This window comes from Acinetobacter stercoris, from assembly GCF_900323515.1.
In the GTDB taxonomy this organism is placed as follows: Bacteria; Pseudomonadota; Gammaproteobacteria; order Pseudomonadales; family Moraxellaceae; genus Acinetobacter; species Acinetobacter stercoris.
The window spans coordinates 1-50,476 of sequence record NZ_OOGT01000002.1 but is presented as its reverse complement, the minus strand read 5'-3'; the positions used below and the strand labels follow the sequence as shown (position 1 = coordinate 50,476).

The window sequence follows — 50,476 nt, the reverse complement described above, 5'->3', positions numbered from 1 at the left end:
TAATAAAAATTAGATTCCCTCTCTCGCCATATTCTACTCTCATGATGATTCATGAGGTCTTAAAGAGCTTAAATCTAAAGGATTTAGGCTTTTTTTTGTTGTCTTATGCAACCTTATAGCATCTATTGAAATCCCCCACACCTAGGGGGGAAAGGAAAAGAGGTACTCACCAGATTTGGTTTCTACGGGACTACACCGTATTGAGAAGGGCTTAATAAATTCAGTAACTGACTAAATTGCCCTAATTATCGTGTTTAAGCTATCTACTAACATCCATAAATAACGTATCAAAATTAAATAGCTCATCCCTCTCCATCAAAATGCCAATACACTTCGCCCCAATCGGCTTCTGAAAGTGTCGGTAAAATATCACCTTGTTTAATGTATTCACGATGATTCGGTCTTGCTGGTGTAGTCCAGTATCCTGTACGTAATGCTTTGTCTCCACCCTTAACTTTAAGTCGTTCCAGATCTTCTTGTGATTGTGAACTTGATTGCGCTCTTGCAAAATCAACCAGATCTTTTGGATAAAACTGATGTTCGCGGTATAGACTATCATCAATATCCAGCAACCATGTTACAGCAGCCGCTTCCCATGACCAATAACCGTAATAGCTAATTCCAGATCTTATATCGGCTTGTGGATGCTGGTCATGATAAGGTTCTCGACGACTAGCTTCATACCAGTCGTCCAGATATTGCAACATTAAAGCAGGACGTTGTTCTGAATCTGCACTAAAAACTTTAAAAAGTTTTCGATAAGGTAAATGGCGTCGTGCTTCATCTGGTGGAATACCGCGGTCTGCCACAAATGGTTCAACTAAACGCTCAAGCAATCCATCTTTTTCCTGACCTTCGGATTCGGCTTCTCTATAATCAATAACTAGCATGATCCGAGACATTTGATCCGCATAGCCAGTAAGTAAACCAAAACATATTAAACGTAAAGCAATATACCAATAATCTTCAGTTCCAAGTGCAATATGCCATACAAAACGACCCTCAGCTTCTTTACTTAAATGGTATGATTTGTGGACTTCTGCATATTGTTCAACCCAATCTAATAAATAAGAATACATATTCTTTATTATATTAATATTAGCACCGCATGAATATTGTAATGAAAAAAAGTCTAGGACATCGATAATTCTTCTTCTTCCACTTACCATCAAATCACTAGGTTTGGCAGTATTTTGGTAAGCTAAAAAACCATCAGTTACAGAATAAATCCCATTAAATAGATCTTCAAAATGATCATTATAAAGATCATCTGTCATTAAACTATCTCTGTATGTATTACTGTCAAAATTTTTTGTTTCAAACCATTGTTGCCAGTCTATATTTAAATCATTTTCCACTTTTTACTCCGGTAACATATCATTTGGTAAAACAAACTCTAATTTTATCGCATGTGCCGTAACTGTACGCGTACATTTCGGTTTATCCAGGCCTTTACATTTACTATGATGATCAAATAAATTCCCTGTAATTGTAACTAAACTTCTATCATAAGGGCATTGTACAGCAACGGTTTTAGGTTTCCCTCCAGTAAAAATTTTTGTCGATGAAGGAGAGAATCTAGCTCTTTCCCAAACTTTTATCTGCCTAATTAAAGAACTATGAGTAGTAATAATTTTTGATGAATCTATTTTTCTTGATATCCATAAATGTGACATTTGGACACCGTCATTATTAGTTCTACCAACCGCATTTTTAACTTTTCCTTCCTGCCCAGATTTCATATAAACATCCAAACCCATACGTAATGCAGTAATCGCTGCTTTGGCTGTTGTTAACTTTCTATGATTAGCTAAATTGGTTGCTTTACTATCAGTAATTCTATACGTATGCCCAATCCTATTACTATGCCAAACATGATCTATACCATTATGCCCACTATCATGATATTCATATAACACACCATTATTATTGATTTTAGATCGGCTTTTCATTCGCTTCACATAATAATAATCTGTAATATGCTCTCCTCCTGAACCGAGTTCTTTATTGCTCCGTCTTTTTTCTTTCCGTTTATTCGCAACGTTTTTAGTTCTTGTTTTTGCGGTATTTCCAGCCGTATCTTTTACAACTTTCCCTTCTTGCCTAGTTTTTGGTGCGGGAGTCTGGCTAACGTTTTTAGCTTTAGGGGCAGGAGTTGCTGTCGCTTTGGGTGCTGGAGCTGGTGTTTTAGGTTTTGGCACAGGAGTTGCGGGTGCTTTAGGAGCTGGCGCAGGTGTTCTCGCTACAATTGGCGCTCTGGCAGTCGTATTGGGATAAGGCGTAGCTAAAGCTTTTCTCTGGGCTGCCTGTAAATCCTTCATCACCAGCTCAATCTGTCGACTTGCTAACTGTTTCATTTGACGCAACTGTGTAACTAAGGTTTTTAATCGAGCTTGACCCAATACGGCTCGGGTTAACCAGCTATCAAAAACATCGATCAAACCATCAATAATCTTGTTACAGGTTCCCTGAATCTCTCTGGTATATGCAGCCCAATTCAAATTTTTAAACCAATTATCTACATCGCCTCGTAATTTTTTACTTGGAATAGCATCAAGGATTGCACCCATGGCTTTGCCTGAGCGTAGTTGTTTAAAAACAATTTTTAAACCATCACCTGCTACAGGAACAAATGCAACTAAATTAAATACCAAATCAAACCAGTTATCTTTATCATCAGGTTTTTCTGCTATTTTGACAACTGACACAATAACATTGCCGACATCAACACCTTGTCCAACAAAAGGAATACAGCCAATTACAACAGCAACAATAATCTGTGCAGGACTTGACCCACTTCCATCAAGTACACCTTTAATCCACTGTGCAGCGGACTCCTCACCCTTTTGGGTGACCCTGATTTGTCGTGCCGGTGCTTTAGCAACTGCTGTATTCATGCATCATCTCCTAAACTTAAAGATGAGTTATCTGTTAGTGGTATTTCCTCAGCATTATCTTCAATTTCATCATTTTTATTATTCTCTTGAGCAATTATTTGTTCTTCATAATTTTCAATATGATCATCAAACTCCATGTCATCTCCATTGACCATTGCTTCAATTTCATCAGGGAAATAATCATCCAGAAGCATATCCATCTCCTGTTTATTGTATTGTTCTATTAATTGCTCCGCTTCTGCCACGCTCATAACCTTATTATTTTTAAATGGATTCTCAACTTTTTCTTTATCTGGTTTAGCCGCCAAGCTACTAAATCCATAATAAACTTTTGGTTGCAGCTTATCAGCAGGTACAGTCACTTTTGCATATCCATCTGCGTCTAACATCCCTTCCTGTATTGAACCATCTTCAAACATAAGCTTATATGGCGCTAGAGCTACTGGCTTTAAATCATCATACAGATAACTTAATTCGAGTTCTTTCGGGGGTAAATTTACCATTGGTAAGGCAGGCAAATTTGCTGAAACACTCGCCCCGCCCATAAACAAATGCTGCCCAGCCTTCACCTCAAACTTGCCACCTGTCGTCGGTAAAATACCACTACCACTAATTTCAATTTGTGACCCACCAGCTGTCAATAAAATTTTCTTATTGGCTTTTATCTCTATAACATCTTCTGTTGATGTGATTTGAATACCTTTTCGTGCGATCAGATCTAGGCCATCACCTTGAGCCTGAACTTCAACTTTACCTTTTCCTGCATATAACCTTGCACCTTCTTGTGCTGCAAACAAACTGATTTTATTTTGAGCATGTGCAATCAAATTTTTCTGGGTACTCAAGTTAATACTATCACCCGCAATTTGATTAATTTGTGCATCCGCAGAAATATGAATATCTTCAGCAGTACTTAAACCAATGCCTGATGGGGAGGTTAATAGCATCATGGCTTGATTAAATTTGGCTATTTTTTCCTGAATCTGTTCAGCAAACGCTTTGAGCTGTTCTAAGGATTCAAGCTCATCTGTTTGCTGATTTTTGGCAACTTCACTTAAAGCTTTAGCATTATTTTGGTTACTTTCAAACTGTTTCTTAGCATCCTGAGCATCCAGATGATCTGCACTGGCTTGATCCTGTTTATAGGTTGAAATCAATAAACCATCACCTGCCCGAACGGCTCCCCATTGATCCGTTCGAAGCTCAAAGCCTTCACCTCGGTCATCCGATGTTTCGGTTTCTTTAGGATGGCTGAGTTTTCCCAGATTTAACTGACTCGCAGCATGACTACTTTGTAACTGGGTACTAATCTGTCCAGAAGTATCATCAAAACGTAGCTGACCAAAGCCGCTTCCACCAATTTCATTTGAACGAATCCCACTCAATCTACGTGTATCTGGAAGCTGTCCTTTAATATCAAATCTGGTCGGGCTACGTTGTGCTTCGTGCAAACGTCCTATCACAAATGGGCGGTCAATATTCCCATCCATAAAATCAACAACAACGATTTCACCTATACGTGGTAAAAAACGTACACCATAGCCTTCACCAGCCCAAGGTGTAACTACATCCACCCATGCAGAATCCGTATCATTATCGTTAGTCCCTGCACCTCCATCATGTTGATGATCATCGCTTCTGGTAAACAAGAAACGTACCTTGATACGTCCCCATTCATCCACGTAGATTTCTTCTCCAGCAGGACCAACAACTTTTGCCCTCTGTGGATATGCTTTGGCCCGATGTTCAAGTGGATTATATTCAGGTGTAATTGGAATATTTCGTCTTTGCAAAATCAGTTGATTGGCTTGGCGCTCAGTATTATTTGCAATATTTTCTAAATTCCACTGGCTTTGACCCAATAGAATATTGACCTGTTCGGTCAGATCTTTTGGCAGATTATTTTGACTATAATAAGACTTTCCAGTAATTAAAAATTCCTTGTCATCTCCTGAATGTTGATCAATCTCAGGATGATCTTCAAACTCAAACCAATATCCAACTTGCGCATCACGCACTGTTGATTGTGCTACAAACTGTTTTGCCTGATTATTATGATAATTGCTCAAGTTCTGATTAAATCGCTCTACCTGACGATTTCCTGATGCAGTTGCGCCATCTTCACCTTTTAAATCTTGCATCCAGGCAGGTGAAAAATGCCATGCATCCTCCAGCCCCAAACTTGCGGAATCATAATGAGCAGAATGCTTTTGTGTACCAAGAACAGATCCAGCCCCTTCATCGATATCCAATACATCTGCTTGCCAACGGTTGATATACACAGATGTAGGTTGTAATGATCTTTGACCAATAAAGCTGGTTATACTATCTTGGGTTTCTGTAGCACTACTGCGATGATATTTTATCTTTCTTCGCTCTAAAGCCTGATAGTGTGCATTATCATCAATTAAACGAAACTTTTGAGCCTGTATCTGGGTTGAGCTAGTGGGAACAATTAATTGAGCTTCATCAACCAACCAGCTGATAGACTCGGAACGCAACAAATTGGTTAAAAACTCCCAGTCTGTCTGATTATGCTGCATAGTAAATGGGCGAATATCATATTCTTTGGCTAGCCCACTCATATCCAAAGTCAAACTGGATGCAAACAGCGGACTTTTATTTTTCCATTCAGTGAATAATATCTCAACAACATCACGTACACTTTTATTCATAAAAACACGACTGTTTCGTCTGTGTTTAAATAAGCTACTGGCATCCTGCATTTCCAGTTTATAGAGCGTCAAGCTTCCATCAGATTGCCCAACATCCGCACCTGTGATAATCCCTGTTTGACGGCTTAATAAACCCTGGTCTGTTACAGTATCTACTGCTACTTGCACACCAATGAACTGCTTCAAAGGAATTGAAGCATCAGTCGACAAACAAACTAAAGTCGCATGTAGACCTTCATTAAGTGTATGTTGACCTTCAACATATTGTAGAAAAACTTTCGAGTTCAAAGACTCATTTGAAAATAAAACGTGAATTGAACGTTTTTGAGCAGTTAGACCAAGCTGTTCTAATGCTGTATAAATGTTATTAAACATGATTAAATTTTTTAATTATAGATACTTTTAAATTTTACTGAACAATTCAAATCTTGTCTATTTTATATCCTTTTTCATCCTTTTAAAATATATAGCTCTCTATGAATATGATCTTTCCAAACATCATCAAAAACACTAAAGATAAGCCAATGATATTCCCATGCCTACATATAATGTAGAAAATTTATATAGATAAGAACAAGGTCATATTGTTTGAATTTTATACGACATTAGATGTCGCTCAATACATCTTTAAATATTTACTTATCTATCCAAAAAACTAAGCTATAAAAAAACATTGATCAGAGCTTTCGATATGCAAAATTTCTTGACTATGATTGCAGGTGGTGCTTGGTTTGCAATATGCATCCCTCTATTCGTTATCTTATGTACAACTTATAAAAAAATTAAAGACAGCGAAATGTTTCAAGATATCTTTGGGATGNATCATCATCTTAAATCTAAAAAAATAATGGAACTTAAGAAAAACCTTGAATCTCCTTATTTATCCGAAACAGATAAAGCTGCATTTCAATACGAATTACAAACTGCTATTTTACAAAGAGACCTTAACATTAATGAAGAAAATCTATTTATCCTAAAATATTTCAAAAGTTTGGTTCACAGTCATTTTGCTGCAAGAATTTATAAAAACTGTCGATCCTTCGTGCATTTCAACGAAGAAACCCAAGGCTTTGAATTGATTAGACCGATTTCCTTTAAAGAGGCAAAAAAATCAGAAAATATTGGCGCTGCATTATTTTCTGCCAGCGGCATTTTTGCCTATTTATTTATGATTTATATGCTTTATTTCGTTGATATTGGTATTGATCTTAAACAGCATACCCACCTTGCAATAATATGGGGGACAATCAGTCTGATCCTTATGATCAGTATAATTTATATCGGATCTATTATTTTAAAATTCTTTATGCGCAAATCAAATGCCTTAAAACTGTTAGAACTGCCAAAGAAAAATTTAAATATACTGCTTCCAAAAGTACTACCTTCAAAGAACATAAAGGATTGATATCTTTTAATCAGTCAGACTGCTTGATATTTATATTTAGAAATAAAAAACTACAAATTAGCTATCACATAGCTGCAATGTTTATGTTTTAAAATAACCTTGCGGTAACCACGCAATTAAAAAGCTCGTTGAAAACATAGGAATACTGCTATTCGGGAGCGAGAATGAATAACAGCGCTAATTATGTAAGACAAATCAAAAATGCTAAACGTGGTGGTTATACACCCACTATTGCGAAAGACATCAATAAACATAAGATACAAAAGGCAATGCGGCTCATCAACGAATGGAGAAAACTCGCAAATGAACTCAAGCCCCAAATGCAAATGGATATGGCTCTAACCCTAGAAGAATGTGCACAGGATCTTGATCAAATTTTAAGGAGTAAATAATGTCCGTCTCTTTAAATCCCAAAAAACGTTTCCCCATTCACAGTTTTAAGGAATATTCAGTCTATTCTCTTCCTTAATCTCTAAATATTTATTCTTTCAATAGCTCACTGTCGAGTGAGCTATTTTCAAGTACCTATCTTTGAACTTTTTTGTATTGTGACAACACTCTTGATCAAAAATCATCAACTCCATTTATTCTTGATTGTCTTAAGGCGTGTTTTGGGTTCAAATGTTCATTTTTTAGCTTGCAATCTTAAAGAGATTCTGTAGAATTCTCGCATCAAAGCCGACATAGCTCAGTTGGTAGAGCAACTGACTTGTAATCAGTAGGTCCTCAGTTCGAATCCGAGTGTCGGCACCATTTTTTTCTCATCTTTATCTTATTTCTTTGCCAATTCTTCAAAATGTAAAATATTCGGATTTAATACATCCCAGTGATTTGCTTGGCTAATAAATAACTCTGCTTTGGGTTCAAATAAGTTTGGTTCATCCAATGTTCCAACATGTATAGAAATAATACCAGCTAACATTTCAGGTAAACTGAATAACCGAGAACCACATTTAGGACAAAATCCGCGTCGCACCCTTTTGCCTGACTTTCCATTTGAATCAAAGTACTGAACTTTTCCTTTTATTATTACTTCCGATTGAAAAAATGAAAGCAAAGGTGCATAAGCACTACCTGTTATTTTTTGACAATCTCGACAATGGCAATTAATACTGTATCTGGGCTTAGCTATTGTTTCATAACGTACAGCACCACAGAAGCCCCCCCCCTGAATATTGTTGCATTTATTCTTCTCCATATTTTACTGCATTAACTTGAATATAACGCACTATCCCATCTTCATATAGTTTCCTGCAAAGCTTCGCTGTCATCTTGATTTTAAATGTATCGAGTAATGGATACTCTCCATACTCAAACCTGGCCTGTTTAATATATTGCGCAAAGCCATTCAATACAGACTCAGAAATATCCTCTACCTGCACTTGCTGAAACTGATGTTGAGCTAAAATTTGTAAAGTTCGATCATGACTATAGATATGAAATAAATCGACTGCTGCGGTTTTCAGTAAAAATCGATATTTCTCTTTTTGCAGTGTCGATAAATGATACCATTTTTCAGAAAACATTAAATAATGAAAGGCAATACGTCCATTGGGCTGTAAAACTGCTACCACACTATTTAAAAATTGATGCAAGTTACTATGATATGCAGCATCTATGCAGATCACTGCTGTAAACTTTTCTGAAAATGGAATATGTTGTAAGTCTAAAAATGAATGACAATAAATCTGTTCTAATTGTGGCAAATGGTTGCGGATAGTATCAACACACTCAGCTTGTAATTCTACAGCCTGAAGATGCTGAATATTATAGTACTCTAACCAGAGATTCAGGCTAGCCCCCTGCCCACACCCCAAATCCAGAAGTCGATCAGTACTATACAAATGAATACTGTCTGCCAAATGTTGTGCAAGTTGTTTACAGGCTTGTGGATATGAAAGCTGAGCATTCTGTGAATGCGCCCAATACCCTAAATTACTCCAAGCAAATAGCGATTTATCTCCTAATTGTTTGGCATTGATCGCATATTTATGTTTAGGAAACTGTTGCTGTATTACTTGGAGCCATTTCATTTAATCAACCTAATAACCGAGCTGCGGAGCAACCTCAACTTTAGGTTTCAACCCTTCAAAAGGCAACGGTGCGCCAAAGATTTGTGCAATATGCATCGCCGAGGTCACTGCTGACTCCAAAATAGGTAATCCATCGCATGACCATGAACCACAATAAAACACTTTACGGTTTGGTTGCTTATGACGCTCCTGAATCTCTTTATTCAATGCAACAGTCTGGGAGTCTACAACTGCACGAGTTAAGGTCACACTAGAAATCACTTTTTTAGGATCAATAGATGTTACTGGACGCCATGTCTGGAATACAGGTGTTTTACCAACTAAACTCGGTTCAATAGAGTTTAACCAAACAGTAAATTGTTGCTTGGTAAATTGACGATCCATCATATAACTGAGTACACACCAGTCTTTACGATTTGGTGGCATAACTGTTGCGTCGGTATGCATGACCAATTCACCATCTTCAAACTTAAACTGTTTAAGCAGTTTGATATCTTCAGCAAATTGATCCTTATTTAAGAAATCTTCCAGTTTGGTGGTTGGGGTAGCGACAACAACTTTATCAAATAAGAACTCGTCACCATCTTCATTTCTAACTACAACCTGATCACCCTGCTCTTCAACGTGCTGAATGGCTGAGCCACTATGTAACTCTATACCTTGAATAAGTTTATCCACAAAGGCTGGGGTTCCACCATTTAACCGTAGTAATGCATCTCCATCTGTCAGTTGCTTAAGAAAAACCAAGAGTGGCTTTGCTGGCCATTCCCCAATGGTCTTTGGATCACAAGTACAAATTGTATAGAGGACAGGCATGACCGCACCATGCCAAAACACTTCCTCTATTTCATTATGATTAATAAACTCTGCAAGCGTAATATCCTGATTTTTAGACTTGAAGAATTGATGAATTGCCGTTTTTAATTGCAACATGCCTTTAACAAGACGCCATCCATACTGCTTGATCCCTTTGCGATTATTAATAATTGGGAAATTGCCAATACGGGTTCGGGAAGTAGTTAACCAAGTCTCTGTTTTATCTTCAAATAACCAGCTACATGCCATATAAGTACGTACAGGAAAAGTGGTCATCCCCAAATGAGTTGCAAGGCTTAAAGTATTTTTCCATAAATGTGGATTCATCACACGTAGTGGAGCATCGATTAAACCACCTTCAAACTCTAAGCTATGACTGTCCATACCACGTCCAGGTAGGGCTTCAAAGATAGTAATATTATGTCCAGCATCTTTCAGAATTCTTGCGGTAGCGAGCCCAGCCATGCCACTACCAATCACTGCAATATTCAAAGTTATTATCCGTGAATTGACCATTTTTTTTATTATGAATCAATCCCGGTCAAAACATGGTATTAAAAAGTTCCAGTTTTATTATTTTTTTCTAAAGACTTTTCGATAAAGTTGTCCACTCAAGTCTTCATTCATAAAATGTTCAAAAAAGATACGAATACATACTCAAAAATCAATATCAAAAATCAATAAAAATTAAATATATAATAAAAAATTGATTTTAAAATAATCAGATATTTTCACTTAATATATAAATTAATTATTTACATACTTCTGATTTTTAATTATCATGCAGCCTATAAAAAACGATAACCACATCACAAAACACAACACAAAATAAGAACCATGCATAAATATAAATCAGCTAAAAGGGACTCTATAATGTGGGATAGAGTCCTTTTTTCTTTGTGAATTTTGCCAAAACCAGCTTATACTTCGATGAACTTCACGGATATTTTAGATATTGAATATAACAATCAAATTGCTTGATTTCTTCATCTTTCAGTGCTCATAACATGATGTATGACAGCCACTTTATGATACTGATAAATCCCATTATAAATTCATCTACTTTTATCATACAGATTTAAAAAAATGAAAAGCCTTTTCCTGAAAGACTTTTCATTTATCTTACTCAGTAACCGCAATTTGTCCAAACTTTCCATTGTTAAAATCATTAAATGCCTGAATAATTTCATCTTTAGTGTTCATAACAAATGGACCATAACCTTGAATTGGTTCATTTAAAGGCTTACCGGTTAAGACCAGGAAACGTGCATTTTCAATTGCTGCAAGTTGTATTACTGGATCTGCATCATGTGCAAAAAGTACGATAGAGTGATCTTTCACCTGTTGATGACCATTGATCATCAATTCACCCTCAAGTAATACCACCAACACATTATGATCAACCGGGACATGGATAATGTGTTCATGTTCAGACTTTAGCGAACCATCCCAGACATTCACAGGGCTATGTGTAGATGCAGGCCCTTGATATTCTAAATATTTCCCTGCAATAACACGCATCTGACCTGCGTCATCATCCAAAGGGATTACAGGAATATCCTGAGCTGCCAATGTCTGATATTTAGGCGGGTTCATTTTATCACTTGCAGGTAAATTTACCCAGAGCTGTACCATTTCAAAAAGACCGCCCTTTTTGGCAAACGCTTCAGAATGAAACTCTTCATGTACCAGTCCACTACCTGCAGTCATCCATTGCACATCACCGGTTTTAATCGTTCCACCGCCACCACTGGAATCTTTGTGTGTCACTTCCCCATTATATGCAATGGTTACTGTTTCAAAACCACGATGTGGGTGAGAGCCTACACCATGTTTTTCTGTTGTCGGCTCAAAGTGATAAGGAGCAGCATAATCCAAAAGTAAAAAAGGACTAATTGCCTGCCCTAACCGGTCATAGGAGAATAAGTTTTTCACTGGGAACCCATCTCCAACCCAATGCATATTTTGGTTGCGATATATACCAACAACTTTTCTCATTTCAATTCTCCTATTTCTAGGACTTAAGATGGGATGATGTTAAGGCTTTTCAAGCTTAAAAACACTCAAAGGCATGGTACGCTACTTCCTAAAAATGGGACAATATCACTATTGAACAATGTATTTACTGAACCATAAATTAACCAATATAACTCGGAAGTAATTATCCCAATTATGAGACTTTAATTCTTATAAAAACCATTTAATAAACGGGCAGTTCTCATTAGCATTAATCTGGATCGGGTAAATGCATAACTCAAAAACACGATCAAACATGAATTTTCTTAAAAAGAGGAACTCACTAAAATGGGCAAGCCATATGTACGTTTAGATAAGGATAATGCTGCCGTTCTATTGGTAGATCATCAAACAGGGTTACTTTCTTTGGTACGAGATATAGACCCAGATAAATTTAAAAATAACGTTTTAGCGCTCGCAGCAGCCGCTAAGTACTTTAATTTACCTACAATTTTAACGACCAGCTTTGAGCAAGGTCCTAACGGCCCTCTTGTTCCTGAGCTTAAGGAAATGTTTCCTGATGCACCCTATATCGCACGTCCGGGACAAATTAATGCTTGGGATAATGAAGATTTTGTCAAGGCAGTCAAGGCAACAGGAAAAAAACAATTAATCATAGCAGGCGTAGTAACTGAAGTTTGTGTTGCCTTCCCCGCATTATCTGCATTAGAAGAAGATTTTGAAGTTTTTGTCATTACTGATGCATCAGGGACATTTAATCATCTAACCCGTGATTCAGCATGGGAGCGCATGTCACAAGCAGGTGCCCAGCTCATGACATGGTTTGGTGCCTCATGTGAACTTCATCGTGACTGGCGTAATGATATTGAAGGTTTGGGCACATTATTTTCAAATCATATCCCTGATTATCGTAATCTTATTAATAGTTATAATCAAAATACATCACAAAAGTAGTCTTATACATTTCAGCAAGAAAGCGCTAGTATGTGCTTTCTTGCTCTCACCAGTTATACACAATATACTTATTTTCAGCTAAAAAAATAAAACATTGCACAAATTTAAAGGTAATTTATGCATTCATTTGACGATTATTATTACTTTTATCTGGTGGTTAAACACGGTGGATTTAGTGCAGCAAGTGAAGCGAGCGATATTACAAAATCAAAACTTAGTCGCCGAATATTAGAGTTAGAAAGCAAATTTAATGTCAATCTTATTCATCGTTCTACACGATATTTTAAAGTCACACCTTTAGGGCAAGAGTTTTATGAGGAATGTTGCAAAATACTCGCACAAGTTGAATGTGCTGAGAATGTATTGCTTAATCAAAAAAGTGAACCTCAGGGATTGGTTAAAATAAGTTGCCCCCCATTTATGATGCAATTTCAGATCCGTCATTTATTAAATCAATTTCTGACACAATACCCCAAGGTTGACATTGAAATAGAATTGACCAGTAGACGTGTAGATCTTATACATGATGATATTGACCTTGCGATACGAACCAATTTTCAAGCCAATGAAGATTCAAGTTTTATCATTAGGGATGTCATTAAAACGACACATGTTTTAGTTGCCAGCCCTGAACTGCTTCATGGAAATATCATCAGCAACTTTTCTGAATTACATCAATATCCAAGCATTGTACTAGGTACGCAAAAAATTGATTATCAATGGTTACTGCATAACTTAAAACATAATGAAGAAGTAGAGATTCCACTACAGCCACGTATTAAAAGTAGCGATTTGGCAGGTGTTTATTATGCTGTCAAAGATGGGTTAGGAATTGCTGATCTGCCTTATTTAACAGTTGAAGAAGATATCAGAAAAGGGAAACTCATCCACATCCTACCCGAATGGTGTTCAAATATCGGAACAGTACAACTGGTTTATGCAACAAGAAAAGGTCAACGGTTGGTAATGCAAAAACTAATAGAAACACTGGTAGATGGGTTACGTGAGCTGGCTAAAAACAATTCAGGTTATGCATAATACAAAAAGCCAAGACTTTTGGTCCTGGCTTTAAGATATCCAGTTTAAATAGATTAAATTTTACCAATCAAATCAATTGATGGAGCAAGGGTTGCATCACCTTCTTTCCATTTTGCAGGGCAAACTTCACCTGGGTGGTTATGTACATATTGAGCCGCTTTAACTTTACGTAAAAGTTCTGCCGCATCACGTCCTACACCACCTGCATTGATTTCGATAATCTGGATTTTACCGTTTGGATCAATCACGAATGTACCGCGATCAGCCAAGCCATCGGCTTCAATGAGCACTTCAAAGTTTTTCGACAATGTCCAGGTTGGATCACCTACCATTGCATATTGGATTTTTTTGATTTCGTCCGAACTGTCATGCCAAGCTTTATGGGTAAAATGTGTATCAGTTGATACTGAATAAATTTCCACACCTAATTTTTGAAATTCAGCATAATGATCAGCAAGATCACCTAATTCTGTTGGACAAACAAAAGTAAAATCGGCAGGATAGAAAAATACAACAGACCATTTACCTTGAAAGTCTTTTTCAGATACTTCAATAAACTCACCATTTTTATAAGCGGTTGCGTTAAATGGTTTAACTTCTGTATTGATCAAACTCATTAAAATTTCCTCTAAATTCAGTTTACTAGGATTGCTTAGTTTGTGAAATTAGAATACTGAATTTTATAAGATCGGTAAAACCGTAAATTTAAATACAATTAATCTATTTTTCAGATATCTCTTTCATTCCTAAATGCAAGCGCAAAATCCGTCTTAACTCAAAAACAGCTTCTGAAGTTTCCTGAATCGAATGCCCACCATGAATAATCTTTTCAGAAACAGCACCATCCAGATGCGAACTGCTATATGGAACGATACCATCTGAAGTTTGGACAGGACTTGAATGGTGTGTGGTATTTCCCATAATCGAGTGAAATGCCACATTATGGACAGGTTCGATATTAGAGGTAAGTAACATGAATTTTGACTTATCGCTTAAGTCACCTGGTCCATTATAAATTAAGCCCTGTTTGAATTGCTGTACATTTAATCGAAAGTTGGCATCTACAGAATTAATGAAATTTTGCGGCAATCTAATGATTTTCTTAGCAATAAACTGGGTAAACCAACGATTTGCATAGGGTGTTCCCTTTTGTGGTGCTGCAATAAAAACCGCCCGGGTAAATTGTGGGATTGGTTTAAATAAGAACCGCTGCTGAATGATAGGATAATGATCTAGTTGCTTCTTCTGCTGTTCACTCATCAACGGAATCGCCTGAGCTGAAACATCACCTTGACTGACTAGCAGGCGACTGATCACTCCCCCCATGCTATGCCCAATAATAACTGCATCTTTTGCTGAAGCCGAATGTGGTTGGGTCTGGGCAAAAGCCTGTTTTAATAAAGCATATATCTGGAAGCGGCTTTCAAATATTGGCATATTGGTCGAATAAAAAATCTGCCAGACCTGATAATTATCACGTAGTACCCGATCTCCCATGATGTTGTTCATCAACGAGACCCATGCTTCTGGACTACTTCCCAAACCATGAATCATCACAATCACTTTTTTATTGGGTTGATAAGGTTCAATCATAAACAGGTGCGGCATAACCAAACGCTGTTCACGATTGAGCAAGCTCCAATACCCTGCTGAACCGATCTTATTCTCAGCCAGCCATAAACCCATAGGAGCAGAATAGTTTGCCGTAACAATATAGTTATGCTGGTTAATATTGGCAGTCTGGAAGCGATATGGATCAATCACTCTTATTTCAAAACGGGAACCTCTTAAAATTTTTTCTATATTGTCATTCATATCAACGGGTTCAGTTACCGCTGTTACTGGTAAATAACGTGCCGTATGAATATTTGGAGTGACTCTATACTGATAATGGTGTTCAGGATCTAAAATAAACTTTTTTTCTTCCGGATCATGGTGTGTAGACTTGACTGCGACGAACTCAGCCCCAAGACCATCCTGACGATTGACACTGTAAAATCCAGTAAATCCCATAATAAAACTGGAACGAAGCCGATCTATTGGCATATCCTTCAAATCTGGATATTGAGCAAAATTTAATACGTATTGCGCCCCACCAAGATCAATCTGGTCTGGAAACTTCACAAAGCGGCTTTTTGCAAAATAAATCGTCATTAATTTTGACAGTCCCACATTATAAAAAGAGCGCACTTGCATCTGGCGATGGTCAAAAAGTCGTTCTTGTGGGCTTTGTTCAGACTTGAATAAATAGATATAACTATAGCGTATGCTTTTATCCAGAATACCTAAATGCTGATCAATACATTGTGAAGCTGCTGGCGTTAACTGTTTTTTATTTGCTAAAGCATCAATACAAGCTTGCTCTTGCTCCAATAAGGATGCTTTCGCCAGATAGATTTCACTGGCAGCCGCATATAGCTGATCTTTTTCAATAGAGCGATGTTTTTGGATTTCTGACACACACTGGTCTGGATCATCCAGACAACGATCAGCAGTAAACCCGATACTATGTAAAGTACCTTGACTGGATTCACTGAACCTGTGACTGGTCAAAAAATTAGCTGCTTTATTTGATAAAGAAGTGCTTAGTCTATTTTCGCGCAGATGCACAATCTGGCATCCTGACAATATACTCAGAACGAAAATAAAAAAAATATAGGCTATTGTTTTATTTATATGGCTTAACATTAACTAAATAAATGCTAATAAATCTGGATCTCGCTAAACTTTTTAACACACTATAATTTAAAAATCATTAATAATTAGCCTAAAATTACTGAAAAATTCTCGTTAATCATCCACTTTATTTTCTAAAACACATGTTTCTGAATCACCTTATCCAAAATAATTTTAGAATTGATACTTACAATACCCTTGATCTTGTTTAATTTATTAATAATGAACTGTGAAAATGAGTTTAAGTCTTTGGTTGCAACATGTAGTACATAGTTAGAATCGCCAGTAATAATATAGGCATTAATAACCTCATCAAAATCGTTGATCTGACTTAAAAAAAACTTATGATCATCTTCGGTTAACTGCGCCAACTTTATTTCAACAATTGCTTCAATTTTGATGCCTAGCTTTTCATAGTTCACTTTTGCCTGGTATTTCTCAATAATCCCGCTACTTTCAAGTATCTTGACACGGCGATGACACGCAGACGTTGAAAGATTAACAAGTTCTGCAAGTTCCTGATTACTTAAACGGGCATTGCCCTGTAAATACTTCAGAATTTTAAGATCAATTGCATCCACATTCATATTCGAATTTCTTCCTAAAAAATCGTTAATTTTTAGAATAATATACAGTTTATATAATTTTTCATCTAATATTTTCGGATAAAAGCAAAAAAATTGCATGATAAAATCGAATCATTCAAAGGACGAAAATATTAAGGCGGATAAATAAATGATCACTCATGAGCAATGTCTTTACTGGGACAAAGAGGATGAACTAAAACACTTTAAGGATGAATTTGCATTACCTAAAGATATAGTTTACCTGGATGGTAACTCTCTCGGGGCAAGACCTAAAAACTCATTAAATTATGCCCAGCACATCATTACACAGGAATGGGGTGAAGACCTGATCAATAGCTGGAATAAAGCAGACTGGTGGGGATTGCCTGTACGTTTGGGTGATAAAGTAGGTCAATTGATCGGGGCAAAACAAGGGGAAACCGTCATTTCTGATTCAACAACCCTAAATCTGTTCAAAGTGCTTTCTGCCGCAGTAAAAATTCAGGCAAACAAGTATCCTGAACGAAAGATCATTGTTGCTGAAAAAGATGCTTTTCCAACAGATATTTATATCATCGAAGGTTTTATTGACCTGATTAATCAAGGTTATCAAGTCGAATTGATTGACGGTGTGAGTGACCTTGATCGGGTATTAGAGTCCGAAGTTGCTGTTGTCGTGCTTTCACATGTCAACTACCGTACTGGTTATTTCTATGACATGGCTGAAATCAACACCAAAATTCATGCAAAAAATGCCTTGATTATTTGGGATTTATGCCATTCAGTAGGTGCAGTCCCTATGGATTTAAATGCAGCTAATAGTGATTTTGCTATTGGCTGCACCTATAAATATCTCAACGGTGGTCCAGGTTCACCAGCCTTACTATGGGTTAACCCAAAACACCGTGATGAATTCTGGCAACCTTTATCTGGTTGGTGGGGACATAGAAAACCATTTGACATGGCGCAGCATTACGAACCTGCCAAAGGTATCCGTCGCTATTTATGTGGTACACAGCCAATTATTTCCATGAGTCTGATTGAGTGTGGCGTGGATATTTTCCTCAAAGCCAGCATGCAAAAAATTCGTGAAAAATCTTTAAAATTAACAGACTTATTTATTGACTTGGTCAATCAGGAATGTTCAGAATTCGGTTTTGAACTGATCACTCCAACAGATCATCACTATCGTGGCAGTCATGTAAGCTATCAACACCCTCATGGCTATGAAATTATTCAGGCATTGATTGCACGTGGTGTTATTGGTGATTATCGAGAACCTGAAGTTCTCCGTTTTGGAATTACACCACTGTATCTGGGTTATGAAGATATCTGGAATGCCGTACAGCATTTGAAAGCCATCATGCAACACAATGAATGGAAAAATGAAAGCTACTTAGTTCGGGGTGCAGTGACTTAATCAGTCACTCAAAACATGCTTTTGGCCAGGAGGGCCTATGAGTAATTTTGATGAGATCCAGACACGTGAAGCGGGTCTACATAAAAAATTAACAGCCAAACAAATGGGGATGATTGCCATAGGCGGTGCAATTGGTACCGGACTGTTTATGGGAAGCAAATTTGCAATTAGTTTTGCAGGTCCAGCAGTTATTTTAAGTTATGCCATTGGCGGGTTGATCGCATTTGCCCTTATGGCATGTCTGGCTGAAATGACCGTACAGCACCCAACGTCAGGATCATTCGGTGCTTATGCCGAGCATTATATCCATCCACTTGCAGGATTTTTAGTTCGCTACAGTTATTGGGCATGTATCGTTTTAGCTGTAGGCACAGAAATTACCGCTGTTGCGGACTATATGAAAATGTGGTTTCCACATGTTGCTTCATGGATATGGATTATCTTTTTCTCAGGTACTTTAATAGCAGTAAATGCTTATAGTGTTAAGGCATTTGGTTTGGTGGAATACTGGTTTTCTACCATTAAAGTGTTTGCCATTATCGTATTTATCTTGTTAGCCATCGGAATCCTGACTCAAAATACACAAGAAAGTAGCCATGTTGCAGCGAACCTGACTGGACACGGTGGCTTTATGCCTAATGGTTTTAGCGGTGTCTGGATTGGTGTCATTATTTCAATCTTTAGTTATCTAAGTATTGAAATGATCGCAGTTGCGGCAGGTGAAGCTTCTGACCCAGAAAAAGCGGTAAAATCTGCTTTTAAAAATACCGCTCTACGTCTGTTTTTATTTTATTTACTTTCACTTTTCCTGATTGTTGCACTGGTTCCCTGGACGGAACTCATTGGCAAAGATGCAACCAGCCCATTTGTAACTGTGATGAAACTTGTGGGAATCCCTTATGCCGACAGTATTCTGAACTTTATTGTTATTGTCGCAGCACTTTCTGCTATGAACAGCATGCTTTACATCTCAACGCGTATGCTATTTAGCTTATCTCGTGCAGGAGATGCCCCCCAGGTTTTCGGTAAAATTCGCAGTAATGGTGTACCAATGAATGCCCTGATGCTCTCTGCAATCGGAATTGGTGTTGCGAGCGTGGTTTATACCATTAATCCGGAATCAGCATTTCCAATCATGATTGCACTCTCCATGTTTGGTGCACTGTTTACGTGGGGAAGTATTTTTGTCACTCACCTTTTCTTTAGAAAACATGTGACCAGAAATCACATTCATTTAAAGTATCAAATTCCTGCCAGCAAGTTTATCTCACTCTTTGGCTTGGTTAGTATTCTCAGCATTACCATAACGACATGGTTTACCCATGAGTTTAAATCAACCTTACAGTTCGGTGTGCCTTTTATTCTGTTTTTAGTGTTCTTTTACTTTTTAAAACGTGGTTCTACAAAGCTAAATGTAAATAGTAAAGAAGAGACTTCGAAATAATTGTCACATGAAACTTTATGATAATGCTCAAACAGTTGATAGTGAAGCCGATATTCTTAAAACGTTTCAGGAACGTAGTCGTTCTAGCTATCAATCCATGGTGAATATTCAAAATATTCACTATGCCGAAACAGATCGCTCAACACTGGATCTGTTTCCTTTAACTGATGCCCATAAAACCGTGATTTTTATCCACGGGGGCTATTGGCAATGGTGTGAAAAATCGGATTTTGCATTTATTGCTCATGATGTACTCGCAAAAAATATGCAATGTGTCCTGCTTGAATATGATTTAGCACCTCATCGTCAAATCGGTGAGATCGTAATGCAAATCCAGCAAGGGCTTGATTTCATTGCCCAGCAAGATTGGTTGACTAATGAAGTTCTGGTTGTAGGGCATTCTGCAGGAGCACATTTAACAGCAATGCTGCTTCAGCATCACATCATCAGTGAAGCTACCCTGCTCAGTGGAATTTATGATTTAGCTCCAATTCGAGACACACATTTAAATAATGCATTGAATTTATCGGATCAGGATATTTCTAAATATAGCCCGATCAATTCAATAGAACAGTGTTCTAAACCTTATGCAATTTACTGTGGGGAAAATGAACTGGATGAGCTGAAATATCAAAGCCAGATCTATTTTCAAAAAAGGCAAAAGATTGATCAGGATTCTGTTAATTTTTTTCAATTACACCAAATCAATCATTACAACATTTTAGATGAATTTTTTCACAAAATATTGAATTAAATTTCATCTTATTTAACACGGACGTTATCATCATGGTTAAGTTTAAACTTAAGTACCATCAGCTTTTTATTGCCTTAACTTTAGCAATATCTACATCAAGTTTTGCAGAAGTGACACTCATCAATAAAGACCATCTCTTTAATGATCAGGATAATTTCAAACTTACCACACATGGAAGCTTACGACTTCAGGCACTCAATTTTGACAGTTATAATGAATCCAATGCCAGTCAAAAATATCGCAGAAATGGCTATAGTGCGACCAGTCGTATGTATGCAAATGCAGACTATAAAGTTAATGATGACCTACATTTCATTGCAGGCTATCAAAATTTTATTAATCCACCCAAAATTCTGGATTGGGATGGGCACTACCGTAAAGGTGATGAAAATGTCACGACAGAACAAGCCTATTTTGGCGTGTCGAGTAATACTTATGGCACATTAAAATATGGAAAAATGTACAGTGTTTACTATGATGTTGTCGGTACAAAAACCGACCTATGGGACTATAACACACTTGCTCAACCACAGACCTGGAGCCCTGTCGCCTATTACGATGGAACACAGGCATCACGTAAGACATTAAGATACGAAAAGAAAAACAAATACTTCGATGTTTATGCTGCTTATTTATTTAAAGATCAAACCTATCCAGAAGGACTTCAATATCAGCGTAAATCAGGTGAAGAAATAGCCATTGATGTTCATTTAAATAAAAGCTTAAGCTGGGCAACCTCTTATAAGCATAATAAAGCCAGTTTAGATGATCAGCAAAATAAACATAACTTTTCGCAAGATGCTATCGCTTCTGCCCTGTTCTATTTTGATGGTCAGTGGATGTTTGGATTAGGTGGTGGCTGGTATAAAAATCTATTGCCAAATTATAATGCCTTAGGGCAATCAACCCCGGCCAACCTTCACCAGTTCTTAGATACTGAAGCTTATGGTGTGGAATATTATGCTGGATATAATTTTAATATTGCCAACTATGGTATCCGGTTTGTTCAGCCTTATATCATGGGTAACTATCTGAAATATACCAGTGGTTATCACTTTTCCAGACGTGACAATGGTGTCGGTGTCGCTGTTCGCTTCAATCATGGTATCGGATTTGATTATGAACGTCTTTATACCAAAGACACGAGTGGAACACCTGATATGCATTTATTTAGATTGCGTTATGAATGGTAAATAGTGATCTCAACCTTCTTTTCAAAGCTGCGAGCTAGTTCAAGTCAAAAATGATGTTACATGATTAATAATTCCCCCTCTTTATCAAAGGAGGGGGAATTAAAAAAATTCAATCAACCTTTAAATACAAACTCTCTTTCACTTCTTCCATCACCACATAACTATGCGATGATGCCGAAGCAGGTAATTTCTTTAACAAATCACCAAGCAGACGGCGATAAGCTCCCATTTCTTTTAATCGCGCCTTAACCAGATAATCAAATTCACCTGAAATCAGATGGCACTCCAATACCTCGGGTATCTCTGTCAGGCTTTTCGCAACCTGATCGAACACATCACCCGATTTGGCTGACAATTTAATTTCCAGAAATACCAGTAAATTTCGATCAACCATTGCAGGATTTAAACGTGCATAATACCCCATGATGATGCCATCACGTTCCAGACGTTTGACTCGCTCTGAACATGGTGTGGTAGACAAATTTACTTTTGCCGCCAACTCACTAATCGCAATACGCCCATCTTTTTGCAGAATATCTAAGATCATACAATCTATACGGTCTAATTTACGCATCAGATTTTCCCTGTTTTTTTAATTTTTCCATGAAAAAACTATTCAATCACCTGCATTATAACCTTAAAAACAGTGAAAAAAACTATCTATTAATAAATATACTAGTGAAATCACCTAATGCTTTTTAAAGGACTAGAAAAATGAATGTTATCGTTTTAGGCAGTGGCGTAATTGGCGTTGCAAGTGCTTACTACCTTGCGAAACAAGGTGCCAAAGTAACTGTTTTAGATCGCCAGTCAGGACCAGCAGAAGAAACCAGTTTTGGGAATGCTGGACAGGTTTCCCCTGGCTATTCAACACCATGGGCAGCACCTGGCATTCCATTTAAAGCAGTAAAATGGATGTTTCAACACCATGCACCTCTCGCCATTAACCTTGATGGTAGCATGTGGCAGTTGAACTGGATGGCTCAAATGCTGAAAAACTGTAACCCTCAAAGTTATGCGATCAATAAAGAACGTATGACCCGTGTTGCAGAATATAGCCGTGACTGTTTACGCGAACTTCGTAAAGACACTGATATTCACTATGAACATCGTTCAAAAGGAACATTACAGGTGTTTCGTAATGAAGCTCAACTTGAAGCAGTACAACGTGACATTCAAGTATTACAAGAATGTGGTGTGGCTTATGAGCTTCTAGACAAAGATAATTTAAGCAAAGTAGAACCAGCACTTGAGTTTGCGAAAGACAAACTGGTCGGTGGCTTGCATTTACCAAATGATGAAACAGGTGATTGTTACTTATTTACCAATGCATTAGCTAAACTTGCCGAAAGCATCGGTGTTGAGTTCCAGTTCAATAAAAACGTACAAAACCTGATTGTTGAAGGTGATGAAATCAAAGGGGTTGTTGTTGATGGTGAAATAATCAAAGCAGACCGCTATGTCCTCGCTTTTGGAAGTTATTCACGTGATTTCCTGAAACCACTGGAACTTGATTTGCCTGTGTATCCAGTTAAAGGTTACTCACTAACAATCCCTATTATTGATGCAAACTTTGCACCTCAATCTACCGTTTTAGATGAAACTTATAAAATTGCGATTACCCGTTTTGACGAACGTATCCGTGTCGGCGGTATGGCTGAACTGAGCGGCTTCAATCTAGGTCTTAAAGAAAACCGACGTCAAACGCTGGAAATGGTGACCAAAGACCTATTCCCGGGTGGTGATCTGGAACAAGCTTTCTTCTGGACTGGTTTACGCCCAATGACCCCTGACAGTACTCCGATTATTGGTGCAACCCGTTTTAAAAACCTGTTCCTAAATACAGGGCACGGAACACTCGGCTGGACCATGGCATGTGGTTCAGGCAAGTTGATCAGTGATATCGTGATGCAACATAAGACCGATATTAGCACTGAAGGTTTATCCATTAACCGCTATCCACATGCTGCATAATTGGATAGGAAATATACATGCCTCGTCCAATTCAGGCAGTCATTCATCATGATGCCTTAAAACATAACTTATCCATCGTTCGTCAAAATGTACCGGGTAGCAAAGTTTTTGCTGTAGTCAAAGCCAATGCTTATGGGCATGGTATTGAACGGGTATATGATGCATTAAAGTCTGCAGATGGCTTTGCCCTGCTTGACATTGATGAAGCCAAACGTATCCGTGCACTCGGTTGGCACGGTGCTATTCTTCTTCTGGAAGGCATATTTTCTGCACAAGACTTATATGACTGTGAACAATATCAACTGAATTTCACCATACACAGTGAAGCCCAGTTGCAATGGTTACAAGAGTACCAGTCCCCTGCTCAGTTTAATATTTTCCTGAAAATGAATAGTGGCATGAACCGTCTAGGATTTACGCCAGAACGATACCGTCAAGTTTGGGAACAATTGAATAGATTTAAAAATGTTCGTTCGATTACACATATGATGCATTTTTCAGATGCTGATGGTGATCGTTTGGGTCAAGATGGAATAGAACATCAGCTCATTGCATTCGATCATACCACCCAAGATTTACCCGGAAAAAGATCTCTAAGTAATAGTGCTGCCATTCTACGGCATTCAACACTTGATACAGATATTGTCAGGGCTGGTATTTTGCTCTATGGCAGTTCACCAGACTATCCAACCCATTCTATTCAAGACTGGGATCTCAAACCAACGATGAGTTTACGTAGCGAATTGATTGCCATTCAAAATCTAAAAAAGAATGACACTGTCGGCTATGGTTCAAAATTTACTGCAGAAACTGCCATGACCATCGGTATTGTCGCCTGTGGATATGCAGATGGTTATCAACGTATTACTGCAACAGGAACACCGGTTTTGGTCAATGGTCAACGCACACATATTGTAGGGCGTGTCAGTATGGACATGCTCGCAGTTGATTTAAGTAACATTCTTCACGCCGAAATTGGCAGTGAAGTTGTACTGTGGGGACAAGCCCAAACTGGTGAAATTTTACCAATAGATGAAGTTGCAGCAGGTTCCGGTACGATCGGCTATGAGCTGATGTGCAGTGTGACACAACGGGTTTCTTTCAAGATCGAAGCATAAGGAAAAGTGAAATGAGTCAATCCGACATCCAAAAATATAACACTAACGAAGTCATGAGTGCCGTGACCGTTTTCAATCATACAGTTTATCTTTCAGGTCAGGTACCAAACAACACTTCGCTTGATATTGAAGGGCAAACAAAGGAGGTTTTAGCTAAAATTGATGAATTACTTGCACTTGCAAATACGGATAAATCACGTTTGTTATCGGCTTCACTATTCATTAAAAATCTGGATGACTTTAAAACTGTAAATGCGATCTGGATAGACTGGATGCAAGGTCATCAAACACCATCACGAGCTACCATTCAAGCAGATCTGGTCAATCCTGACTGGCTGATTGAAATTGCAGTGATTGCAGCTGAAAAATAATTTTCAATTTATTTCCCAATAAAGATTAGATAAAAATTCTACCGAATTAGAACATCTTAATAACATCTAATTCGGTGATATGAGTCAAACTCCCCCAAACTTCGCTGGAATGCCAGTTTGATTGACTCATTAAAAAAATGAAAAGGATATGAACTGATGGCAACTATGCATCAAAAAAACGAAGCTGATACTTCACAAGAGTTACAGAGGAAGTTATCGAATCGTCACCTACAACTCATCGCCATTGGCGGAGCAATAGGAACAGGACTATTTATGGGTTCTGGAAAAACCATATCACTCTCAGGCCCCTCTATTTTATTCATTTATATCCTTATCGGTTTCATGTTCTTCTTCTTAATGCGTGCATTAGGAGAAATGCTATTAAGCAATTTACATTACAAATCATTCATTGATATGGCACATGACCTGATTGGACCAGGCGCAGGTTATTATTTTGGCTGGTCATATTGGCTCGGTTGGGTTTTAGTGGGTATTGCCGATTTAGCCGCGATTATTAATTATCTGACTTTCTGGTTACCTGAAGGTACAAGTTTTACCCCTATAGGACAAGCTCTCATTAGTGCTGGATGTGTACTTCTGGTACTAGGTATCAACTTGCTCACTGTCAAACTATTTGGTGAAATTGAATTCTGGTTCGCACTGATTAAAATTTTAGCCATTTTAGCGCTCATTTTTATTGGTGGATATATGCTGTTTCACCATTACCAGACACCAGATGGAACACGTGCTGCATTAAGTAATCTTTGGTCTTATGGAGGAATGTTCCCCAAAGGCACATCAGGTTTTTTGGCAGGCTTTCAGATTGCCATGTTTGCGTTTGTTGGTGTCGAGTTGATTGGGACTACAGCAGCTGAAACTAAAGATCCACATAAAAACCTACCTAAAGCGATTAATGCTATCCCTATCCGTATTATTTTATGTTTTAGCACTTTTAATCATGATGTCAGTAACACCGTGGAATCAGATCAGCGCAGATAAAAGCCCATTTGTTGAATTATTTTTACATGCTGGTATCCCAACTTCTGCAATTATTATGAATTTGGTCGTACTCTCTTCCGTCATGTCTTCTATGAATAGTGGCGTGTTTTCTACTAGCCGCATGCTTTTCGGGTTATCTAAAGGTGGACAGGCGCCACAGTCTTTAGGCCGTTTATCCAGACGCTCTGTACCTGCAAATGGATTAACATTTTCATGTTTATTCATTATGGCGGGTGCAGCATTACAATATTTTGTTCCAAATACTGTTGAAGCCTTCACATTAGCTAGTTCACTTTGCGTTATTTTATTTATTAGCATCTGGGGATTAATCATGGTGTGCTATATTCGCTATCGTAAATTACGCCCAGAATTACATGCAAAATCAAATTTTAAAATGCCAGGTGGTATTTTTATGTCTTATGTCATTATAGGTTTTTTAATTTTTGCACTGGCGATATTAAGTTTAGAAGCCGATACATATCAGGCTTTGATGATTAGTCCTCTATGGTTAGTTATTCTCGGTATAACATACCAATTATTGTATAAACCACGTATGAAAAAACGGCTTTTACAAAACAATTTAAGTGAATAATTTACAAAAATGAGTACTTTTCCAAAAGCTCACGTTAGTCTTTTTGTGTTTTTCCAATAAAACCATGCAACTCCTTGTTCTTAAGGTCAGCTAGTTAAACTAAAAAAAGAGCTTGATATATCAAGCTCTTTTTTTAATATCGTCATATAAATGAGATAAATTAGAACGGTAAATCATCATCCAGATCGGCTGGAGCTGGTGCTGCTGGAGCAGATTGCGGTTTTGGTGACTGAAAACCTTGATTCACACCACTGTTTCCAGCATTACCATAACCACCTTGGTTACCATTACCGCCATTGCCATAACCACCACCAGCATTGTTTTGAGCATAACCACCTTGCTGGTTATTATTAAAACGAGGCTGATTGAAACCACCATTGTCTGGCGCAAAGCCTTGTTCACCTTGCTGACGGTTTGAGTCTAGCATTTGCATTTGTTCACCACGAATCTCTGTGGTATAGCGTTCCTGACCATTTTGATCAGTCCATTGGCGAGTACGCAATGAACCTTCGATATATACTTTAGAACCTTTACGCAAGTATTGCTGTGCAATTTCACCTAGACGGTTATGCAATACAATACGATGCCATTCTGTTTGTTCCTTTCTTTCACCCGTATTCTTATCTGTCCACGATTCACTGGTCGCAATAGAGAATTGAGTTAAAGAGCCCCCATTTGGAAAAGTCTTAGTTTCAGGGTCACGACCTAAAGTACCTACTAATATAACTTTGTTTACACCACGCATTAGATGTCATCTTCCTATTCGTTTCTACATTTTACTTTATAAGAGTTATGGTTAAATGGCTACCTCTTTACCTAACAAGTGCGTTAAATGTTGTCGCCCAGCATCATCGATTTGCTGTTTATCAACTTTAATATAGGCAACTTGTTGTTCAGACATCACCACGACCTCTTCAATACCATGAATCGATAATAACTGTGAAGTCCAATCATCGGTTTGTTTTACTTCAGGTAATTTCAATACAATCGATGTTAAATAGCGTGGTTGAGCCAGCCCAAAACTTATGAGCAGCCAGATTATAGCAATAGCTGCCAGAACACTCCAACCTAAAGCAGTATTATGTAACATTAATAATTGACCGCCCAAGGTTCCGCCAACAAATGCACCTAAGAATTGTCCACTTGCATTAACACCCATTGCTGTTGCTTTGGACTGGATTGGAGCAGCTTTAGACAACCATGATGGCAAAAGTGCTTCCATCACATTAAACGCAATAAAAAACAACCCCAACCCAGTCAATAAAACATATTTTGACTCATATCCAAAAATCAGAATGATTAAACCAATAATAATTCCTGAAATAGCTGTCAGAAAAATTCCACGCATTTTTCGGTATTTCTCAGCCAGAATGATACTTGGAAAAGCAAAAAACAGACTGACAACCAGTAAAGGTAAATAGACCACTCCATGTCTGGAAAGAGGTATACCAGCAAACTCAATCAACTGTGATGGTACGTAAACAAACATTGCTGTTAATAGCAAATGCAAGGTAAATACTGAAACATGCAAGCGATTCAGGTTAGCCATTTTCAATACTTGTTTAAGCTGATTTAAATAGCCTTGCTGAAAATTTTTATGATGACGTGTAGTTTTCGGAACAAGGAACAATGCAAAAATTGCAAGCAACCCCATGATTGTAGTTACCCAGAAAAGCCCAGAAATCCCCACCAGACTAGTAAGCCAAGGGCCTAAACTAAATGCAACGACAAAGGATAAACCTATACTCATCCCCATAATTGCCATAGCTTTAGTTCTCTGTTCCTCACGAGTGACATCGGCAAGAAGTGCCATGACCACAGCAGAGACAGCCCCGGCACCTGCAATTGCACGCCCAATGATCACGCCATAAATGGTCTCTGACATTGCAGCAATCGCACCACCTAAAGCAAATAAAAACAGTCCGAATACAATCAGGGGCTTACGACTGAAACGATCCGCCCAAAGGCTAAATGGAATCTGCAAAATAGCCTGACTCAGACCATATATGCCTACCGCAAGACCAATCAGTGCAGGTGTTGCATATTGATATGATTGTCCTGCAACAGAAAAAACAGGAATAATCATGAACAAACCCAACATGCGTAGTGCAAAAATACTGCTTAAGGCAAAAGTTGAGCGACGTTCTAAAGCATTCATCATATCAATAAGCTTTTCAAAAATGTGGGGCTAAATTTACTTCTCACATGATCGCATATTGCATCAACTTTGTGGGAAATTTAGACATAAAAAAGGCACATAATGCGTGCCCTTTTATTGTAATCACTTTTCTTAAAAGATAATTAACTGATTTTTTCCTGATGTTTCTTGTATTGAATAGATGCAATCACTGCCCACACAATAAATGCAACACCAATCAAACCTGTTACAACCTCTGGGACATGCACACCAGTACCACTTGCCAACATAATGAAAGCTAATGCACCAATCGCATAATGTGCACCATGTTCAAGATAGATATAGGCATCCAGTGTTCCTTTATCTACCAGATAAATTGTAATAGACCGGACAAATATTGCACCAATAGCAAGACCAAGCATAATGATCACTACATCTGAAGTAATGGCAAAAGCCCCGATCACACCATCAAAGCTGAATGATGCATCTAAAACTTCAAGATAAATAAAACCGCCGATACCTGCTTTAATCACACCTGTTGATGCACCAGATGGGTCATGCCCAACTGCATTACCATTTTCATCAACTTCTGGCTCCCCGCCTAATAAATGGCTCAGCACCTGTACACCAATGTAAATAACGATACCCCAGATACCAGCAATCGTCACAACCAGACGTTTTGCTTCATCTACATTAGCCGCCATAATAAGTAAACAAATGAGGGAAATAAATACAGACATCGCTGGAACATTGGCTAAATGAGCCAAACGTTTTTCCAGCCATCGAAACCAGTGGGTATCTTTACCTTCATCCAGAAAGAAATTTAAAAATACTAAAAGCAGGAATGAACCACCAAAGGCAGCGATTTCAGCATGATGAGCAATCAGACGCTCTGAATAATGTTTAGGATCATTCAATGCCATGTTGACAACTTCTATCATGCCCATATCGGCAGTGACAGCAACAATAACTATTGGAAAAATCAAACGCATGCCAAATACAGCAACAAGAATACCAACTGTCAGGAAGATCATTTTCCAGAAATGATCCCAATTACGTAAAACTGAAGCATTGACTACAGCATTATCAAAAGAAAGTGAAACCTCCATCACCGCCAGGATAGCAGTAATGGTCAGGGCTGTTAGCATGCTTGAAATGCCTGCTTCTGGCCCATGGGTATATCCCCAGAAGGCAGAGAGTGCTAAACACACTATTGTAAAAAAGATGGAGAAACCAAAATGTTTCATAACTAAACCTTCGGGTGAATCTTGATATCAATAAATCAAAAAAATTGAGCCAATTTCAAGTTCAATTGAGCTGTGAATAGGATGGCGCAATTATGAACCTTTTTATCGTCTTGTCCAAAGAACTTGCTATAAAAACCAAATATATTGAAATAGGCATCATTCATTGAAATGATTATTGTATAAATTTTCTTAATGTATAGTACATACTACCCTCATAAATATTGATCAGTATAAATTCTTAAGGACTCCCTATGCACTTTTCTAAAGATGTCTGGCAACGTAACCTGGACCTGTATCAAAAAACTCTTAATCATCCATTTAATCAAGAGCTTGCTAAAGGAACATTAAAAAAGGAAGTGTTTAGTCATTATGTCATTCAGGATGCACATTATTTGTTGGCATATGGACGAGCGCTTGCAGTATGTGCAGCAAAAGCGTTTGAGGCAGAAGATGTGATACAGTTTGCCGAAGGTGCAAAGATTGCTATTGTTGTTGAACGCAGCCTACATGACGGCTTCATGCAGGATTTTGGGATTACGCATAAACAGTTTGAAAACACACCTCTTACTTTAGCCTGCCACCATTACACCTCATTCCTTACTGCTACGGCATGGTCTGAAAGTTATCCTGTAATTTTAGCGGCATTACTACCTTGTTACTGGATTTATGCAGAGGTCGGCAAAGATATTGTCAACAATTCAGTAGAAAACAATCCTTATCAGGCTTGGGTTGATACCTATTCTGGTGAAGAATTCCATACAGCAGTCCAGCAAGTGATTGCAACCATAGATAAAGTTGCAGCAAAATGCGATCCGGATACCCTTGAAAAAATGCATCAAGCTTATACACGTGGTGCAGAACTGGAGTGGTTATTCTGGGATAGTGCCTATCATCAACAGGGTTGGTCAGGGCTGGATCACTAAGCCGTATTTCCTTCCAGTACGGTAGCCCAAAGGGATTTAAATCATGATTTACTTAAAATTTAAATCCCTTTTAAATACTCAAATCCTGTACCTGTCCTTGCAAAATCAACAGAAGTAATTTCATATGTTGCAACTGCCTGAAAAGGATCTTGTTTTAAAATTTCATCTAATAAATCACGCGCAATCTGTTTTACTAAAATCATACCACCCGTACGTGGGTCTTTTCTTCCAGCGGCAATAAAATACCCCGCTTTAAAATTGTCTTCTAACCATTCCACATGTTCTTTCAGTAAGGCATCAATCTCTTCATTGGTTTTATGATAATTCAAGCTGACAACATACATTTTTATTCCCCCTTATTCGATATTAGACTTTTAAATAGAATATTCATAAATTGAGAAGTTATTTATGTTAAAACCTATAAAATATTAACCAAACGTTTCATATATTTCATTAGGAATAAAAATGATTCCATCCATAGATCAGACCAGCCGCTGCTACAAGCCAACAGACTGTTGCCACACTTAAGCAAGAAAAAATAGACACTCTTGTCGCCAGCAAATAAACAACGAATAAATATAGAAAATAAGGGATTAAAGACCAGAGTCCAAATAGTGCAGTTTTACGAAGTGCTTCTGTACCTAGCTGTTGAAAAACAATGACATGTGCAATCAGGGCAAAAGTAGGAAATAGTGGAACTAAGCCTGCAATAAAAAAAACTTTGCTTTTAGATAATATAGAAATAAGAAGAACAACTGCTGCACCTAAACTACATTTAAAAAATAATGACAGCATCCTGCTTGCTTCTTAACTAAAAATTTTCAGTGAAGTTTACTCCAACCCTTTCAGACTTCAACTAAAAATCATGCATCACAGGAAACATCGCACAACATTCAAATTGACCAGCAAAATACCGATTGAAAAATAAATTTCAGAGAAACTTACACTCGTTTTCTTGATACGAAACCACTCATTTTTAAAATAATTTAATTTATCCGACACAAATTGACGTTTAAAATCATTTTTTACAACTTGAAGATAATTAAATCGCTATCATATATAGCTTTCAAATTGCACAACACCGAGATAGTTTTATGAGTCAAAGTCATATCCGTATTCGAGGCGCACGTACCCATAACTTAAAAAATGTGTCTCTCGATATTCCACGTGACAAGTTTGTGGTGATCACGGGACTTTCTGGCTCAGGTAAATCATCTCTGGCTTTTGATACCTTATACGCCGAGGGTCAACGCCGCTATGTAGAATCACTTTCTGCTTATGCGCGCCAGTTCCTTTCTCAAATGGAAAAGCCTGAAGTTGATGCCATTGAGGGTCTCAGCCCTGCTATTGCGATTGAACAAAAATCCACGAGTCACAACCCCCGTTCAACAGTGGGAACCATCACTGAAATTTACGATTATCTCCGTCTGCTCTATGCCCGTGTTGGTACACCATACTGTCCAGAACATGATCTACCTATGGTTGCTCAGACTGTTTCAGAAATGGTCGATGCCGTTAAAGCCCTTGAAGAAGGTACAGCTCTGATGCTGCTTGCACCAGTAGTGCGTGAACGTAAAGGCGAATATAGCAACCTGTTTGAACAACTACAAAGTCAAGGTTTTGTCCGTGCCCGTGTGGATGGTGAAATCATTGATATTGACACACCACCAGAGCTGGATAAAAAGAAAAAACATACGATTGAAGTAGTCGTTGACCGTTTTAAGGTTCGCGATGACCTGGGAAATCGTATTGCCGAAAGTTTTGAAACAGCATTACGCCTAGGTGGAGATATTGCCATTCTTTCCTGGATGAAAGGAGAGCAGCCTGATCGTATTTTTTCTGCGAAACACTCATGCCCAGAATGTGACCGTGCGGTAGCCGAGCTTGAACCTCGCTTATTCTCGTTTAACAACCCCTATGGCGCATGTCCAGTTTGTGATGGTTTAGGAACACGTAGCCATTTTAGTGCTGAAAAATTAATTCCAAATAATGAGCTTTCAATCAGTGAAGGCGCAATTCGTGGTTGGGACAGACAACGTCCTTACTACTACAGCATGATTCAAAAAGTAGCTGATCATTATGGTTTTTCTCTAGAAACTCCCTGGAAAGATCTTGATAAAGACACTCAAAAGAAATTTCTCTATGGAACTGGCAAAGAAAAAATTGATTTAAGCTATATTGATGAACGCGGTCGTAAACATAACCGAGTGCAAGCATTTGAAGGAATTTTGCCACATCTGGAGCGTCGCTATCGTGAAACTGAAAGCAATTATGTTCGCGATGACTTATCACAATACCTCTCCAATGCTGCCTGCGATGCTTGTGGTGGTTCACGTTTAAACGAAATTTCACGACATGTTCGTGTAAAAGACAAAACTATTGCAGAAATCACCAGAATGTCGATCGGTGATGCGGAAGAATATTATCAACACCTCAACCTTGAAGGTGCTAAAGGTGAAATAGCAGATAAAATCTTTAAGGAAATCCGTGAGCGTTTACACTTTCTGGTTTCAGTTGGATTGAACTATTTAAGTTTATCTCGTTCTGCTGAGACGCTATCAGGTGGTGAAGCACAGCGTATTCGCCTAGCTTCACAAATTGGTGCAGGTTTGATGGGTGTAATGTATGTTCTGGATGAACCTTCTATTGGTCTGCATCAACGTGACAATGATCGTCTACTTGAAACACTGGTGCGGTTACGTGATCTAGGCAATACTGTTCTCGTTGTTGAACATGATGAAGATGCCATCCGGGCAGCCGATCATATTATTGATATTGGACCTGGTGCTGGTGTACATGGTGGGCATATCATTGCTGAAGGTACAGCTGATCAGCTCGCCAAAAATAAAGAATCCCTAACAGGTCAATATCTTTCAGGCAAGCTTAAAATTGAAGTACCTAAACAGCGAACCCAGCCTCCAAAGCCTGATGAACAGATCAAACTGATGGGTGCAGCAGGTCATAATCTGAAAAATGTAGATTTGACTATTCCTTTAGGAGTAATGACTTGTATCACAGGTGTCTCTGGATCAGGTAAATCAACATTAATTAACCGAACTTTATTGCCTCTGGCTGCGACCCAGCTCAATGGTGCAACAACTTTAACTGCCGAAAAGTTTGACTCCATTGATGGCTTACAATTTCTGGATAAAGTCGTAGATATTGATCAAAGCCCGATTGGACGTACGCCACGTTCCAATCCAGCGACTTATACAGGTTTATTCACCCCGATTCGTGAGCTTTTTGCACAAACACCAGAAGCCAAAGCTCGTGGTTACACTGCTGGACGCTTCTCCTTTAATGTCAAAGGTGGTCGCTGTGAAGCCTGTGAGGGTGACGGCATGATCAAAGTTGCCATGCACTTCCTACCAGATATGTATGTGCCGTGTGATGCCTGTCATGGTAAACGCTATAACCGTGAAACATTGGAAGTCGGCTATAAAGGCAAAACAATTTCCGATGTTTTGGAAATGACTGTTGAAGATGCTATGCATTTCTTTGATGCTATTCCAGTCATTCACCGTCGCCTAGAAACTTTAAATCAGGTTGGTCTGGGTTACATTCGTCTAGGTCAGTCTGCGACTACACTTTCTGGCGGTGAGGCTCAACGTGTAAAACTGGCTCGTGAACTTGCAAAACGTGACACAGGTAAGACACTGTATGTATTGGATGAACCTACCACTGGTCTACATTTCCATGATATTGCCAAGCTTCTGGATATCTTGCATGAGCTACGTAACAAGGGAAATACTATTGTGGTGATTGAGCATAATCTGGACGTAATTAAAACTGCTGACTGGATTATTGATTTAGGCCCTGAAGGTGGTGCGGGTGGTGGTCAGATCATTGCAGAGGGCACACCAGAAGACGTTGTAAAATCTAAAGTTTCACACACAGCGAAGTTTTTAAAACCGTTGTTGAAATAAGCTTCTATTTTCTTTATATACTTGATAAAACGGTGATTATATAATTGCCGTTTTTTATAATGAACAAAAATAAATATCTAATTTTATGCTTTATGCTAAGCATCACAACAACTTCTTGGGGGATATTCATGTCCTGCTTACCAATATTTAGAAATTAATCACACTCAAAATCTCTATTCCAATTCCGCCATTTGGGTAACCAAATTACAAGATAGGCAATATGGTAGTTTTAAAGCTAAATCAAAAAATGATTTTATTCAATATCGAACCAATTTATCTAATTCAAATCAAAGAATTATTAAATTAACACCTATACCAGCCTATAAGGAAAACACAACTTATTTAATAAGAAATAAATACTTGGAACAACAATATCCATCAGAATATTTAAGTTTGAAAATTTTATCCAAAACTTCTGTTGTTTAACCAAAATTGATTACCCCACCTATATTAAGTAGCTATGAATATAATGATGGCAATGATCAAACCCCACCCTCGGGACAAATTCAATTTAAGTTTATTGCCAATATAGACTCTAGAAATTATTTAGTACGGTTAAGGGTTTCACATTCAAAGGATTTCATAAATACGAGTGAGTTTATTTTAAAGCCTGATAAAGATGAAGAAAAAATACCAAATCAAAATCATAAATTTCCAGCAATAATTCATTCTAGCTTTGATATATGCAATTACGGGATTCAATTTAAAAAAAATGATCAATTTTGGATAAAAATAGATTTTATAACTCATGACGGAAAGATATTAATTGATCAACTGCCACCATCAAAAATTAACATTCAAAAATTACCTGATCAGGATCAAACTGTTAAAAATTTGGCTTTTTGGCAAAAAATATTAATCAAAGTAAAAGAGTTTATTAATCTCTTCTTTTCAATTTTATAAAATATCCTTTACTTGTGACGCTCACCCCGCCACAATATTCTTCCCTTTTGCTTTCGCCTTAAACAGAGACTCATCTGCTTGACTAAATAAATCATTCCAATCAGAAGCACCTACAGCAACGCCTATGCTCACTGAAACATTAAAATCCTGTAAAGAATCAGCTGCCATACTTTTTAGATTTGCAACTTCCATACGAATCTTTTCAGCAACTCCCAAAACTTGCTCATATTCCATTTGATCAATCAACACCAGAAACTCGTCACCACCAAAACGTACAATCATGTCTGAAACATTGACGCAGCTTTTCAAACATTCCGCTACTCGCACGATAACTGTATCGCCCCAGATATGCCCGTGATGATCATTGACTGCCTTGAAATTATCAATGTCGACCATGATCAGACTTAACTGATAAAAACGCTCAGGTTCCAGCTCCAGACGCTTCAAATACTCATCCAGTGCCAAACGATTTAACACCCCGGTCAAACGATCTGTATTGGCAATATTCTTTAACCTAAATTCCAGTGCATCCCGTTGATCCATCATATGTCTAAGCTTCTGTAATGCATCATACAAAGAATATCTATTAGTCAATGTTTCCTGCTGATTCTCATTGCCATGTTCATAACTATTGGTTAAATCCAGAATCATATTCCGTGCTTGAATCAGTGGTAAAAATACTTTCTTACGCGCATAAATCATCGTAAATAAAGCAGCAAATAGAGAAAGAATAGAAATAGAACTCACAAAAATGAATTGAAGCTGTGCTTCTCTTTCCTGGGTTTTCGCAAAATCAATGCTTTGCTTTAAAATATACTTTTGTAAATCAATGACCGTTAAAAACTTATCTGAAATTTCTTTAGTCAGATCAGTACCCCTTAAAAAGTAAGGTTGCGAATGCTGGCTCTCATCAATTAAACGCATCACCATAGGCATTCCCCGATCTATAAACTCTGTCTTCACCTTAAGATATAAATCAACAAATTCAACGGTTTTTTCCTGTTCTGGCTGGATTGCATTAGTTAAATGCCACAAATACACGACCTGTTTTTGAGTTTGCAATGACCGCGCAATATTATCACTTGGTAATGGCTGATTCATTGAAACATAAGCAATCACATTTGAAGCAACACGCCCTGCCTGATCCCTTAAGTCAGCAAGAATCAAAATCAGAGTGTAATAACTGGATATTGAGCTCTCCTTACTTTTTGACTGCATCATCACACTCTTAAGCAAGCTATAACTATAATCCCATACATTAAACATACTGATGATTGCATGATCAAATTGTGCAGAGGTACGTTCCTCAAAAGGAGTCTGAATATAGCGGTCTACCTCCTGTCGGCCTATATTCAGATGCTTACTTACAGTATTTTTTAAATCTATAGCTAATTCATTGAAACCAGACTTTTTTAATATTTCAAAAGTAAATTCAATTTGCCTATCAACTTCTGCCCTATATTGTTGAAGTCCATTAAAATTTTCTTCGAGTTCTTCTGAAGAACTCGACATCGCCAGATTTGCAGGTCCCCGTTCTCGGGATATTTTATTGGTTAGATCTGCAACAGCACTCAAACTTTGAATTTCAAATAAAGTTTGCTTGGATTTTTGGTAGTCAATATAACTACTCACTATTAATGGAATAGNAATAAATAATATTGAAAATATAATAATCAGCATTGAAATCAGTAAACGTCGACTGATCTGCTCAGAACGTAATGTTAACATTCGAAATACGCCCTCACATAAATGCTAAATGTAACTGTTTTATTTTTCTTAAAATAAAGAATATTATATTAATTTTAACTAAAATATAAAGATGATTAATACAATAATTTTTGATCTTGACGAAACCTTGCTAGATCGAACCAATTCACTTATCCATTTTTGCCAATGGCAAGCAAAACAACTCAATCTCAAAGGAATAAATAGAGAAAGGTTCACAAAGCGCTTTATAGAACTTGATGCAAACGGATCTGTCTGGAAAGATCAAGTCTATGCTCAGCTCAAACAAGAATTTGTGATTTCACAAACAGTAGATGAACTACTTTTTATCTACATTGAACAATTTCAAAACTTTTGTATTGCCAATCCTGAGGTAAATGAAACGATCATTAAACTGTATCAGCATGGCTATCAACTGGGCTTAATCAGTAATGGAAAAAACCCTTTTCAGGAAAATAATTTTAAGCATTTACAACTGTCTCCATATTTTTCTTCAATCATTGTCTCCGAGGCAGTTCAATTAAGAAAACCAGATCCAGCTATATTCTTATTGGCTTGTCAACAACTCAATGTACAACCTGAACAATGCCTTTTTATCGGAGATAATGAGATTGTAGATGTCCAAGGCGCACAACAAGCAGGCATGACTGCTGTCTGGTATAATCCTCAAAAACATTTATCTTCAACTACAATACAGCATAGTATCCAGAGCATGTCTGAGATATTTCACGTGATAACGCTTTGAATTTAAAAGATCAATCTAAAAAATAAATCAACTTAATAATTTTTCCCCATTTTACAATTCCGAACTCGTTGCGCATAATATACATACCAAATACATATTTGCTGATCTAGAGTGTCTTCCTCTGGATGTTTTCTCCCAAACAGAACATCCTTTTGTGCCCAGTCATCCCTTCTTATGACTGGGCTTTTTTTATTTTAGATAGAAAAATAATCCTAGTTTATCTAATGCATCTAAAGTTAAATCCTTACGAGCATTTATTTCTATTCCATCTTGCATTTTAAGATTTAGAGAAAATGCTGTAACTTTCCCGCTTTCTTGCTCTACCCATCCCGTATACCAACCCACCTGTGGTTCAACATCCATACCCCAACCACTTTTTGCATATAGCTTTGTATTACCCCGTTGCTCTACCAATAACATATCTTTCACCTGCTTTTGCACTTTACTGTCAAAAGCTAACCTTTCAGTTGCAAGATCATAAGCAAATCTGGCTTCCTGATTTGGAGTAATTTTTAATGGTCCCACCAGCCAGAAATTATCCACTGTCGTACCAATATCTGTATTACCAAAATTGATTCTTTTCACTTCCTGTTGCATCAATTGCAAACCTATTCTTCTCGCTAGTTCCTGATATACGGGTACAGCTGAAGCCTGCATCGCTTGTTTCAGCGTCATATCTTTCTCCCAAGCAGAAAAAGATCTCTTTTTCCCATCCCATTTAAATACTTCATCAGCCGTTGCCTTTTGATGCTGTAATCCAATCAAGGCATTTAACATTTTAAATGTGGATGCAGGAACATATGCTGTATCAGCACGTGTCAGCTCATTACCGTATTGCTGTAAAGATTGACCATCATAAGTCACAAAAACAGCTTGGACTTTAGCCTGATCAAACAATCCTTTTATTTCATCACTTCGAACCTTTGAAGGCTGGTATTGAGCTTTAGCTGGATGATGCAGGTCAGGAGATTGACAAGCTGATAGAAACAAACCCATCAAAGAAATAAGCAAAGTAATTTTTTTCATTAGAAATAAAGAACAAGATAAAAATCTTGAACAAAATTACGTGCTAAAAGATTTTATTTCCATAAAAAAAATTTTCTGGTTACATAATTTTCCATTATAAATGTAAAAAAATATTTACAAGCGCATCATTAAGGTGCACAATGCACCACATTGTAGCAAGTTAACTCCATTCCTCAGCAGGTTTGCTAACTTACTCACATATTTTGGCTAAAAAATCCCAGTTTTGAAAAAAATTGGGATTTTTTTTTATTTAATAAGCCAAATTGGTTTATAAAAACACCACCTTATCGCACCAAAATAGTGCGAAAACTATTCTGATATAAGTGCTTTCATATCAGTCTGGCTTCCTTTACGAATTATAAATACACAAATCAATGCCAGAACAAGTGGTAAAGCCAACGCAAAGAAATATCCATTTATTCCAAATCCAGCCAAAACAACTCCACCGATAGCTGATCCAATAATCGCACCTAACCTGCCCATTCCGATCGCCCAGCCTGTCGCTGTCGAACGGACTTCTGCCGGGTATACTGCGATTACTAAATAATTTAATGCCAGTTGTTGCCCACCAATACCAAAACCAGCGAGAGCAATTAACGCGAAAATAATTGCCCAGTTTTGGCTTTGAATCATTAAACCCAGTGCAATAGCAATACTAATTCCACAGCCGAACATAAAATACAAAATTTTAACGGTGTTTAATTTAGGCAAATAAAAAGCTAAAGGAATTGCAAAGCAAATAAATGCTGCATTGACAGTAACTGAGGCATAAGGTGCATCAATAGGATCAAGCCCTGCCTGTTTTAATATTGTTGGAAGCCATGACAGCAACATGAACCATGCAATCCAGTTAAAAAAGTAAGTCCCCCAGACACCCAATGTAGTTTTAGCCATTGTTTTTTGAAATAACACCGATAACTTGGCTGCTTCGATTTTTACTTCCTGAGTTTGAACCAGATGTGATTGTTTTAACTGAATAGGCTGTCCTGAAATTTTATTCAGTATCTGCTGGATACGCTTTGTATTTATCTCATTTGGTTTTTGTCGTAAATATTCCAACGACTCTGGCAAGATAAATAAAAGTGCTAACAATAAAATCAGGGGTATACCACCACCAATAAAATAGATACTCTGCCAGCCCCATACAGGCATAATTTTAGCAGCCAGTAATCCTCCTAGCATCGCACCTGCTGGTAAAGCCAGTAATACTCCTGTGGTTACAAGCCCTTTATAGCGTTTTGGAGAATACTCCGCAGCCAGTGCCAATAATACAGGCGTCGCCCCTCCCATCCCTAATCCAGCTAAAATACGCAACATAAAAATATGATCTAAATGTGTGACAAAACCTGTTAAAAATGTTGCTGTCGCAAAAATAAAGATACACAACATCAATGTTTTTCTTCGACCGAGCTTATCGCCTAACATCCCCAAACACATTGCCCCAACAGTCATTCCAATAATACCTGCAGTCAAAACAGGGGCTAGCGCTTTAGGAGACAAATGGAATGCATCGATTATTGCAGGTCCTGTGAATGCTACAGCCTGAGTATCGAAACCATCGAATAAAGCAATACAAAAACATAAGATCACCACCAGCCACTGATATCCTGAAAATCTCTGATCAATAGTTATGGCGATTTGGTTTTTTAAAACATCCATATTTCAAGTTCTCTCTAATTCCCTTAGATATCCCCACCTTAATTGAGATAGGATAAAAAACAATGATTTTAGAGGTATCAAAAAATACTTTATGAGTATGTAGTAACAACTTAAATTTTAGACAAAAAAAAGCCCAACCTTGGGGAAAGCTGGGCGGATAAAAAGTAAATCTTTTGATCTAATCTTAGATCTATTTGATGAGGCTATTATTAAAAAAAAATTGCTGTTTGTAAATCCGATCAATTCAATCAACTTTGAAATAATCATCGATTTTACAAATAGATGTGAAATAATATACATTTCAGCCTTTCGTTTGAATAAAAAACATACACAAATAATTCATAAAACTCAAAAAATTTGTTTTTCTTTAATCAATCTTTCAAAAAAGCGATAGAACTATTAAAGAAAAATGAAAAAAGGGCTACCCTTGGCAATGTTTTTACCAATAAAAGAATACAACTCAAGAAGTTTTATCAATAAAAAAAACTCACGTTTTCCTTATTAATTCCATTTTTTTCTATATTTTTCCATCAATATAATGTTGTTATCCCACATATTTTTTTAGGTTGACTTTCTTTTGCTCAATTGAGCAATTTTTAATCATAACTAAATCACCAGTAAAAGCAAACAGAATAATGTCTTTATACATCATTGACTTAATATATTGTTACAATACAATAACCTTCTGTTTACCCATTTCAACCTTTGGAAATGATTATGAAAAAACTCGGTTTAGCCACTGCTTTATTATTAGCCATGACCGGCGCTCAAGCTTATCAGTTTGAAGTTCAAGGTCAGTCAGAGTTCTATGACAATACTGCAAACAATGGCGGCAACTTCACTGGTGGTGTTCAAGGTACATATTACCTAAAAAACGTAGACTCTTCTAAAGGTCCACTTGCTGAAGCAGCTTTCTTAAACCAAGCGTCTAACGTTTCTGCTGCATATAATTATGCAAAATATAATGAGAAAAATGGTAGAGACATCGAATCTCATAACTATGGTGTGAAAGGTGAAGCATATTTCAACACTAAATATGTTCCTGTACCTGTGTACGCAAGTGCATCATACAACCACACAAATAACGACAGCCGTAACAATGTAACTCGTGATGACAACGGTGACCGTTATGCACTTGAAGTCGGTGGTGTTTTAGCTCCTAACTTCTTGTTAGCTGTTGGTTATACAAATGTTGCTGACCAATTCTCTCTTGATACCTTCGGTATCATGAAAAATGGTTTCATCGCATCTGGTATTGAATCGTCAAACGCAATCCAAGATAAAAATGATGCTGTAACAGCTCGTGCTAAATACGTAGGTCCTATCACTGGTACAAACATGGCAGTTGGTTTTGAAGCTGCTGGTACTTTTGGTGAAGAAAACGTTTATGGTTTAAAATCTGATCTTTACCTAAACCCTAAATTAAGCGTAGGTGCTACTTTCCTTGGTAGTGATGGTGGTGTTGGCCGTGTAGACCAAGCTTGGGGTGCAAACGTGAACTATTTCATCACTCCAGCTGTTGCAGTAGGTGTTAACTATCTTCACGCAAATACTACAGGTTCTAGCTACGATACAGATACTTTTGGTTTAAATGCTAAATACCGTTTCTAATTCTTTAAGAAATTGGTAATCAAAAAAAGGACTCATATGAGTCCTTTTTTTATTCATCAGAACTTTTTTCTATTCCTTTATTTTCATTTGGTCGAATTCTGATGTAGTGCATTGCGACTAAGCGTGACACAATCAAGGTTAGGTACATTACACCACAAAACATCTGTAACATTGCAAGCACACGTGCAAGCGGACTCACAGGCATCAAATCTGATAATCCAGTAGCTGATTGCAAACTAAAGCTGATAAATAACAAATCAACCCAGGTCTGTAATCCATGATAATTTGGGTTTGAAAAGCTATTTGGCACTATAAGCTGACAAATGTTATATAAGAATGCAAAAGCCCAAACAATCAGAGTAAATACAGCGCCAGCAGCAAAAAGTTCATCTTTGGTCACATATTTATCTGTAAACATATAGAGAATCAGTCCATAAGCCGCTGAAAAATAAGCGCAAGCATGAAAAATATCTGCGCTGACTTGCATAGTTAGTGAGTGATATCCAAGCAATATCAGAAAAGATAAAATAAGCGCCCCAACAACAAAAAATAATCCGAGTAAAGTATAAATAGGGGTTTGCCTTATGACTTTTGCGATAATGAGCAAAGCCAATATGCCTAATGACCAAGTGAATTCCTGAAAGGTTGCACTATGAGCAGTAAATACGGACAAAATTAAAATAAGTAGTTGAACCAGAAGCAACCATGCGGAAGGTAATAGTTTAAAACCTTTCCAGAAATCCATCAGTGCTCGCATATAGACATTCACCCTGTTGTGATTTTGCTTTACTTGTCGCTTTGGAAAATATCATATTTGCATAAAATGAATATAATCAAATTGTGCATCTTGATCTCGTTACAGAAGTTCTGAAAAAAATTAAAGACTTTCACAGAATTCCGATGAATACTAAAAATATTCCTTGTTATGGGCAATATAGATGAAAATTCGCAATTTATTTTTTTCTGCTTTGTGCACTCTTCTTATTGTAGCTTGTACAAAAACATCGCCTTATTTACAAACCAATACAGATTATATTGGTCAGTGGGAAAATGAAGTAAGTATTCTCAATATTAACAAAAATGGTGAAGTAAAATATTCACGTCAGGAAAAAGCAGAAACCGTATCCAGTCATGATGATATCAAAACATCAGAGTCATCCAGTATCAAGGCTCCTATCACAGAGTTTGATAGTTCTCACTTTCGAGTAGGTGGTGCAGAAGGAATTGGACAGAACTTTGTGATCAACAAAGCTCCATACCAGGAAAATGGTCAATGGAAAATGGTGTTAAATGATGAGGAATATACCAAAAAATAAATTTGAATCACTTAAAACAAAAAAGCTTAACCCTGAGGTTAAGCTTTTTTGTTTTAAGGTTGCTTAAGATAGGGCCAAGCTGCCTTCAGATAAATAAACATCGACCAGAGTGTTAAAATCACTGCTGTATAGAGTAGGATATATGCCAATGTTTCCAATGGTTGCCAATTCAATAAAAATACTGATATAGCAATCATTTGAAAAGCTGTCTTATACTTACCCACCGTAGATACTGCTACGCTTGTCCTTGCCCCTAGTTCCGCCATCCATTCACGCAATGCTGAAACGGTTATTTCACGTGAAATAATAACGATTGCAGCAAATGCCATAGCAATACTTGGTTTCCACTGAACCAAAACAATCAAAGCCGTTGCAACCATCAACTTATCAGCAACAGGATCAAGAAATCGTCCAAACGCCGATGTTTGGTTCAAAGAACGTGCCAGATAGCCATCAAACCAGTCCGTGACCGCCGCAATAACAAAAATGGCCGTCAAAATACTGTGTCTCAACATGCCACCTTCATGACCAGCAACACCAACAGCAGGTGGCCAATAGGCAACTAACAGGAAAACTGGAATCAACGCAATTCGAGCTAATGTTAAAATATTTGGTATGTTCAGGATACGACCTGTAGTCATAGACACCGCCAGTTTGTCCCTTTAAATGCATCTATTTGAACTAAAATCTTTGCAAATGACCTTATTCAACTCATGCATCACTTTATACGAAATGGATTACACTGTCACTAGGTAAACACGGTTACTGTCTGTCTAGAGATCGCAATTAGCTGATTATTTTCATCCCAAAAGTGCGCATATTCTGTTGAATATCCTTGCATTGCATAATCAGTAAATACTTTATATTTAAACCAAGCATCTAAATCATGATTCAAAGGATGAATAAAACTGATGTGCCATGTAAGTGAGCTTGATGGTGCTGGCATCTTGAATAAAGGTAAAACACCTGGTGGCCAGACATCCAGTAAAGTGACCACATCAGATACGTTCATTTTCCGTTGTCGGTGTAGCTCAGGATCAAAGCGGAACCATCCACCAAAATCTGGCTGTTCACTGGCAGTCAGTGGATAGTGCCCTTCAGCCCATGCCAATTGAAATTGTTTAAAGCATTCGGGAGTGGGGACACTTTTTGGCATAATATTAAGGTGTGCAACATCTGGATAATCTGGAGCAATCCGTTCCTGGTAAACTTCAATAGTAGACTCACGAGGCGTTCCAAAACTTGCAATCAAAATACTTTGAACCGCATCATGCTGCCATAAACGGACTTCTATAGTCGTTACTGATTTCCCTTGTCTCAAAATTTCCGCTGTCAACTTTACGCTTTCTTCTTGTACAGGACCGACAAAAGTAATGCTGGTACTAAGCAGCTTTTTATGATCATCATTTACTGTATGTACAGCCTTATACAAAAGCATTCCTGCAACCAGTCCACCATAAATTGTTCGCCCCTGAGACCAGCCTTTGGGAATATCAACCCATTCTTTGTTTTCAATATCCTGATAAATCTGCTCAAGTGACATCAACTTTCCCTATTTTTTTCATTAAATTTATATTAACGTGTCACTTAATGAGGTAAATAGCTAATGACTATAGAGTCAATGATTGTTTTAGCAAATCGTTCCTGTTTTCTCGATATTATTCATGCAATATTTTATAAATCGTTCGAGCCATAACTTCTCCCAGTCCAGGAACCAGAGTTAACTCTTTTTCAGATGCTTTGAGTACCCCTTGAATCCCGCCAAAATGAGTCAGTAAATCACGACGACGTTTAGGTCCCAAACCTGGAATAGCTTCAAGAACTGAACCCGCCCTACGTTTATCTCTTTTTGCACGATGTCTGGTAATCGCAAAGCGGTGTGCTTCATCACGTACCTGTTGAATCAAATGCAGAGCTTTATGATCCTCGGGTAATTGGATCTTGGTACCATCAGTAAAATGTAGTGTTTCCAGCCCAGGTTTACGCCCCTCTCCTTTAGACACACCAACCATAAAGGCTTCCAATCCAAGCTCCTGCATAACTTCCATCGCCATATGTAACTGCCCTTTACCTCCATCAATCAGAAGTAAATCTGGGAGCATATGCTTTTTATAACGGCGAGTGAGTGCCTGACGCATTGCTGCATAATCATCACCAGCAGTAATATCCTGAATGGAAAATTGGCGATAATCACGTTTACGAGCACCACCTGCATCGAAGACCACACATGATGCAATTGTTGCTTCTCCCATCGTGTGGGAAATATCAAAACATTCAATACGATCTATTGGACGACCGACCACCTGTTCCAACTGATAAAAACGTTCATTTAGTTCAAGATGATTGGCAAGTTTTCCTTTTATCGCGTGCTGGACATTCATCTGAGCCAGCTCAAGCCACTCTGCACGAGTCTCCCTGACATTATGTTTAATATTAATTTTCTTTAAAAACTGTTGCTGAAAGGCCTGTTCCATCTCTTTGCGATTTGGCAATGCAGTATTAATAATCAGCTCTGCTGGAACTTCGTCTGCTACCTGAAAATAAAAGTTTGCCATAAAGTCAGAGAGCATTTGTCCCAGATCATCTCCGAGCATATCAGGGAAATAGCTTTTACCACCTAGCATTTTCCCATTACGTACATGCATAATCTGGACACAGGTTACGCCTGCCTGATAAGCGATCGCTAAAATATCAGCCTCGCCTTTAACCTTATAAATCGCTTGTTGAGCCTGAACATCCCTGAGTAGAGCCATTCTGTCACGATAGAAGACCGCTTTTTCAAACTCCAGGTTTTCAGCTGCCTCTTCCATTTTTGCTATCAATTCCTGATTAAGCTCTTTGGTATCACCCTGTAAAAAACGGATTGAATTATTCACATCCTCTTTATAATCTTCTGGTGAAATCAATCCCACACAAGGAGCGGTGCAACGTTTGATCTGATATTGTAAACAAGGTCGTTTACGTTGCGAAAAAAAACTGTTCTCACACTGACGCACATTAAACAGTTTTTGTAATACCAAAAGCGTATCACGCGCATTATAGGCACTAGGGTATGGACCAAAAAATTTGCCAACCTGATGTTTACCTTTACCCCGTCCACTGGCAATACGCGGATAGGGCTTATCTGCTGACACGAAAATATAGACATAGGATTTATCATCACGCAACATAATATTGTATGGCGGACGATGCAGTTTAATCAGATTTTGTTCAAGTAATAATGCTTCAGTTTCAGAACGGACAACCAGTGTCTCGATATCATAAATTCGTGCAACCAGTGCCTGCGTTTTAGGATGCTCAATCGTTTTCACGAAATAACTGGACACGCGATTTCTTAGATTTTTGGCTTTTCCTACATACAGTAGCTCACCATCTTTACCTAGCATTTTATAAACACCAGGAAGCTGAGTCATATTTGCCAAAATTCGTTCTATGTTCTCGCGTGCGTTTTCGTTCACAGTAAAATTCTAAAACCTAAATATAAAACTTAATTTAGGTTCTATCATACGATTTTCAAGGCTTTTGTAGCGAATACTATTTTTGCTGAGCTGTATTTAATTTTTCAAATGGCTGATTCACGGCATCAAAGGCAGTTTTATTCATTAAGTCACAAGAAAAGCCATCTTGATTTTCATTAAATAACTCATTTTGTGGATGATAATATCCCCAATACTCTTGTCCATTCACGTTCAATTTTACATTTGCGGTATCGGAAAGGCCGTTCTCACTATTTTTAAATTTGACCCAGTTAATATTACTCCAACTCCCTGAGGCTTCGATTTCCGAATTTTCTGGTTTGGAAAAATTATCAACATTTGTATAAAATTCAATGAATTCCTGACTATTTATTACACTTTGCTTTTGCCAACAGATCGAACCTTCAGGGAATTGCAAAGAGGTATAAGATAGATCAAATAGGGCAACTACGATTTGACCTTCTATAGTACTTTTCAGTTTATGAAGCGGATTATTACTATCCTTAAGTATATCTAGACCAGAAACATCTATTTTTTTGTATTGATAGGACAAGGTTAATGGATGATCCGAGACAGCATTACTGACCGTATATTCGAGCTTTCCATCATTAAATAAAGCATTTTCACCAATCAAGTAAGTATTGTTCTTTTGCTTGGGTAGTAAGGTCGTAGATATACCATCCTGAGTTAAAAAACTCCTCAATGCTTCCGTAGCAAAATCTGGCTCTATTGCATACTGGATAGTTAAATTTTTATTCTCATCTATATGATAAGTTTTGACATTAAGATTGAAATTTAAATCATAATTTCCATCATAACCATATAAAGTGGTGGTATTTGCAACTAAAGCGGCATTTGGGCTGGTTACTGTTGATGAATCATTTGATCCATCACCACAAGCAGACAAACTTAATACTGATAATATAATGCAAAGTTGTTTATTCATTTTACGTGTTCGTTTTAGATTTATTGTGGGAAATATTTGAATCGATTTTTTAATATTTGGCAAGTTTTAAATTCAAAGGTTATTTCCAAACCGAGTTTATTCCAATCATGTCATTGCTTAAAACTATAAGATACTTACTGTAATTTTGTTATGCTGAATTAGTCTTTTCATCTCAGGAACAGGGCTGCATGACCAATACCAATCCTGCACTACATGTTGTGGCAACAAATACTTCATCTCAACTTTCTCAAAAAGATCGCTTGATTGGTCAACCTCGTTTTCATTTTGAACCACATGATGTTATGCAGTTATTGCGTGCTCGCATTATTGGACAAGATAAAGCCCTAAGCGAAATCGAAAAAATGTTATATGTCGTCAAAGCAGATTTTTCCAGCTCAGAACGACCGCTATCTGTCACGCTAATGCTCGGACCAACTGGTGTAGGAAAGACTGAAACTGTTCGTTTAATCAGTGAAGCGATTTATGGTCATGCTGATGCATTTTGCCGTGTAGACATGAATACATTGTCACAAGAACATTATGCTGCTGCGATCACTGGTGCTCCCCCTGGCTATGTCGGATCAAAAGAAGGTCATAGCTTATTTGATGAAACTGCAATCACTGGTAGTCATACCCGTCCTGGTATCATACTTTTTGATGAGATTGAAAAAGCCAGTAATGAAGTGATTCGTGGGCTAATGAATATACTGGATACAGGTAGGCTTACTCTTACATCTGGTACTAAAACCATTGATTTTCGCAATTGTATGATCTTTATGACCAGTAATATTGGTGCTCAGGCTGCCCAGCAATATTTGGATAAACTTAATCTTTTACCTAAAACATTACAACAAGCCTGTTTAAAGCGAGTCCCGACTCAAACCATTATTGAAAAAATCATGTTTCGGAAGTTTGATCCAGAATTTATTAATCGCATAGATCGAACTTTGCATTACCAACCTGTACAAGAAAATGCCTTACCTCAATTGGTAAATATTGAGATAGAAAAACTGAATAAACGTTTAACTCATCAAAAACGTCATATTATCTTGACAGATGCTGCAAAAGCATATTTCTATCAAGAACATGACATCCGTTTTGGTGCGCGCCATTTAGCCAGAAAAATCAGAACCGAGCTAGAACCTCTATTGGCAATCCATTTTTTAAATCACCCAGAACAATTACAGATTGTTTTAGATGAAAAAAATGGACAATTATCCATTAAAGAAAAATCATCCACTTCAACTAGTTCATAATTTTTGGATAAATCTGACTGCTCTCAATCAAGAAACTTAAAAAGCTTACTCACCTACAGGAATCGAGAGTACAGGTTGAGTACTCTTTTGACCATAAGAAGGTTTAGTTTGTTTCATCATTTGTTGTTGATAATCTTTTTCTGAAATAGCGCCTCGACTTTTTGCTTTTTGTAATGACTTTAATTGCTGATCAGTTTCCTCTGCCTGAAGTGCTTGGATATCATTATTTTTCAAAAAATATTGTGATCTTTCAAAAGAACTCATGTGAGAAGTATTTACCCGATTTTCATGCATCTTTACAGCATTGGCTTCACGTTGTTTTCTGGTTTCCTGTTCTTGCTGTTTTGATAGTTCAAAAAAGTTTACGTTCTCCTCCCCATGACGACCGTTCTGATTTTCAGCGTTCTGTAAAAAAACATAAGACTGGGGTTGCTTAGATGACGATTCAGCATAGACTGCTGGAACGGTCGTCATGGGGAGGAGAACGTAAACTTTTTTGAACTATCAAAACAGCAAGAACAGGAAACCAGAAAACAACGTGAAGCCAATGCTGTAAAGATGCATGAAAATCGGGTAAATACTTCTCACATGAGTTCTTTTGAAAGATCACAATATTTTTTGAAAAATAATGATATCCAAGCACTTCAGGCAGAGGAAACTGATCAGCAATTAAAGTCA

43 protein-coding genes, 1 tRNA gene and 1 pseudogene are annotated in these 50,476 nt (G+C 37.6%); 19 read left to right on the top strand and 26 right to left on the bottom strand.

Going from position 1 to position 50,476, the window contains the following annotated elements:
- Nucleotides 1-302 precede the first annotated feature (302 nt).
- Genes KPC_RS00425 through KPC_RS00415 form a run of 3 tightly spaced genes read right to left on the bottom strand, consistent with a single transcriptional unit; the run spans nucleotide 303 to nucleotide 5,947 of the window.
- Complete coding sequence (locus KPC_RS00425; protein WP_228212103.1) at nucleotides 303-1,358, bottom strand: PoNe immunity protein domain-containing protein; 1,056 nt, start codon at nucleotides 1,356-1,358, stop codon at nucleotides 303-305.
- A gap of 3 nt (nucleotides 1,359-1,361) precedes the next feature.
- Nucleotides 1,362-2,897, bottom strand: a complete 1,536-nt coding sequence (locus tag KPC_RS00420; protein WP_121972480.1) for a hypothetical protein — start codon at nucleotides 2,895-2,897, stop codon at nucleotides 1,362-1,364.
- Nucleotides 2,894-5,947 carry a DUF2345 domain-containing protein gene (locus KPC_RS00415; protein WP_171334385.1) on the bottom strand — a complete coding sequence of 1,018 codons (3,054 nt, stop codon included), beginning with the start codon at nucleotides 5,945-5,947 and terminating at the stop codon, nucleotides 2,894-2,896. The genes KPC_RS00420 and KPC_RS00415 overlap by 4 nt, the downstream gene beginning before the upstream one ends.
- Before the next feature lie 1,194 nt (nucleotides 5,948-7,141).
- Here KPC_RS00415 and KPC_RS00405 point away from each other — a divergent pair.
- On the top strand, nucleotides 7,142-7,369 hold the full coding sequence (locus KPC_RS00405; RefSeq protein ID WP_121972477.1) for a hypothetical protein: 228 nt from the start codon (nucleotides 7,142-7,144) through the stop codon (nucleotides 7,367-7,369).
- 285 nt (nucleotides 7,370-7,654) lie between these two features.
- A tRNA-Thr gene (locus KPC_RS00400) sits at nucleotides 7,655-7,730 on the top strand.
- 19 nt (nucleotides 7,731-7,749) lie between these two features.
- On the opposite strand, the gene KPC_RS00395 is transcribed toward KPC_RS00400, so the two are convergent.
- The 4 genes from KPC_RS00395 to KPC_RS00380 all read right to left on the bottom strand — a co-directional run bounded on the left by KPC_RS00395 (nucleotide 7,750) and on the right by KPC_RS00380 (nucleotide 11,824).
- Entirely contained in the window at nucleotides 7,750-8,175 is a 426-nt protein-coding gene (locus tag KPC_RS00395) for a GFA family protein (protein WP_121972476.1), read from the bottom strand.
- Nucleotides 8,162-9,010, bottom strand: coding sequence for a class I SAM-dependent methyltransferase (locus KPC_RS00390; RefSeq protein WP_121972475.1), 849 nt, complete (start codon nucleotides 9,008-9,010; stop codon nucleotides 8,162-8,164). Before KPC_RS00390 ends, KPC_RS00395 begins: the two co-directional genes overlap by 14 nt.
- Nucleotides 9,011-9,019: 9 nt before the next feature.
- Entirely contained in the window at nucleotides 9,020-10,318 is a 1,299-nt protein-coding gene (locus KPC_RS00385) for an FAD-dependent oxidoreductase (RefSeq protein WP_213065868.1), read from the bottom strand.
- A gap of 630 nt (nucleotides 10,319-10,948) precedes the next feature.
- The gene (locus tag KPC_RS00380) at nucleotides 10,949-11,824 is read right to left on the bottom strand and encodes a pirin family protein (RefSeq protein ID WP_121972473.1); all 876 of its coding nucleotides are present in this window, start codon (nucleotides 11,822-11,824) and stop codon (nucleotides 10,949-10,951) included.
- Between the two features lie 306 nt (nucleotides 11,825-12,130).
- On the opposite strand from KPC_RS00380, the gene ycaC reads away from it, so the two are divergent.
- Nucleotides 12,131-12,757 (top strand): isochorismate family cysteine hydrolase YcaC, encoded by a 627-nt coding sequence (gene ycaC / locus KPC_RS00375; RefSeq protein WP_121972472.1) that lies wholly within the window; start codon nucleotides 12,131-12,133, stop codon nucleotides 12,755-12,757.
- Nucleotides 12,758-12,874: 117 nt separating this feature from the next.
- Entirely contained in the window at nucleotides 12,875-13,795 is a 921-nt protein-coding gene (locus tag KPC_RS00370) for a LysR substrate-binding domain-containing protein (RefSeq protein WP_121972471.1), read from the top strand.
- A gap of 53 nt (nucleotides 13,796-13,848) precedes the next feature.
- Here the strand turns inward: KPC_RS00370 and ahpC are convergent, their stop codons facing one another.
- The 3 genes from ahpC to gigD form a co-directional block, all read right to left on the bottom strand.
- A complete protein-coding gene (ahpC, locus tag KPC_RS00365; RefSeq protein ID WP_121972470.1) occupies nucleotides 13,849-14,412 on the bottom strand; it encodes an alkyl hydroperoxide reductase subunit C in 564 nt (187 codons plus the stop codon).
- A gap of 103 nt (nucleotides 14,413-14,515) precedes the next feature.
- On the bottom strand, nucleotides 14,516-16,348 hold the full coding sequence (locus KPC_RS00360; protein ID WP_407641960.1) for a lipase family alpha/beta hydrolase: 1,833 nt from the start codon (nucleotides 16,346-16,348) through the stop codon (nucleotides 14,516-14,518).
- Nucleotides 16,349-16,605: 257 nt separating this feature from the next.
- On the bottom strand, nucleotides 16,606-17,058 hold the full coding sequence (gigD, locus tag KPC_RS00355) for an Lrp/AsnC family transcriptional regulator GigD (RefSeq protein ID WP_121972481.1): 453 nt from the start codon (nucleotides 17,056-17,058) through the stop codon (nucleotides 16,606-16,608).
- Between the two features lie 148 nt (nucleotides 17,059-17,206).
- On the opposite strand from gigD, the gene kynU reads away from it, so the two are divergent.
- Genes kynU through KPC_RS00335 form a run of 4 tightly spaced genes read left to right on the top strand, consistent with a single transcriptional unit; the run spans nucleotide 17,207 to nucleotide 21,848 of the window.
- Complete coding sequence (gene kynU / locus KPC_RS00350; protein WP_121972468.1) at nucleotides 17,207-18,457, top strand: kynureninase; 1,251 nt, start codon at nucleotides 17,207-17,209, stop codon at nucleotides 18,455-18,457.
- Between the two features lie 37 nt (nucleotides 18,458-18,494).
- Nucleotides 18,495-19,901 carry an amino acid permease gene (locus KPC_RS00345; RefSeq protein ID WP_121972467.1) on the top strand — a complete coding sequence of 469 codons (1,407 nt, stop codon included), beginning with the start codon at nucleotides 18,495-18,497 and terminating at the stop codon, nucleotides 19,899-19,901.
- A 7-nt stretch (nucleotides 19,902-19,908) separates the two neighbouring features.
- Nucleotides 19,909-20,655 carry an alpha/beta hydrolase gene (locus KPC_RS00340; RefSeq protein WP_121972466.1) on the top strand — a complete coding sequence of 249 codons (747 nt, stop codon included), beginning with the start codon at nucleotides 19,909-19,911 and terminating at the stop codon, nucleotides 20,653-20,655.
- A gap of 32 nt (nucleotides 20,656-20,687) precedes the next feature.
- Nucleotides 20,688-21,848 carry a porin gene (locus KPC_RS00335; RefSeq protein ID WP_121972465.1) on the top strand — a complete coding sequence of 387 codons (1,161 nt, stop codon included), beginning with the start codon at nucleotides 20,688-20,690 and terminating at the stop codon, nucleotides 21,846-21,848.
- Between the two features lie 109 nt (nucleotides 21,849-21,957).
- Here KPC_RS00335 and KPC_RS00330 read toward each other — a convergent pair whose 3' ends face one another.
- The gene (locus KPC_RS00330; protein ID WP_121972464.1) at nucleotides 21,958-22,422 is read right to left on the bottom strand and encodes an Lrp/AsnC ligand binding domain-containing protein; all 465 of its coding nucleotides are present in this window, start codon (nucleotides 22,420-22,422) and stop codon (nucleotides 21,958-21,960) included.
- 140 nt (nucleotides 22,423-22,562) lie between these two features.
- Here KPC_RS00330 and KPC_RS00325 point away from each other — a divergent pair, with 140 nt between their 5' ends.
- From KPC_RS00325 to KPC_RS00310, 4 genes and pseudogenes are all read left to right on the top strand, one after another.
- On the top strand, nucleotides 22,563-23,822 hold the full coding sequence (locus tag KPC_RS00325; protein WP_121972463.1) for a D-amino acid dehydrogenase: 1,260 nt from the start codon (nucleotides 22,563-22,565) through the stop codon (nucleotides 23,820-23,822).
- A 17-nt stretch (nucleotides 23,823-23,839) separates the two neighbouring features.
- Nucleotides 23,840-24,940 carry an alanine racemase gene (alr, locus tag KPC_RS00320; RefSeq protein ID WP_121972462.1) on the top strand — a complete coding sequence of 367 codons (1,101 nt, stop codon included), beginning with the start codon at nucleotides 23,840-23,842 and terminating at the stop codon, nucleotides 24,938-24,940.
- A gap of 11 nt (nucleotides 24,941-24,951) precedes the next feature.
- Nucleotides 24,952-25,311 (top strand): RidA family protein, encoded by a 360-nt coding sequence (locus tag KPC_RS00315; RefSeq protein ID WP_121972461.1) that lies wholly within the window; start codon nucleotides 24,952-24,954, stop codon nucleotides 25,309-25,311.
- Nucleotides 25,312-25,476: 165 nt separating this feature from the next.
- Nucleotides 25,477-26,902 (top strand): annotated as a pseudogene (locus KPC_RS00310) (amino acid permease).
- A gap of 160 nt (nucleotides 26,903-27,062) precedes the next feature.
- Here the strand turns inward: KPC_RS00310 and ssb are convergent.
- The 3 genes from ssb to KPC_RS00295 all read right to left on the bottom strand — a co-directional run bounded on the left by ssb (nucleotide 27,063) and on the right by KPC_RS00295 (nucleotide 30,286).
- Nucleotides 27,063-27,647 (bottom strand): single-stranded DNA-binding protein, encoded by a 585-nt coding sequence (ssb, locus tag KPC_RS00305; protein ID WP_121972460.1) that lies wholly within the window; start codon nucleotides 27,645-27,647, stop codon nucleotides 27,063-27,065.
- Between the two features lie 51 nt (nucleotides 27,648-27,698).
- Complete coding sequence (locus tag KPC_RS00300) at nucleotides 27,699-29,063, bottom strand: MFS transporter (RefSeq protein ID WP_121972459.1); 1,365 nt, start codon at nucleotides 29,061-29,063, stop codon at nucleotides 27,699-27,701.
- Nucleotides 29,064-29,203: 140 nt separating this feature from the next.
- Nucleotides 29,204-30,286, bottom strand: a complete 1,083-nt coding sequence (locus tag KPC_RS00295; RefSeq protein WP_121972458.1) for a DUF475 domain-containing protein — start codon at nucleotides 30,284-30,286, stop codon at nucleotides 29,204-29,206.
- Between the two features lie 251 nt (nucleotides 30,287-30,537).
- On the opposite strand from KPC_RS00295, the gene tenA reads away from it, so the two are divergent.
- Nucleotides 30,538-31,209, top strand: a complete 672-nt coding sequence (tenA, locus tag KPC_RS00290; RefSeq protein WP_121972457.1) for a thiaminase II — start codon at nucleotides 30,538-30,540, stop codon at nucleotides 31,207-31,209.
- A 59-nt stretch (nucleotides 31,210-31,268) separates the two neighbouring features.
- Here tenA and KPC_RS00285 read toward each other — a convergent pair whose 3' ends face one another.
- Both KPC_RS00285 and KPC_RS00280 read right to left on the bottom strand, forming a co-directional pair.
- A complete protein-coding gene (locus tag KPC_RS00285) occupies nucleotides 31,269-31,553 on the bottom strand; it encodes a YciI family protein (protein ID WP_121972456.1) in 285 nt (94 codons plus the stop codon).
- Nucleotides 31,554-31,662: 109 nt separating this feature from the next.
- On the bottom strand, nucleotides 31,663-32,004 hold the full coding sequence (locus KPC_RS00280) for a GlpM family protein (protein WP_121972455.1): 342 nt from the start codon (nucleotides 32,002-32,004) through the stop codon (nucleotides 31,663-31,665).
- A 299-nt stretch (nucleotides 32,005-32,303) separates the two neighbouring features.
- Between KPC_RS00280 and uvrA the strand changes: the two genes are divergently transcribed.
- Both uvrA and KPC_RS00270 read left to right on the top strand, forming a co-directional pair.
- A complete protein-coding gene (gene uvrA / locus KPC_RS00275) occupies nucleotides 32,304-35,135 on the top strand; it encodes an excinuclease ABC subunit UvrA (RefSeq protein WP_121972454.1) in 2,832 nt (943 codons plus the stop codon).
- 432 nt (nucleotides 35,136-35,567) lie between these two features.
- Nucleotides 35,568-36,038, top strand: a complete 471-nt coding sequence (locus tag KPC_RS00270) for a hypothetical protein (protein ID WP_121972453.1) — start codon at nucleotides 35,568-35,570, stop codon at nucleotides 36,036-36,038.
- A gap of 21 nt (nucleotides 36,039-36,059) precedes the next feature.
- Here the strand turns inward: KPC_RS00270 and KPC_RS20940 are convergent, their stop codons facing one another.
- A complete protein-coding gene (locus KPC_RS20940) occupies nucleotides 36,060-36,581 on the bottom strand; it encodes a GGDEF domain-containing protein (protein ID WP_456049165.1) in 522 nt (173 codons plus the stop codon).
- 1,276 nt (nucleotides 36,582-37,857) lie between these two features.
- Here KPC_RS20940 and KPC_RS00260 point away from each other — a divergent pair.
- Nucleotides 37,858-38,508 (top strand): HAD family hydrolase, encoded by a 651-nt coding sequence (locus KPC_RS00260; protein WP_121972451.1) that lies wholly within the window; start codon nucleotides 37,858-37,860, stop codon nucleotides 38,506-38,508.
- Between the two features lie 189 nt (nucleotides 38,509-38,697).
- On the opposite strand, the gene blaOXA is transcribed toward KPC_RS00260, so the two are convergent.
- Nucleotides 38,698-39,534 (bottom strand): class D beta-lactamase, encoded by an 837-nt coding sequence (blaOXA, locus tag KPC_RS00255; protein ID WP_121972450.1) that lies wholly within the window; start codon nucleotides 39,532-39,534, stop codon nucleotides 38,698-38,700.
- Nucleotides 39,535-39,843: 309 nt separating this feature from the next.
- Nucleotides 39,844-41,193, bottom strand: a complete 1,350-nt coding sequence (locus KPC_RS00250; protein WP_121972449.1) for an MFS transporter — start codon at nucleotides 41,191-41,193, stop codon at nucleotides 39,844-39,846.
- 717 nt (nucleotides 41,194-41,910) lie between these two features.
- On the opposite strand from KPC_RS00250, the gene omp33-36 reads away from it, so the two are divergent.
- Nucleotides 41,911-42,804, top strand: coding sequence for a porin Omp33-36 (omp33-36, locus tag KPC_RS00245; protein ID WP_121972448.1), 894 nt, complete (start codon nucleotides 41,911-41,913; stop codon nucleotides 42,802-42,804).
- Nucleotides 42,805-42,853: 49 nt separating this feature from the next.
- On the opposite strand, the gene KPC_RS00240 is transcribed toward omp33-36, so the two are convergent.
- Nucleotides 42,854-43,561, bottom strand: coding sequence for an ion channel (locus KPC_RS00240; RefSeq protein ID WP_121972447.1), 708 nt, complete (start codon nucleotides 43,559-43,561; stop codon nucleotides 42,854-42,856).
- Nucleotides 43,562-43,742: 181 nt separating this feature from the next.
- Here KPC_RS00240 and KPC_RS00235 point away from each other — a divergent pair, with 181 nt between their 5' ends.
- Nucleotides 43,743-44,120 carry a hypothetical protein gene (locus tag KPC_RS00235; protein WP_121972446.1) on the top strand — a complete coding sequence of 126 codons (378 nt, stop codon included), beginning with the start codon at nucleotides 43,743-43,745 and terminating at the stop codon, nucleotides 44,118-44,120.
- A 53-nt stretch (nucleotides 44,121-44,173) separates the two neighbouring features.
- Here KPC_RS00235 and pgsA read toward each other — a convergent pair whose 3' ends face one another.
- The 4 genes from pgsA to KPC_RS00215 all read right to left on the bottom strand — a co-directional run bounded on the left by pgsA (nucleotide 44,174) and on the right by KPC_RS00215 (nucleotide 48,542).
- Complete coding sequence (gene pgsA, locus KPC_RS00230; protein WP_121972445.1) at nucleotides 44,174-44,761, bottom strand: CDP-diacylglycerol--glycerol-3-phosphate 3-phosphatidyltransferase; 588 nt, start codon at nucleotides 44,759-44,761, stop codon at nucleotides 44,174-44,176.
- 107 nt (nucleotides 44,762-44,868) lie between these two features.
- Nucleotides 44,869-45,663: a thioesterase family protein gene (locus tag KPC_RS00225; RefSeq protein ID WP_121972444.1), complete on the bottom strand. Its 795-nt coding sequence runs from the start codon at nucleotides 45,661-45,663 to the stop codon at nucleotides 44,869-44,871.
- Nucleotides 45,664-45,778: 115 nt separating this feature from the next.
- Nucleotides 45,779-47,578: an excinuclease ABC subunit UvrC gene (gene uvrC / locus KPC_RS00220; RefSeq protein ID WP_121972443.1), complete on the bottom strand. Its 1,800-nt coding sequence runs from the start codon at nucleotides 47,576-47,578 to the stop codon at nucleotides 45,779-45,781.
- Nucleotides 47,579-47,654: 76 nt separating this feature from the next.
- The gene (locus KPC_RS00215; protein ID WP_121972442.1) at nucleotides 47,655-48,542 is read right to left on the bottom strand and encodes a hypothetical protein; all 888 of its coding nucleotides are present in this window, start codon (nucleotides 48,540-48,542) and stop codon (nucleotides 47,655-47,657) included.
- A 188-nt stretch (nucleotides 48,543-48,730) separates the two neighbouring features.
- On the opposite strand from KPC_RS00215, the gene KPC_RS00210 reads away from it, so the two are divergent.
- Entirely contained in the window at nucleotides 48,731-49,798 is a 1,068-nt protein-coding gene (locus KPC_RS00210) for an AAA family ATPase (RefSeq protein WP_121972441.1), read from the top strand.
- 45 nt (nucleotides 49,799-49,843) lie between these two features.
- Here KPC_RS00210 and KPC_RS00205 read toward each other — a convergent pair whose 3' ends face one another.
- Together KPC_RS00205 and KPC_RS20570 are read right to left on the bottom strand one after the other, a co-directional pair.
- Nucleotides 49,844-50,272 carry a hypothetical protein gene (locus KPC_RS00205; protein ID WP_121972440.1) on the bottom strand — a complete coding sequence of 143 codons (429 nt, stop codon included), beginning with the start codon at nucleotides 50,270-50,272 and terminating at the stop codon, nucleotides 49,844-49,846.
- On the bottom strand, nucleotides 50,244-50,476 hold a 233-nt coding region (locus KPC_RS20570; protein ID WP_213065867.1), incomplete at its 5' end, for a hypothetical protein. The genes KPC_RS00205 and KPC_RS20570, both read right to left, overlap by 29 nt.

What these genes read in the sequence shown, in the direction of transcription:
- KPC_RS00235 (WP_121972446.1), top strand. Translation starts at nt 43,743, where the DNA reads ATGAAAATTCGCAATTTATTTTTTTCTGCTTTGTGCACTCTTCTTATT.
- ycaC (WP_121972472.1), top strand. Translation starts at nt 12,131, where the DNA reads ATGGGCAAGCCATATGTACGTTTAGATAAGGATAATGCTGCCGTTCTA.
- ssb (WP_121972460.1), bottom strand. Translation starts at nt 27,647, where the DNA reads ATGCGTGGTGTAAACAAAGTTATATTAGTAGGTACTTTAGGTCGTGAC.
- KPC_RS00315 (WP_121972461.1), top strand. Translation starts at nt 24,952, where the DNA reads ATGAGTCAATCCGACATCCAAAAATATAACACTAACGAAGTCATGAGT.
- KPC_RS00405 (WP_121972477.1), top strand. Translation starts at nt 7,142, where the DNA reads ATGAATAACAGCGCTAATTATGTAAGACAAATCAAAAATGCTAAACGT.
- KPC_RS00295 (WP_121972458.1), bottom strand. Translation starts at nt 30,286, where the DNA reads ATGAAACATTTTGGTTTCTCCATCTTTTTTACAATAGTGTGTTTAGCA.
- tenA (WP_121972457.1), top strand. Translation starts at nt 30,538, where the DNA reads ATGCACTTTTCTAAAGATGTCTGGCAACGTAACCTGGACCTGTATCAA.
- KPC_RS00340 (WP_121972466.1), top strand. Translation starts at nt 19,909, where the DNA reads ATGAAACTTTATGATAATGCTCAAACAGTTGATAGTGAAGCCGATATT.
- KPC_RS00280 (WP_121972455.1), bottom strand. Translation starts at nt 32,004, where the DNA reads ATGCTGTCATTATTTTTTAAATGTAGTTTAGGTGCAGCAGTTGTTCTT.
- KPC_RS00205 (WP_121972440.1), bottom strand. Translation starts at nt 50,272, where the DNA reads ATGACGACCGTTCCAGCAGTCTATGCTGAATCGTCATCTAAGCAACCC.
- KPC_RS00300 (WP_121972459.1), bottom strand. Translation starts at nt 29,063, where the DNA reads ATGATGAATGCTTTAGAACGTCGCTCAACTTTTGCCTTAAGCAGTATT.
- KPC_RS00215 (WP_121972442.1), bottom strand. Translation starts at nt 48,542, where the DNA reads ATGAATAAACAACTTTGCATTATATTATCAGTATTAAGTTTGTCTGCT.
- KPC_RS00420 (WP_121972480.1), bottom strand. Translation starts at nt 2,897, where the DNA reads ATGAATACAGCAGTTGCTAAAGCACCGGCACGACAAATCAGGGTCACC.
- KPC_RS00395 (WP_121972476.1), bottom strand. Translation starts at nt 8,175, where the DNA reads ATGGAGAAGAATAAATGCAACAATATTCAGGGGGGGGGCTTCTGTGGT.
- KPC_RS00335 (WP_121972465.1), top strand. Translation starts at nt 20,688, where the DNA reads ATGGTTAAGTTTAAACTTAAGTACCATCAGCTTTTTATTGCCTTAACT.
- ahpC (WP_121972470.1), bottom strand. Translation starts at nt 14,412, where the DNA reads ATGAGTTTGATCAATACAGAAGTTAAACCATTTAACGCAACCGCTTAT.
- KPC_RS00325 (WP_121972463.1), top strand. Translation starts at nt 22,563, where the DNA reads ATGAATGTTATCGTTTTAGGCAGTGGCGTAATTGGCGTTGCAAGTGCT.
- blaOXA (WP_121972450.1), bottom strand. Translation starts at nt 39,534, where the DNA reads ATGAAAAAAATTACTTTGCTTATTTCTTTGATGGGTTTGTTTCTATCA.
- KPC_RS00330 (WP_121972464.1), bottom strand. Translation starts at nt 22,422, where the DNA reads ATGCGTAAATTAGACCGTATAGATTGTATGATCTTAGATATTCTGCAA.
- KPC_RS00225 (WP_121972444.1), bottom strand. Translation starts at nt 45,663, where the DNA reads ATGTCACTTGAGCAGATTTATCAGGATATTGAAAACAAAGAATGGGTT.
- KPC_RS00250 (WP_121972449.1), bottom strand. Translation starts at nt 41,193, where the DNA reads ATGGATGTTTTAAAAAACCAAATCGCCATAACTATTGATCAGAGATTT.
- KPC_RS00260 (WP_121972451.1), top strand. Translation starts at nt 37,858, where the DNA reads ATGATTAATACAATAATTTTTGATCTTGACGAAACCTTGCTAGATCGA.
- alr (WP_121972462.1), top strand. Translation starts at nt 23,840, where the DNA reads ATGCCTCGTCCAATTCAGGCAGTCATTCATCATGATGCCTTAAAACAT.
- pgsA (WP_121972445.1), bottom strand. Translation starts at nt 44,761, where the DNA reads ATGACTACAGGTCGTATCCTGAACATACCAAATATTTTAACATTAGCT.
- KPC_RS00380 (WP_121972473.1), bottom strand. Translation starts at nt 11,824, where the DNA reads ATGAGAAAAGTTGTTGGTATATATCGCAACCAAAATATGCATTGGGTT.
- KPC_RS00210 (WP_121972441.1), top strand. Translation starts at nt 48,731, where the DNA reads ATGACCAATACCAATCCTGCACTACATGTTGTGGCAACAAATACTTCA.
- KPC_RS00370 (WP_121972471.1), top strand. Translation starts at nt 12,875, where the DNA reads ATGCATTCATTTGACGATTATTATTACTTTTATCTGGTGGTTAAACAC.
- KPC_RS00415 (WP_171334385.1), bottom strand. Translation starts at nt 5,947, where the DNA reads ATGTTTAATAACATTTATACAGCATTAGAACAGCTTGGTCTAACTGCT.
- KPC_RS00240 (WP_121972447.1), bottom strand. Translation starts at nt 43,561, where the DNA reads ATGCGAGCACTGATGGATTTCTGGAAAGGTTTTAAACTATTACCTTCC.
- kynU (WP_121972468.1), top strand. Translation starts at nt 17,207, where the DNA reads ATGATCACTCATGAGCAATGTCTTTACTGGGACAAAGAGGATGAACTA.
- uvrA (WP_121972454.1), top strand. Translation starts at nt 32,304, where the DNA reads ATGAGTCAAAGTCATATCCGTATTCGAGGCGCACGTACCCATAACTTA.
- KPC_RS00390 (WP_121972475.1), bottom strand. Translation starts at nt 9,010, where the DNA reads ATGAAATGGCTCCAAGTAATACAGCAACAGTTTCCTAAACATAAATAT.
- KPC_RS00345 (WP_121972467.1), top strand. Translation starts at nt 18,495, where the DNA reads ATGAGTAATTTTGATGAGATCCAGACACGTGAAGCGGGTCTACATAAA.
- gigD (WP_121972481.1), bottom strand. Translation starts at nt 17,058, where the DNA reads ATGAATGTGGATGCAATTGATCTTAAAATTCTGAAGTATTTACAGGGC.
- KPC_RS00285 (WP_121972456.1), bottom strand. Translation starts at nt 31,553, where the DNA reads ATGTATGTTGTCAGCTTGAATTATCATAAAACCAATGAAGAGATTGAT.
- KPC_RS20940 (WP_456049165.1), bottom strand. Translation starts at nt 36,581, where the DNA reads ATGGATCAACGGGATGCACTGGAATTTAGGTTAAAGAATATTGCCAAT.
- omp33-36 (WP_121972448.1), top strand. Translation starts at nt 41,911, where the DNA reads ATGAAAAAACTCGGTTTAGCCACTGCTTTATTATTAGCCATGACCGGC.